The organism is Ramlibacter sp., from assembly GCF_050250995.1.
GTDB lineage: Bacteria > Pseudomonadota > Gammaproteobacteria > Burkholderiales > Burkholderiaceae_C > Ramlibacter.
Genome location: NZ_JBFWNP010000008.1, coordinates 1 through 55,103, shown reverse-complemented (window position 1 = coordinate 55,103; position 55,103 = coordinate 1). Strand labels below are relative to the sequence as shown.

Annotated in this window: 56 protein-coding genes and 1 tRNA gene (1 of these 57 running past the window's edge); 24 read left to right on the top strand and 33 right to left on the bottom strand. The window is 68.5% G+C overall.

Going from position 1 to position 55,103, the window contains the following annotated elements:
* From AB7E83_RS08620 to AB7E83_RS08600, 5 genes are all read left to right on the top strand, one after another.
* Positions 1–1,623 carry the 3' portion of a hydantoinase B/oxoprolinase family protein gene (locus tag AB7E83_RS08620; protein WP_428567831.1) on the top strand. It extends 30 nt beyond the left edge of the window, so the window shows 1,623 of its 1,653 coding nt (coding positions 31–1,653); the start codon falls outside the window, past its left edge; its stop codon occupies positions 1,621–1,623.
* On the top strand, positions 1,620–3,155 hold the full coding sequence (locus tag AB7E83_RS08615; RefSeq protein WP_428567829.1) for an argininosuccinate lyase: 1,536 nt from the start codon (positions 1,620–1,622) through the stop codon (positions 3,153–3,155). The genes AB7E83_RS08620 and AB7E83_RS08615 overlap by 4 nt, the downstream gene beginning before the upstream one ends.
* Entirely contained in the window at positions 3,152–4,105 is a 954-nt protein-coding gene (locus AB7E83_RS08610; protein WP_428567826.1) for a tripartite tricarboxylate transporter substrate binding protein, read from the top strand. Before AB7E83_RS08615 ends, AB7E83_RS08610 begins: the two co-directional genes overlap by 4 nt.
* Positions 4,106–4,291: 186 nt before the next feature.
* Complete coding sequence (locus tag AB7E83_RS08605) at positions 4,292–5,863, top strand: anti-phage dCTP deaminase (RefSeq protein WP_428567825.1); 1,572 nt, start codon at positions 4,292–4,294, stop codon at positions 5,861–5,863.
* An 11-nt stretch (positions 5,864–5,874) separates the two neighbouring features.
* A complete protein-coding gene (locus tag AB7E83_RS08600) occupies positions 5,875–6,084 on the top strand; it encodes a hypothetical protein (protein ID WP_428567822.1) in 210 nt (69 codons plus the stop codon).
* Positions 6,085–6,116: 32 nt separating this feature from the next.
* Here the strand turns inward: AB7E83_RS08600 and AB7E83_RS08595 are convergent, their stop codons facing one another.
* The 4 genes from AB7E83_RS08595 to pcaQ all read right to left on the bottom strand — a co-directional run bounded on the left by AB7E83_RS08595 (position 6,117) and on the right by pcaQ (position 9,030).
* Positions 6,117–7,121, bottom strand: a complete 1,005-nt coding sequence (locus AB7E83_RS08595) for a D-2-hydroxyacid dehydrogenase (protein ID WP_428567819.1) — start codon at positions 7,119–7,121, stop codon at positions 6,117–6,119.
* A gap of 13 nt (positions 7,122–7,134) precedes the next feature.
* Positions 7,135–7,713 (bottom strand): HipA domain-containing protein, encoded by a 579-nt coding sequence (locus tag AB7E83_RS08590; protein WP_428567816.1) that lies wholly within the window; start codon positions 7,711–7,713, stop codon positions 7,135–7,137.
* An 87-nt stretch (positions 7,714–7,800) separates the two neighbouring features.
* Positions 7,801–8,037, bottom strand: coding sequence for a helix-turn-helix domain-containing protein (locus tag AB7E83_RS08585; RefSeq protein WP_428567813.1), 237 nt, complete (start codon positions 8,035–8,037; stop codon positions 7,801–7,803).
* 60 nt (positions 8,038–8,097) lie between these two features.
* Entirely contained in the window at positions 8,098–9,030 is a 933-nt protein-coding gene (pcaQ, locus tag AB7E83_RS08580; protein ID WP_428567811.1) for a pca operon transcription factor PcaQ, read from the bottom strand.
* A gap of 84 nt (positions 9,031–9,114) precedes the next feature.
* Between pcaQ and AB7E83_RS08575 the strand changes: the two genes are divergently transcribed.
* The gene (locus tag AB7E83_RS08575; RefSeq protein ID WP_428567808.1) at positions 9,115–10,716 is read left to right on the top strand and encodes a sulfatase family protein; all 1,602 of its coding nucleotides are present in this window, start codon (positions 9,115–9,117) and stop codon (positions 10,714–10,716) included.
* Here AB7E83_RS08575 and AB7E83_RS08570 read toward each other — a convergent pair.
* The 3 genes from AB7E83_RS08570 to AB7E83_RS08560 form a co-directional block, all read right to left on the bottom strand.
* Complete coding sequence (locus tag AB7E83_RS08570; protein ID WP_428567807.1) at positions 10,601–11,731, bottom strand: tripartite tricarboxylate transporter substrate binding protein; 1,131 nt, start codon at positions 11,729–11,731, stop codon at positions 10,601–10,603. The genes AB7E83_RS08575 and AB7E83_RS08570 overlap by 116 nt on opposite strands.
* A 29-nt stretch (positions 11,732–11,760) precedes the next feature.
* Positions 11,761–12,738, bottom strand: coding sequence for a TauD/TfdA dioxygenase family protein (locus AB7E83_RS08565; protein WP_428567804.1), 978 nt, complete (start codon positions 12,736–12,738; stop codon positions 11,761–11,763).
* Positions 12,739–12,857: 119 nt separating this feature from the next.
* Entirely contained in the window at positions 12,858–13,268 is a 411-nt protein-coding gene (locus AB7E83_RS08560) for a RidA family protein (RefSeq protein WP_428567801.1), read from the bottom strand.
* A gap of 175 nt (positions 13,269–13,443) precedes the next feature.
* Between AB7E83_RS08560 and AB7E83_RS08555 the strand changes: the two genes are divergently transcribed.
* Positions 13,444–13,722 (top strand): YkvA family protein, encoded by a 279-nt coding sequence (locus AB7E83_RS08555; RefSeq protein ID WP_428567799.1) that lies wholly within the window; start codon positions 13,444–13,446, stop codon positions 13,720–13,722.
* A 38-nt stretch (positions 13,723–13,760) separates the two neighbouring features.
* On the top strand, positions 13,761–14,909 hold the full coding sequence (locus tag AB7E83_RS08550) for an MFS transporter (RefSeq protein WP_428567796.1): 1,149 nt from the start codon (positions 13,761–13,763) through the stop codon (positions 14,907–14,909).
* A gap of 43 nt (positions 14,910–14,952) precedes the next feature.
* Here AB7E83_RS08550 and AB7E83_RS08545 read toward each other — a convergent pair whose 3' ends face one another.
* Positions 14,953–15,954, bottom strand: coding sequence for a tripartite tricarboxylate transporter substrate binding protein (locus tag AB7E83_RS08545; RefSeq protein WP_428567793.1), 1,002 nt, complete (start codon positions 15,952–15,954; stop codon positions 14,953–14,955).
* 118 nt (positions 15,955–16,072) lie between these two features.
* Positions 16,073–16,975 carry an isocitrate lyase/PEP mutase family protein gene (locus tag AB7E83_RS08540; RefSeq protein ID WP_428567790.1) on the bottom strand — a complete coding sequence of 301 codons (903 nt, stop codon included), beginning with the start codon at positions 16,973–16,975 and terminating at the stop codon, positions 16,073–16,075.
* Positions 16,976–17,025: 50 nt separating this feature from the next.
* On the opposite strand from AB7E83_RS08540, the gene acnA reads away from it, so the two are divergent.
* Both acnA and AB7E83_RS08530 read left to right on the top strand, forming a co-directional pair.
* Positions 17,026–19,701 (top strand): aconitate hydratase AcnA, encoded by a 2,676-nt coding sequence (acnA, locus tag AB7E83_RS08535; RefSeq protein WP_428567787.1) that lies wholly within the window; start codon positions 17,026–17,028, stop codon positions 19,699–19,701.
* A gap of 46 nt (positions 19,702–19,747) precedes the next feature.
* On the top strand, positions 19,748–20,734 hold the full coding sequence (locus AB7E83_RS08530) for a Bug family tripartite tricarboxylate transporter substrate binding protein (protein WP_428567785.1): 987 nt from the start codon (positions 19,748–19,750) through the stop codon (positions 20,732–20,734).
* Positions 20,735–20,756: 22 nt separating this feature from the next.
* On the opposite strand, the gene AB7E83_RS08525 is transcribed toward AB7E83_RS08530, so the two are convergent.
* Positions 20,757–21,662 (bottom strand): LysR family transcriptional regulator, encoded by a 906-nt coding sequence (locus tag AB7E83_RS08525; protein ID WP_428567782.1) that lies wholly within the window; start codon positions 21,660–21,662, stop codon positions 20,757–20,759.
* A gap of 123 nt (positions 21,663–21,785) precedes the next feature.
* On the opposite strand from AB7E83_RS08525, the gene AB7E83_RS08520 reads away from it, so the two are divergent.
* The 11 genes from AB7E83_RS08520 (at position 21,786) to AB7E83_RS08470 (ending at position 31,851) form a co-directional block, all read left to right on the top strand.
* The gene (locus AB7E83_RS08520) at positions 21,786–22,772 is read left to right on the top strand and encodes a hypothetical protein (protein ID WP_428567780.1); all 987 of its coding nucleotides are present in this window, start codon (positions 21,786–21,788) and stop codon (positions 22,770–22,772) included.
* 15 nt (positions 22,773–22,787) lie between these two features.
* Positions 22,788–24,041, top strand: coding sequence for a Rieske 2Fe-2S domain-containing protein (locus AB7E83_RS08515; protein WP_428567777.1), 1,254 nt, complete (start codon positions 22,788–22,790; stop codon positions 24,039–24,041).
* Complete coding sequence (locus AB7E83_RS08510; protein ID WP_428567775.1) at positions 24,038–24,415, top strand: RidA family protein; 378 nt, start codon at positions 24,038–24,040, stop codon at positions 24,413–24,415. Before AB7E83_RS08515 ends, AB7E83_RS08510 begins: the two co-directional genes overlap by 4 nt.
* The gene (locus AB7E83_RS08505; RefSeq protein WP_428567773.1) at positions 24,415–25,377 is read left to right on the top strand and encodes a hypothetical protein; all 963 of its coding nucleotides are present in this window, start codon (positions 24,415–24,417) and stop codon (positions 25,375–25,377) included. Before AB7E83_RS08510 ends, AB7E83_RS08505 begins: the two co-directional genes overlap by 1 nt.
* A gap of 60 nt (positions 25,378–25,437) precedes the next feature.
* Positions 25,438–26,433 (top strand): Bug family tripartite tricarboxylate transporter substrate binding protein, encoded by a 996-nt coding sequence (locus AB7E83_RS08500; RefSeq protein WP_428567770.1) that lies wholly within the window; start codon positions 25,438–25,440, stop codon positions 26,431–26,433.
* Between the two features lie 2 nt (positions 26,434–26,435).
* Entirely contained in the window at positions 26,436–27,173 is a 738-nt protein-coding gene (locus AB7E83_RS08495; protein WP_428568007.1) for an SDR family oxidoreductase, read from the top strand.
* A gap of 37 nt (positions 27,174–27,210) precedes the next feature.
* Positions 27,211–27,966 carry an SDR family NAD(P)-dependent oxidoreductase gene (locus AB7E83_RS08490; RefSeq protein WP_428568004.1) on the top strand — a complete coding sequence of 252 codons (756 nt, stop codon included), beginning with the start codon at positions 27,211–27,213 and terminating at the stop codon, positions 27,964–27,966.
* A gap of 18 nt (positions 27,967–27,984) precedes the next feature.
* Positions 27,985–28,887 (top strand): EamA family transporter, encoded by a 903-nt coding sequence (locus AB7E83_RS08485; protein ID WP_428567768.1) that lies wholly within the window; start codon positions 27,985–27,987, stop codon positions 28,885–28,887.
* Positions 28,888–28,913: 26 nt separating this feature from the next.
* Positions 28,914–29,780, top strand: coding sequence for an FRG domain-containing protein (locus AB7E83_RS08480; RefSeq protein WP_428567765.1), 867 nt, complete (start codon positions 28,914–28,916; stop codon positions 29,778–29,780).
* A 66-nt stretch (positions 29,781–29,846) separates the two neighbouring features.
* On the top strand, positions 29,847–30,728 hold the full coding sequence (locus AB7E83_RS08475; protein ID WP_428567763.1) for a hypothetical protein: 882 nt from the start codon (positions 29,847–29,849) through the stop codon (positions 30,726–30,728).
* Between the two features lie 145 nt (positions 30,729–30,873).
* Positions 30,874–31,851 (top strand): Bug family tripartite tricarboxylate transporter substrate binding protein, encoded by a 978-nt coding sequence (locus AB7E83_RS08470; RefSeq protein WP_428567760.1) that lies wholly within the window; start codon positions 30,874–30,876, stop codon positions 31,849–31,851.
* A gap of 74 nt (positions 31,852–31,925) precedes the next feature.
* On the opposite strand, the gene AB7E83_RS08465 is transcribed toward AB7E83_RS08470, so the two are convergent.
* From AB7E83_RS08465 to selA, 5 genes are all read right to left on the bottom strand, one after another.
* Positions 31,926–33,170, bottom strand: a complete 1,245-nt coding sequence (locus AB7E83_RS08465; RefSeq protein ID WP_428567758.1) for a CaiB/BaiF CoA transferase family protein — start codon at positions 33,168–33,170, stop codon at positions 31,926–31,928.
* 10 nt (positions 33,171–33,180) lie between these two features.
* Positions 33,181–34,602, bottom strand: coding sequence for an MmgE/PrpD family protein (locus AB7E83_RS08460; protein ID WP_428567755.1), 1,422 nt, complete (start codon positions 34,600–34,602; stop codon positions 33,181–33,183).
* A gap of 172 nt (positions 34,603–34,774) precedes the next feature.
* A tRNA-Sec gene (locus AB7E83_RS08455) sits at positions 34,775–34,869 on the bottom strand.
* A 28-nt stretch (positions 34,870–34,897) separates the two neighbouring features.
* A complete protein-coding gene (gene selB / locus AB7E83_RS08450; RefSeq protein ID WP_428567753.1) occupies positions 34,898–36,883 on the bottom strand; it encodes a selenocysteine-specific translation elongation factor in 1,986 nt (661 codons plus the stop codon).
* Positions 36,880–38,304 carry an L-seryl-tRNA(Sec) selenium transferase gene (gene selA, locus AB7E83_RS08445; RefSeq protein ID WP_428567750.1) on the bottom strand — a complete coding sequence of 475 codons (1,425 nt, stop codon included), beginning with the start codon at positions 38,302–38,304 and terminating at the stop codon, positions 36,880–36,882. The genes selB and selA overlap by 4 nt, the downstream gene beginning before the upstream one ends.
* 144 nt (positions 38,305–38,448) lie before the next feature.
* On the opposite strand from selA, the gene AB7E83_RS08440 reads away from it, so the two are divergent.
* Together AB7E83_RS08440 and AB7E83_RS08435 are read left to right on the top strand one after the other, a co-directional pair.
* A complete protein-coding gene (locus AB7E83_RS08440) occupies positions 38,449–38,694 on the top strand; it encodes a FitA-like ribbon-helix-helix domain-containing protein (protein WP_428567748.1) in 246 nt (81 codons plus the stop codon).
* Positions 38,691–39,089 carry a type II toxin-antitoxin system VapC family toxin gene (locus AB7E83_RS08435; protein ID WP_428567746.1) on the top strand — a complete coding sequence of 133 codons (399 nt, stop codon included), beginning with the start codon at positions 38,691–38,693 and terminating at the stop codon, positions 39,087–39,089. Before AB7E83_RS08440 ends, AB7E83_RS08435 begins: the two co-directional genes overlap by 4 nt.
* 18 nt (positions 39,090–39,107) lie before the next feature.
* On the opposite strand, the gene AB7E83_RS08430 is transcribed toward AB7E83_RS08435, so the two are convergent.
* From AB7E83_RS08430 to AB7E83_RS08395, 8 genes are all read right to left on the bottom strand, one after another.
* On the bottom strand, positions 39,108–40,187 hold the full coding sequence (locus AB7E83_RS08430) for a M35 family metallo-endopeptidase (protein WP_428567743.1): 1,080 nt from the start codon (positions 40,185–40,187) through the stop codon (positions 39,108–39,110).
* A gap of 68 nt (positions 40,188–40,255) precedes the next feature.
* On the bottom strand, positions 40,256–40,765 hold the full coding sequence (locus AB7E83_RS08425; protein ID WP_428567741.1) for a UGSC family (seleno)protein: 510 nt from the start codon (positions 40,763–40,765) through the stop codon (positions 40,256–40,258).
* Between the two features lie 33 nt (positions 40,766–40,798).
* Positions 40,799–41,530, bottom strand: coding sequence for an ABC transporter ATP-binding protein (locus AB7E83_RS08420; RefSeq protein WP_428567738.1), 732 nt, complete (start codon positions 41,528–41,530; stop codon positions 40,799–40,801).
* The gene (locus AB7E83_RS08415; protein WP_428567736.1) at positions 41,527–42,315 is read right to left on the bottom strand and encodes an ABC transporter ATP-binding protein; all 789 of its coding nucleotides are present in this window, start codon (positions 42,313–42,315) and stop codon (positions 41,527–41,529) included. The genes AB7E83_RS08420 and AB7E83_RS08415 overlap by 4 nt, the downstream gene beginning before the upstream one ends.
* Entirely contained in the window at positions 42,312–43,205 is an 894-nt protein-coding gene (locus tag AB7E83_RS08410) for a branched-chain amino acid ABC transporter permease (RefSeq protein ID WP_428567734.1), read from the bottom strand. The genes AB7E83_RS08415 and AB7E83_RS08410 overlap by 4 nt, the downstream gene beginning before the upstream one ends.
* A 13-nt stretch (positions 43,206–43,218) precedes the next feature.
* Positions 43,219–44,109, bottom strand: coding sequence for a branched-chain amino acid ABC transporter permease (locus tag AB7E83_RS08405; RefSeq protein WP_428567731.1), 891 nt, complete (start codon positions 44,107–44,109; stop codon positions 43,219–43,221).
* Between the two features lie 34 nt (positions 44,110–44,143).
* Entirely contained in the window at positions 44,144–45,286 is a 1,143-nt protein-coding gene (locus AB7E83_RS08400; protein WP_428567728.1) for an ABC transporter substrate-binding protein, read from the bottom strand.
* Between the two features lie 53 nt (positions 45,287–45,339).
* On the bottom strand, positions 45,340–46,416 hold the full coding sequence (locus tag AB7E83_RS08395; protein WP_428567725.1) for a hypothetical protein: 1,077 nt from the start codon (positions 46,414–46,416) through the stop codon (positions 45,340–45,342).
* A gap of 134 nt (positions 46,417–46,550) precedes the next feature.
* Here AB7E83_RS08395 and AB7E83_RS08390 point away from each other — a divergent pair, with 134 nt between their 5' ends.
* Positions 46,551–47,297: a hypothetical protein gene (locus AB7E83_RS08390; protein ID WP_428567722.1), complete on the top strand. Its 747-nt coding sequence runs from the start codon at positions 46,551–46,553 to the stop codon at positions 47,295–47,297.
* Positions 47,298–47,328: 31 nt separating this feature from the next.
* Here AB7E83_RS08390 and AB7E83_RS08385 read toward each other — a convergent pair whose 3' ends face one another.
* The 10 genes from AB7E83_RS08385 to AB7E83_RS08340 form a co-directional block, all read right to left on the bottom strand.
* Positions 47,329–47,622, bottom strand: coding sequence for a DUF202 domain-containing protein (locus AB7E83_RS08385; protein WP_428567720.1), 294 nt, complete (start codon positions 47,620–47,622; stop codon positions 47,329–47,331).
* Between the two features lie 7 nt (positions 47,623–47,629).
* The gene (locus AB7E83_RS08380) at positions 47,630–47,977 is read right to left on the bottom strand and encodes a YidH family protein (RefSeq protein WP_428567717.1); all 348 of its coding nucleotides are present in this window, start codon (positions 47,975–47,977) and stop codon (positions 47,630–47,632) included.
* Between the two features lie 35 nt (positions 47,978–48,012).
* The gene (locus AB7E83_RS08375; RefSeq protein WP_428567714.1) at positions 48,013–48,990 is read right to left on the bottom strand and encodes a Bug family tripartite tricarboxylate transporter substrate binding protein; all 978 of its coding nucleotides are present in this window, start codon (positions 48,988–48,990) and stop codon (positions 48,013–48,015) included.
* 130 nt (positions 48,991–49,120) lie between these two features.
* The gene (locus tag AB7E83_RS08370) at positions 49,121–49,540 is read right to left on the bottom strand and encodes a carboxymuconolactone decarboxylase family protein (RefSeq protein ID WP_428567712.1); all 420 of its coding nucleotides are present in this window, start codon (positions 49,538–49,540) and stop codon (positions 49,121–49,123) included.
* Positions 49,537–50,373: an SDR family oxidoreductase gene (locus AB7E83_RS08365; protein ID WP_428567710.1), complete on the bottom strand. Its 837-nt coding sequence runs from the start codon at positions 50,371–50,373 to the stop codon at positions 49,537–49,539. Before AB7E83_RS08365 ends, AB7E83_RS08370 begins: the two co-directional genes overlap by 4 nt.
* A 22-nt stretch (positions 50,374–50,395) precedes the next feature.
* Positions 50,396–51,373 (bottom strand): Bug family tripartite tricarboxylate transporter substrate binding protein, encoded by a 978-nt coding sequence (locus AB7E83_RS08360; RefSeq protein ID WP_428567707.1) that lies wholly within the window; start codon positions 51,371–51,373, stop codon positions 50,396–50,398.
* 29 nt (positions 51,374–51,402) lie between these two features.
* Positions 51,403–52,257 (bottom strand): TauD/TfdA dioxygenase family protein, encoded by an 855-nt coding sequence (locus AB7E83_RS08355; RefSeq protein ID WP_428567706.1) that lies wholly within the window; start codon positions 52,255–52,257, stop codon positions 51,403–51,405.
* Positions 52,254–53,231 carry a Bug family tripartite tricarboxylate transporter substrate binding protein gene (locus AB7E83_RS08350; RefSeq protein ID WP_428567703.1) on the bottom strand — a complete coding sequence of 326 codons (978 nt, stop codon included), beginning with the start codon at positions 53,229–53,231 and terminating at the stop codon, positions 52,254–52,256. Before AB7E83_RS08350 ends, AB7E83_RS08355 begins: the two co-directional genes overlap by 4 nt.
* Positions 53,232–53,265: 34 nt before the next feature.
* Positions 53,266–54,174 (bottom strand): TauD/TfdA dioxygenase family protein, encoded by a 909-nt coding sequence (locus AB7E83_RS08345; protein WP_428567701.1) that lies wholly within the window; start codon positions 54,172–54,174, stop codon positions 53,266–53,268.
* 19 nt (positions 54,175–54,193) lie between these two features.
* Positions 54,194–55,103, bottom strand: a 910-nt coding sequence (locus AB7E83_RS08340; protein ID WP_428567698.1) for a LysR family transcriptional regulator, incomplete at its 5' end; no start/stop codon positions are given.

Sequence of the window (55,103 nt, the reverse complement as noted above, 5' to 3'; positions counted from 1 at the left end):
CACTGGGCCCGCCTCGTCACCGTCGCCGACGAGATGACGAGCATCCTCGTGCGCACCGCATTCTCCACCGTGGTCAACCAGTCGCACGACTGCGCCTGCATGCTGCTCGACGCGCAGGGTCACTCGGTCGCGCAGTCTTCCCATGCGCTGCCCGCCTTCATGGGCACGATGCCGCACACGGCCAAGGAGATGCTGCGCCGCTTCGGGCCGACGCTCGTCGAGGGCGACGTGCTCGTCACCAACGACCCCTGGGTCGCGGGCGGCCACCTGCCCGACCTCACCGTGCTGCGGCCGGTGTTCGCGAACGGCGAGCTCGTCGCCATCACCGCAAGCACCGCGCACCTGCCGGACATCGGCGGCAAGGTGTGGTCGGCCGACTGCAACGAGGTCTTCGAGGAAGGCCTTCGCATTCCGCCCATGAAGCTCTTCGCCGCGGGCGTGCGCAACGAGACGATGTTCGAGGTGCTGCGCACCAACGTACGCACGCCCGACGACGTGGAGCATGACGTGATGGCGCAGGTCGGGGCCACCGCCTTCGGCGCGCGCCGCCTGCAGGAGCTGCTGGCGCGCTACGCGGGGCTCGACCTGCGCGAGCTGGCCCGCGAGATCCTCCAGCGTTCCGAGGATGCGATGCGCGAGGCCATCTCGCGCCTTCCCGCCGGCACCTACCGCCATGTCGTCGAGCTCGACGGCTTCAGCGAGCCCACCACGCTCAAGTGCAGCGTGACCGTCGGCGCCGAAGGCCTGGACATCGACTTCACCGGCAGCTCCGCGCAGCAGCCCTTCGGCATCAACTCGGTCATGCAGTACACGCAGGCCTATGCCAACTACGCGATCAAGTGCCTGCTGAGCCCGGAGTCGCCCTGCAACGAAGGCAGCTTCCGCATGATCCGCATCGCCGCGCCGCGCGGCTCGATCCTGAATGCGCAGCCACCCGCCGCCGTGGGCGGACGCCACCTCACCGGCATGTTCGTGCCCTTCGCGATCTACGGCGCGCTCGCGCAGGCGAACGAGGCGCTGGCGGTCGGGGATGCCGGCCTGCCCGGCAGCCCCAACTTCACGCTGCAGGAGCGCAACGCCGACGGCACGACGCGGTCGATCAACCAGTTCTATTCGAGCAACGGCGGCATGGGCGCGCGCTGGGGGCAGGACGGCATCGCGGCCTGTTCGTTTCCGACGAACATCGCCAACGTGCCGGCCGAAGTGGTCGAGGCGCGCTCGGGCCTGATCGTCGACTGCAAGATGCTCACGCCGGACTCCGGCGGCGCCGGGCGCTGGCGAGGCGGCCTCGGGCAGACGTATGCGATCCGCGTGCCGTCGGACTACAAGGGCTCGGCCTGGGTCTCGATGTTGTCCGACCGCACGGACCATCCCGCGATGGGGCGACTCGGCGGCGAGCCTGGTTCGTTGCGCACCAACATCCTCAACGGCACGACCGCGCTGCATCCCAAGAAGCGCGTGCAGCTCGCGGCCGGCGACCGCATCGAGATCAGGATGCCGGGCGGGGCGGGTGTGGGAGAACCGTCGCAGCGCGACCCAGCCGCCGTGCGGGACGACCTGCGCAACGGATACATCACCCCCGACGAGGCGATGCGCCACTATGGCGTACGCGCGGCGCCATGAGCGACAAGGCCCCCTCGTTCCGCGCCGCAGGCACCCGCCTGAAGGGCGCGCTTCGCCCCGAGTTGTCCGCCGTGTGCTACCCCGTGCCGGGCGACCGCATCTGGCGCGTGCTCGACGCCGCGCATCGCTTCGACAAGGCGCACATCGCGATGTTGTGCGAAGCGGGCATCGTCGACCGCGACAGCGCGGCGCAGATGCTGCGCGCGCTGCTTGAACTCGAATCGCAGCCCGAAGGCGTGGTGGCCGCGCGCCTGCGCATCGGCGGCGGCAACCACTCCGGAGAGAAGCTCCTCACGCAGCGGCTCGGCGAAGGCATCGCCGGCAAGATCCACGCCGGCCGCAGCAGCGGCGACATCAGCGCGGTCGCGAACCGGCTCACGCAGCAGCGCGAGCTGCGCGAGGTGATGTCGCTCGTGCTCCAGCTGCGCCGCCAGGTCGTCTCCCGCGCGAAGCAGGACGCGACCGTGCTCGTCATGGGCTATAGCCACCTGCAGCATGCGCAGCCCGCGACGCTCGGCCACTACTGGAGCAGCTGGCTCGTGGGGCTGGAGCGCGACTTCGCGCGCCTGCGGGACTTGTACGAACGATTCGACGCCAGCCCCGCCGGTGCGGCCGTGCTCACCGGCTCGCGCTTCGCGCTGAAGCCCGAGCGCACCGCCGAGCTGCTCGGCTTCTCCGAGGTCTTCCGCAATTCCCGCGACGCGGGCTGGTCCGCCGACTGCTACCAGGAGGCGGCCTGTGCGCTCTCGATCCTGCTCGCGACCATCGGCCGCATGGCCGACGACCTCTATCTCTGGTCCACGTCGGAGTTCGGCATCGTCGAGATCGACGACGGCTTCTGCATCAACTCGAGCATCCTGCCGCAGAAGAAGAACCCGGTCGCCCTCGAACACATCCGCGGCGTCGGCCGCATCGCGATGGGCCGCGCGGCCTCCGTCATGGCGAGCTTCGCGAGCGCCTCCGACAGCATCGTGTTCGAGCGCTACCTCGCGGTGGAGGAACTCTGGCGCACCTTCGACGATGCGAAGGGCGCGCTCGCGCTGCTGTCCGCCGTGCTGGAATCGCTCACGATCCGGCACGAGGACGCGCTGAAGGCCTTCGACGACAGCTGGTGCTGGACCTCCGACCTCGCCGCCGCGCTCGTGCTCGACCACGCGCTGCCGTGGCGCACCGCGCAGCAGTCGGTGAGCGTGCTCGTGCGGCAGATGATGGATGCGGGTCGCACGGCGGAGTCCGTCACCGAGGCCGACGTGGCCGGCGCCCTCGAAACCTACACGCGCGAACCCGCACCGCAGCTCGCGCCCGGCTTCGTCGATCGCGTCCGCGATCCGCGCGCCGTCGTCGAATCGCGCATCGTCCCCGGCGGTCCGGCCGAGCGCGACGTGCGCCGGCAGATCGCCACGGCAGAAGCCTTCATCGAGCGCGACGCGCGCGACGCGGATGCGTACGAGTCGAAGGCACGCGCGGCCGACGCGCGCCTGCACGACGCCATCCAGGCCATCGTTTCACCCCCAGGAGTTCAAGCCTCATGAAAAAGCTCTTCGCCCTCCTCTTCTGCCTCGCGGCCGCGTCCGCCCAGGCGCAGGCCTTCCCCGAGCGCGAGGTCAAGATCGTGACCGGGTTTCCGCCCGGCAGCGTGGCCGAGCTTTCGCTGCGCGCGCTCGTGCGCTCCGCGCAGAAGTTCGTGGACAAGCCGCTCATCATCGTCAACAAGCCCGGGGCCGGCCAGAGCATCGCGATGAACGAGCTGATGGCCGCGCCCGCCGACGGCCACACGCTCGGCATGGTCACCGACACCTTCATGGGCATGACCTACTACCAGTACAAGCTGCGCTACGAGGCCGACGAGATCCAGCCCGTGGTCGGCTATGCGCAGCTGCGCCACCTGCTCTTCGTCAAGGGCGATTCGCCGCTGAAGCGCTACGAGGATTTCGTCGCGCAGGCGAAGCGGCAGTCGGTCTCGTACGGCGGCACCGGCGTCGGCACGACGCCCGACATGCTCGGCAAGATCTGGGCGCGCGCGTCGGGCCTGAAGCTCGATTACGTCGCCTTCAAGGGCAGCAACGAATACATCCCGTCGGTGATGGGCGGGCACGTGACGAGCGGCATCGTGGACATCTCGGGCGTCGCGAAGCAGCTGGAGGACGGCTCGCTCGCGGGGGTCGTCGTCTTCGGCAACGAGCGCTTTCCCGAGTTCCCGAACATCCCGACCGCCGCCGAGAAGGGCGTGAACGTGGACATGAGCATGTTCAATGCCGTGATCACGATCGTCGCCAACCGCAAGGCGCCCGCCGACCGCACGCGCGTGCTGCAGGATGCGTTCACGAAGGCCGCGCAGGACCCGGATTACCGCGCCGCGATCAAGGCCTCGGGCATGCACGCCGTGGTCGTCGCGCCCGAGCAGATTCGCACGCGGATCGAAGCGGCGCGCAAACTTTCGATTCCGCTGATGAAGGAGATGAATCTGCTGCAGGCGAACTGAGCGCGCGCGCTCGGCACGTCGCGCCTTCTTCCTGCATCGTACGGCGCCGATGTCAGTTGCCTGGCAACAAGTCTGGCGCATCCGATGACCGATCTGGCAGAGTAGCGGCTGCGAGGGGTGCTGTGCCGCCCGGTAGTACTCGTGCGAGCCCGCGTCGCGGGCACCCTGTACTCCGAGGAGCTCCGAATGTCCGTCGTATCCCCGCTTCGCCGCGCCCAGCCGGCGGGCCCTACCGCTCAATCCGAGATCGACAAGACGCTCACCGCCGAGATCGTCATTGCCCTGTGCGGACCCATGGGCACCCCGCTCCATGCAGTGGCCGAAACGTTTCAGAAGCTTTTGCGCGAGCATGACTTCAGATACACCAAGGCCGAGATCATTCGCCTGAGCCAGTTGATCCGGGAGAAGTCCTCGCTCGACGCAGCGGCGACCACCGAGCAGCTCATCGAGGCAGGCAATGATCTGCGACGGAAGCGCGGCCCCGCCGTGCTCGCCCAGCTCGCGATCCAGAAGATCACCCTGGCAAGGGCGGCGCTGAAGACCCGGCAGGCCGGAAGCCAGAGCGACTTCTTCGGCGAGGATGCCGGTGCCATCACGCCCGCATATTCGGAGCGGCATTGCCACATCATCGACTCGATCAAGAACGTCGAGGAACTGCGGCTGCTCCGATCCGTCTACGGCGACATGCTCCACGTCGTCGGAGTTCACGCGCCCATCGAACAGCGCATCCATCTCCTGGGCCGAAGGAACCGACCCGAGGTGATTCAGCGACTGATCGACAGGGATTCGGGAGAAGAGATGGACTACGGGCAGCGGGTGCGCGACACCTTCCCGATGGCCGACTTCTTCCTGCGCGCCGATACCGACACGCATTCGCAACTCGAAGGGCATGTGCGCAGATTCCTCGATCTCATGCTGGGCGTGCGCATCATCACGCCCACGAACGCCGAGCGGGCGATGTATGCAGCGTACTCGGCAGCCCGCAACTCGGCATGTCTCTCGCGGCAAGTGGGGGCGGCCATCACCGACTGTGACGGACGCATCCTCGCCACCGGCTGGAACGACGTCCCGAAGCCCTTCGGCGGTCTGTACCAGAGCGACGACGCCACATCTTCACCGGACCACGACCACAGGTGCTGGAACAAGGACAAGGGGAAGTGCTTCAACGACGAGGAGAAGGCCACGATGGCCGCAGCGATCGTCGGTCGCCTCGTCGAGGCCCGCGTCGTTCGCGAAAGCGACCGCGGCATGGCGGAGGCGGCCGTCAGGCAGGACTCGCAATTGAAGGGGCTGATCGAGTTTTCCCGCGCCGTCCATGCCGAGATGCATGCCCTGCTGAACGCTGGCAGAGCGAGCGGCGAAAGGATCGCAGGCGGAAAGATGTACGTGACCACCTACCCATGCCATTCCTGCGCGCGGCACCTGATCGCAGCCGGAATCAGGGAAGTCCTGTTCGTCGAGCCCTACCGGAAGTCGCTCGCGACGAAGCTCCATCCCGACGCGATCACCGAGAGCGAAAGCGATCTCGCGAAAGTCCGCGTGATGCCCTTCGACGGCGTGGCGCCGAGCCGCTTCCTCAAGGTCTTCAGCGCCAGCGCGCAGGGCCGCAAGGACAGCGCGACGGGCGCGATGAAGACCCCGACCGGACTGCCGGTGACGGCCATTTCGATGGAGGCGCTGGAAACGCTGGAGGCGCTTGCCATCAAGCCGCTAGAATCGAGCGGCAACGAAGCCCACGAACCGAACCCTGCCGCCTGAGGAGAACCAACATGAAGAACGTTCCAGGGCAACAGTTGGATCTGCGGTTCGACATGGATTCCGCTTCCCTCCCCGCCGAAGTTCCTTTGCCAGCGATGCAGACCGCCCCTGCGCGGCCGAAGGGCGGAGTTGTCGTTCCCTTCCCCGCTCGCAAGGCATCCGTCGTACCGGATGAGGCCCTCCTGCTGAAGGCCGTTCTTCACCGCGTCAGCAAGTTCTGATCGTCACCGCCCGCGCGCCGCATGCGCGCGCCTCAAAGCTCCACGCGGTGCAGCAGTTCGCGACCCTCCAGGAACCGCTGCATGTTCTCCCGGACGACCGCCGCGACGCGGCGGCCGACGAGCTTGTTGCCCATGGGGGCGGTGTGGGGCGTGAGGATGAGGTTCGGCGCGGTCCACAACGGATGGTCCGCCGGGAGCGGCTCCGGGTCGGTCACGTCGAGTCCGGCGCCGGCGATGCGGCCCTCGCGCAGCGCCGCGTCGAGCGCGAGCGAATCCACGCTCTCGCCGCGCGCGATGTTGATCACGTAGGCCGTCTTCCTGCACAGCGACAGCAACTCCGCATCGACAAGGTGCCGCGTCTGCGGCACGAGCGCGACGCAGACGACGAGCGCATCCAGCGAGGAAACCTGCGACTTCAGCTCGGCGATGCGATGCATCGCATCCGCGGCTTCGTTCGACTCGCCGCTGCGAGAGAAGCCATGCACGGTCGCGCCGAATGCACGCAGGCGCAACGCGAGTTCGCGGCCGATGTTGCCCATCCCGATCACGCCGACCGTCATGCCCTCGACGGACTGAAGCAGGGGCCGCAGCGCGCCGACGTTCCATGAGGCCGCCGCCTGGTTCTTCAGCGCCACGTCGAGCCGATGCGTGAGCGCGAGCAGCAGGCCCATCGCATGCTCGGCCACCGCCGGCGCGGCCGCGCCGCCCTGGTTGGTGATGGGAATGTGCGGCGGCAGCGGATGCGCGGTGAGGCCCTCGGTGCCTGCCGACACCATCTGCACCCACTTCACCCTGCACGCGGGCGAGCCCAGCGCTTCGGCGATGTGCCTGCCCTTGTCGCGCGGGTTCGCGATGACGAGCACGTCGGCATCGCCCACGTGCGGACAGACGTCGTCCGCTTCGTCCACGGCAAGCACATCCACGCCGGGGAACTGGCGCAAGACTTCCAGCACCTGCGGACGCGCGATCGGCCCCCCGAAGACGACTTTCATGCGCACGCCCTCGCGAATTCCGGTGGCATCGGGCACCGTTCGCATTCCGTTGAATTCATCATGGCCGCACTTTACCCGGCAGTCCGGGAGGCGTGCGCTTTCGCGGCGAACGGCGGCGAGGCTCCGCGGCGCCGTCGTAATGCTGCGGCAAGGGGACGAAGCACGGACGCCAATGCTCCACATCGTCGTCGCCCGCGCCATGGCGGCGCAGCGCACCCACCCAACCCCGGCTCACCTCCGCCTGCACCTCTTCGAGGATGGCTTCGGCCTCGTCGCGTGCAAGTCCGAATCGTGCGCAGTCGCTGAGGATGTTGCGGCGCGTTGCGATGAAGCCCTCCCGTCCGATGGCGAGCGCATGTTCGTGACGCACGGTGCCGTGGCGGCGCGGCACCATGTCGTAAGCGGGCGAGAGGACGTAGCCGCGCGGGAAGTCGCCCGCGACGAAGCCGTGATTGCGATCGTGATCGTCCGTGTTGGAAATGCAGCAGTTGAAGACCATGCGCCGGAACAGCTCCTGGCGGTCCGCGGCCACCCGCTCGCCGAATTTGCCTTGCTGGCGCACATGTTCGAAGCGGCCAGCGAGCGTGGGCTGCACGTCGCCCGGCAACCAGCACCAGACCCAGACTTCAGAAGTCATTGTCCAGTCCCTTCCGGACGCGAACGCGGCGCTCGCCCGGCTTGAACTCCAGCGCCGCACCTTCGCGGTCCACGGCGGCGTCCGCGATCAGGTCGATTCGCCGTCGAGCCCCATCACCCAGAGCGCTCGTGCGTAGGCGCCAATACCCGTTTCGAAACTCCCTTTCTCGATGGCCTCGATGGTCGAGCGCGACAGGCCCGTCCGCTCCGCGAGATCGATCTGCCGGAGTTGGCGGTGCTGCCGTGCGCTACGGATGCGCGCACCGAGCGCGGCAATGCGTTCGACGAGGATCGGAGGCGGCGGCGGCGCAACGGCGCTTTTCATAGCACGCATTATGGAAGATAAAGCTTGCCATGAAAAGCATGGTGATCCGAGAGAGGTGCCTCAACGAGCCACCCCGGCCCGTGCCGCGGCAGCCCGCCGGATCTCGCCCAGCAGCGTCTCCATCGCCGGTGTCACCACCCGGTCCACGCGCAAGGTGAGGCCAACCGGCCCCTCCGTCAGGGAGGTGTCCACGGGCAGGCGGTGCAGCGTGCCATTCGCCAGGTCGTGCTCGACCACGCCGAACGGAATGCACCACACCGCATCCGACTGCAGGACATAGCGGCGGCCGAAGGCCACGTCGATCGACTCGATCATGTGTTGCGGCAGGCCCATGCCGCTCGCGAGGAAGAAACGGTCCGCCGCGTCGCGCGCGCGCGTGCCGGCATCGGGCAGCACGAAGCGATGCGCGCTCAAGGCATCGACCGCCAGCTTGCGCCGCCGCGAAAGTGCATGCCCGGGCCGCACCACCAGCACCAGCGGCTCGGAGTAGAGATGCTCGAACGTGAGGCCGCGCATGGCCGAGGGCTCGGCCAGGCGGCCTACCACCATGTCGAGCAGGCCCTGGCGCAACGCCGCGATCATCTGCGCGTTGCTGCCCGTGCGCACGGCCACGCGCGCCTGCGGATAGGCCGTCGCGAAGCGCAGGAGCGCCCCCGGCAGCACGGTCGCGGCCACCGTGGGGAGCGCCCCGATGGCGATGGAGGGCGCATCCACCGCGGCTTCGCCGGCGATGCTGTCGAGCCCCTCGCGGATCGCTCGCAGGCTGCTGCCGGCGAAGCCCAGCAACACGCGGCCGGCGCTCGTGAGGCGCACGCCGCGCGGCATGCGGTCGAAGAGACGGTGGCCCACGATCTCCTCGAGTTCCGCGAGCGACTTCGACACAGCCGGCTGCGTAATGGACAGCGTGTCCGCCGCGCGCACCAGGCTGCCCGTTTCGGCGACGGCGACGAAGCTGTGCAGATGACGAAGCTTGAGCCGGTGGAAGCCTTGCATGGTCACGAAGCATAACGAACGGGAATAGCCCGCGGCACGCAGTTTCAATGGCGCGCGCCTTCGCACCCGACTAGATTCGTCCCCATGCCCCGCAAGCGCCCCAACTTCATCCTCTTCCTCACCGACCAGCACCGCGCCGACCTGCTCGGCTGCGCGGGCCATCCGGTGCTGAAGACGCCGCACATCGACGGCATCGCGCGGCACGGCGTGCGCTTCGACCGCTTCTATGTCGCCAACCCCGTGTGCATGCCAAACCGCGCAAGCCTGCTCACGGGCCGCGCGTCGTCCGTTCACGGCGCCCGCAGCAACGGCCTGCCGCTGCCGCTCGACCAGGTGACGTTTCCCGAACTGCTGAGGGATGCGGGCTACCGTACCGCGCTCGTCGGCAAATCGCACCTGCAGAACAACACGGGCCTGCCGCCCAAGCTGCCGCGGCCGGAGATTGCCGCGTCGCATACGAAGCCCTCGCCCGCCCTCGCCGACGCGACGCGCGATCACCGCGACGGCCCGGAATACGACCAGGAGGGGCAGCGCGACTGGGCCGACCCGGCCACGCAGGTGACCCTGCCCTTCTACGGCTTCGACCACGTCGACCTCGCCATCGGCCACGGCGATCTGGTCGACGGCAATTATCTCGCCTGGGCGCTGGACAAGGGCGTCGACGTCCGCAAGCTGCGCGGCCCCGAAAACGCGCTGCCGCACGACACGACGTGCCCGCAGGCATGGCACACCGCGGTGCCGGAAGACGTGTACCCCACCGCGTACATCGCCGAGAAGTCCTGCGAGGCGATCGACCGTTACGCCAGGGACGACGAACCCTTCTTCCTCTGCGTCTCCTTCCCGGACCCGCACCATCCCTTCACGCCCCCCGGGCGCTATTGGGACATGTACCGCGCCGAAGACATGCCGGCGGAGTGGGCCTATGAGGACAAGGAATGGCCCGTGCCCCCGCACGTGCAGGCCGTGTTCGACGAGCGCGCGGCGGGCAAGGCCCAGGTGGCCGGCTTCGCCGCCTTCGGCGCGAGCGAGCGCGAGGCGCGCGAGGCGCATGCGCTGTCGTGCGGCATGGTGGCGTGCATCGACGATGCCGTGGGCCGCGTGCTGGCGAAGCTGCGCGAACACGGCCTCGCGGACGACACCGTCGTCTGCTTCACGAGCGACCACGGCGACTTCCTCGGCGACCATCGCCTGCTGCTGAAGGGGCCCGCGCACTACCAGAGCCTGATCCGCGTGCCCTTTCTCTGGTCCGATCCCGCGTCGCCTTCGTCGCGCCGGGGCACGTCGACGCAGCAGCTTGCAAGCACGATGGACATCGCCGCGACGGTGCTGGACCGCGCGGGCATCGCGCCGCCCTGGGGACTGCAGGGGCGGAGCCTGCTGCCCGTGCTGCGCGAGGACCGCGCCGCGCGCGACTGCGTGGTCATCGAAGAGGAACAGCAACGCCTGTGCTTCGGCTTCGACACGCCGCCGCGCGTGCATTCGCTCGTGACGTCGCGGTGGCGGCTGAGCGTGTACCGGGACTCGGATTTCGGCGAACTCTACGACCTCCAGTCGGACCCGCGCGAGCGGTTCAACCGCTGGGACGACCCCGCCTGCGTGACCCAGAAGGCGGAACTGCTCGCGCGGATGATGCGCGAGCAGTTGAAGCTGGTGGACCGGTCGCCGTTTCCGACGGGTCAGGCCTGACGAAGAACTGCGCTATTCCGCCTTCGCCCCCCGAGGTCTTCACCACCTCCGCCCAGCGGACGATCTCGGCGTCGATGAAGTCGGCGAATTCCTTCGGGCTGGTGACGGTCGGGTCCGCGCCGACCGCGAGCAGCCGTTTCTCGACGTCGGGCTGCTTCAGCACCTGCGCGATGGCCGCATTCAGCCTCGACACGATCGCCGGCGGCGTGGCCGAATGCACGACGAAGCCGAACCACGGATTCACGTCGAAGCCCGCGGCCGCCGTCTCGGCGATCGTCGGCACGCCCGGCATCGCGGCCGAGCGCTTGCCGCCGGGCGTGGCCAGCACGCGCAGCTTGCCGCCGTCGATGTGCGGCTTCGCCACCGCGTACTGCAGGAACATCGACTGCACCTGGCCGCCGATGAGGTCGGTGGTCGCCGGCCCGTTGCCCTTGTACGGAACATGCACGATGTCGACGCCCAGCCGCGTCTTCAGCATCTCCATGGCGAGGTGCGAGCCCGTGCCGCTGCCGCCCGACGCATAGGTGATCTTGCCCGGCTGCGACTTCGCCAGCGCGAAGAATTCCTGCGCCGAATTCGCCTTCACCGACGGATGCACCACCAGCACCATCGGCGAATAGGCGGCGCGGATCACGGGCGTGAAGTTCTTGCGCACGTCGTAGGTGAGGCGGCCGGGAATCAGGCTCTCGTTCACCGCGAATTCGAGGGCGACGAGCAGGATCGTGTGGCCGTCGCCCGGCGCCTGCGCGACGATGGACGTGCCGATGGTGCTGCCGCCGCCGCCCTTGTTGTCGACGACCACGGGCTGGCCGAGGATGGGCGTCAGGCGCTCCGCGACGAGCCGCCCGAGGATGTCGGTGAAGCCGCCCGGCGGGTACGGCACCACGAGGCGGACCGGCTTGGTCGGGTAGTCCGACTGAGCCCACGCGGCCGCGCCGGCGAAGGCCGTCAGCGCGACGAGTCCCGGGACGACGAGACGGAAGAGACTGAAGAGGCGGCGATGGATGCTTTGCATGGTGTTTTCCGTTCGGCTCGAAGACGGCATCACAGGTCGAGCCGGCGCTTCTGCGCGGTGCCCGCATGGCGGAACTGCGCGAGCGGCGGCATGAGGTAGCGGCGCAGGTCGGACGGATCGGCCGGCGGATCGGCCGCGATCGGCTTGGTGCCCTGCACCGTCACGCGCTCCATCAGCCGGCGCTGCGGATAGTAGTCGTGCAGCGCCGAGTGCTGCAGGTGCCGGTTGTCCCAGAACACCAGCATGTCGGGCTGCCACTGGTGGCGGTACTGGTACTCGTGGACGAGCGTCTTGCGGTACAGGAACTCGAGGATCATGCGGCTCTCGTCCTCGGCCATGCCCTTGATGAAGAGCGTGAACGACGGGTTGACGAAGATCGCCTTGCGGCCCGTCACCGGATGCACCGTCACCACCGGATGCGTGACCGACGGGTAGATGTCCTCGTACCGGCGCATCTTCTCGATGCCGTCCTTGTCCGTCGGAAACAGGCCGCGAAACGGCTTGAAGTCGTGCACGGCCTCGAGCCCGCACAGGAAGCGCTGCCAGCGGTCCGACAGGCCCTCGTACACCGCCGTCATGCTCGCGAAGTTGGTGTTGCCGCCGACCTCGGGAATGATCTTCGAGCACAGCGCGGTGCCCATGGGCGGCGCTTCGCGGAAGGTCTCGTCGGTGTGCCAGATGTCGGTGGGCGCGGGCGGATTGCCTTCCTTGTTGTCGTAGACGATGAGTTCGGGCGAGTCGGCGCTGCCGGTGGAAAACGGATGGACGCTCAGGTTGCCGAAATAGCGGCCGAAGCGCTTCAGGTCTTCCGACGAGATCTTCTGGTTCGGGAAGACGAGCACGCCGTGCTCGGCATGCGCGAGCTTGAGCGCCTCGATGTCGGCGTTGCCGAGCTGCTTCGTCAGGTCGACGCCGGTGACCTCGGCGCCGAGGAAGACGCCGAGTCGGCGGATGCGGAGCGTGTTCTCTTCGGCACGGGCGGGCGTTTGCGGTTCGACGGCGAGCATGGGCGGGGGATCCTCGTTGCGGGGTTGCTTCGAGGGGCCACTCTAGGCCCACCCCCCCGGCCGTGGAAACTGAAATTGTGCGGCGCGCGCTATTCCGGCTGGTTATCGATCCTCATCGCTCACGCCGGAATCGAAGCGATCGCGTTGATCTCGATCAGGCAGCGCGGATCGGTGAGGCTCGTCACCTGCACCATCGTCGAGGCCGGCGGGTCCTGCGGGAAATAGCGGCGGCGCACCGCATGGATCGCCTCGAAGTTCGACATGTCGGTGATGTACACGTCCACCCGCACGATGTCGGCGAGCGTCGCGCCGGCCGACTCCAGGGCGGTCTTCATGTTCTCGAGGATCACCTCGGTCTGCTTGCCCACGTCGCCCACGCCGAGGATGTTGCCTTCGGCGTCCTTCGACAGCAGGCCCGACACGAAGACGAGCTGGCCGGGCGAGGCGACGGTGACCGTCGACCACACGCCCTTGGGCTTTGCGAGGCCCTGGACGGGGACGATGCGTTTAGTGCGGGCGGATGCGGTCATGCGGGGTCCTGCGAAGTGGAGAACGCCATCCTATCCTCCCGCAAGGTCGGGCCGATGGGACCGGTGCAAACGTAACGATTCGCGCGCGGAACTTGCAGGACCGATCATCGGTCCCACATCGGTCCCACGTGCGCACGGACTTCGCCGTGCCCGACCCGACCGAAGGAAACCTGCCATGTGGAAGCGCCTGCCCCTGCTCTGGACCGTCGTCCGCGGCGACGCCCGTCGCCTGTGGTCGGCCCTGCGCCACCCCGGGTCGCCGGCATGGCTGAAATGGGGCGTGGCCGGCATCGCGCTCTATCTCGTGTCGCCCATCGACCTGCTGCCGGATTTCATCCCCTTCCTGGGTGTCGTCGACGACATCGTGCTCGTTCCGCTCGCGATCCGCTGGCTGCTGAACCGGCTGCCGCCGGAGGTCGCGCGATCCGCCGGGCGGAACGACGCGCGCGGCTGAACCGGGCGGCGGCCGCGGCGAGGCCACAATAGGGGCGCTTGAACCGCATCATTTTCGCCGTCCTCAGCCACATCAGCCTTCACTCCGCGATGGCCGGGGTGCGGCTGTCGGCGCCGCTCTTTGCACTGTCGCACGGCCACGGTCCCGCCGCCACCGGCGTGCTCGTCGCCCTGTTCTCCTTCACGCAGATCTTCCTGTCGCTGCCCGCCGGCCGCTTCGCGGACCGGCACGGCCTGCGCCGGCCGATGGCCGTGTACTGCGCCGCCGCGACGCTGGGCATCGGCCTGGCCGCCGTGTTTCCGACCTACGCGGTGCTGTGCCTCAGCGCGGTGCTCAGCGGCGGCGCCGTGGGGTCCGCGACCATCGCGCTGCAACGCTACGTCGGCCGCGTCGTCCCGTCCACCCACGAGCTGCGCAAGGCCTTCGCGCTGGTCTCGCTCGCGCCGGCGGGCGCCAACGTCATCGGGCCGCTGCTCGCCGGCGTGCTCATCGACAACGGCGGCTGGCGCATCGCCTTCGCCGTGCTGGCCGTGCTGCCGCCCCTCGCCTGGCTGCTGCTGCGCGACGTGAAGGACGTCGTCGCGGACGCGCCGGAACACGCCGCGCCGCAAGGCTCGGCGCTCGGCCTCATCGCCCTGCCCGGCATGAAGAACATGCTGATCGTCAACACGCTGATGGCGTCGGCCTGGGAGTTCCACAGCTTCATGGTGCCGGTGCTCGGACACGATCGCGGCATCGCGGCCACCGCCATCGGCCTGGTGATGGGCGCCTTCGCGGCCGGCGTCGTGGCCATCCGCATCGCCGTGCCGATGCTGGCCGCGCGCGTGCGCGACTTCGTGCTGGTCACGGGCGCGCTGGTGGTCACCGGGCTCGCGTTCGTCGCCTACCCGGCGATGCCGACGGTCGCGGCGATGGCCGCGTGCTCGCTGGTCGTGGGCATGGGCTTGGGCGGCGTGCAGCCGCTCGTGCTGACGCTGCTGCACGCCATGGCGCCGGAAGGCCGGCAGGGCCAGGTCTTCGCCTTGCGGCTGGTGTTCGGCAACATCGCGTCGCTCACCACGCCGATCATCGTCGGCGCGGCCAGCGGGCTGATCACGGTCTCGGGCGTCTTCTGGATCGCGGGCGCCGTCGTGGCGCTCGGCGGCCGCGCCGGCTTCGGCATGCGCGGCGCCCACAAGGCGGGCTGACCCGGCCCCGCGCGCGCCGCCGCGGCCCCGTTGCAGCCTCTGGCTACTTGACCGTGATCGTCGAGAAGAGTTCCTTCCAGACGGCGTACTCGTCGCGCAGCTCCTTGGCGAACTTGGCGGGCGACGAATCCTGCACCTGTCCGCTCAGCTGGGTCTCGATCTGCTTCTTCACGTCGGGCGTGTTCAGGATGAAGCGCAGGTCGCGCGCGAGGCGGTCGACGATGTGCTGCGGCGTGCCCTTGGGAGCCACCATGCCGTTCCATACCACGGGCAGATAGCTCTTGCCGAAGCCCGGCAGCTCGGCCGCGGCCGGCACGTTGGGCAGTTCGGGATAGCGCTGGCGGCTGACCGCAAGCACCGGCACGATCGCGCCGGAGTCGAAGTGCGCGCGCACCGAGCTCGGCGTGTTGACGACCAGCTGCGCATCGTTGCGCAGCACGGCCGTGTTCATCTGCGGCACGCTGTTGAAGTTCACCTCGGAGTACTTCAGGCCGAAGGGCTTGTTGACCAGCGCCATCGTGACGTTGAAGATGGACGACGGGCCGGTGCCGGAGAAGAACAGGCCCTTGTCGGAAGCCTTGCTCAACTTCACGATGTCCAGGAAGGTCTTCGCCTGCTTCACGGTGTCGGCGTTGCTGGCGACGATGATCTGGTATTCGATCGCCTTGTAGACGGGCATGAGGTCGACGAACGGGTCGTAGCGCAGGTCATTGCGCGTGAACTTCGGCAGGTACGAGCTCTGCGACGCGTACAGGAAGGTGTGGTTGTCCTTCTGCCCGAGGACGTATTCGGTGCCGACGATGCCGCCCGCGCCGGGCTTGTTCTCGACGATCACCGGCTGCTTCCAGATCGTCTCGAGCCGGGGCGCGATGAGGCGCATGAGCGTGTCGCTCGACGAACCCGGGCCCACCGCGACGACAAGCTTCACCGGCCGCGTGGGCCATTTCTCGTCGCTCTGGGCCGCGGCCGGCAGCGAGCCGGCGAGGGCCAGGCCGCCCGCGGCGCCGATCAGGCTACGGCGGGTGAGATCGTGGTGCTGGGTCATCGTGTGTCTCCTTGTATGACGAACGTCCGCGACTCTAGAAGAAATGCTTGCCCGCATGTCGGCCCACCGGCGACAGTTCCGGGAATCGGAATTCGAGAGGTCCGGGAAGGCCGGGAGCTCAGCCGCGCTGCTTCGCCAGCCGCCCCTTCACCCGCGCCACCAGCTCCTTTTCCGCCGCATCGACCTTGGCCAGGCCCACGAGCTCCTGCCGCTCCTGGAAGCTCAGCATGCGGTCCTGCATGTTCTTCGTGTGGCCCTCCTCGCGCAGCTGCTTCAGCCCGGCCTTGATCGCGAACGCGCCGAGGTACAGCGCCGCGTTCGCGTACAGGATGATGTTGAAGCCCATCGCCTTCAGGTCATCCTCCGGCAGGATCGGCGTCTTGCTGCGCTCGATCATGTTGGCCACGAGCGGCACGCCCTTGAACTCGCGGCCCACGCGCTCCAGCTCCTCGCGGCTTTGCGCCTGCTCGAAGAAGATGGAGTCGGCGCCCGCTTCCATGTACCGGTGGCAGCGCTCGATGGCGGCGTCCACGCCCTCGGCCGCGCGTGCATCGGTGCGCGCGATGATGAGGAAGTCGTCGTTCGTGCGCGCATCCGTCGCGGCCTGGATGCGATAGCACATCTCCTCGGTCGATACGACCTGCTTGCCCTCGAAGTGGCCGCAGCGCTTGGGGAACACCTGGTCCTCGATGTGGAAGCCCGCGATGCCCGCGCGCTCGTACATGCGGATCGCGCGCTTCACGTTCGCGATGCCGCCGAAGCCCGTGTCCACGTCCGAGATCACCGGCACGGAAACGGCGTCCGAGATGCGCTCGGCCTGCGACGCAAGCTCGTTCAGCGTGACGATGCCCACGTCGGGCACGCCCAGCAGCGTGTTCGATGCGCCGCCGCCCGTGACGTACACGGCCGGAAAGCCCGCCGCCTCGATGAGCTTGGCGGTGAAGCAGTCCGTGGCGCCGGGCACGATGCCGGGGCCCCCTTCCTTCAACAGCTGGCGAAAGCGGGCGGCGCGGCTTGTCATGCGGGAATCTCCTGTTACTTCGAACGAAGCCGCAAATATATGCTCGTCCGATGCCTTTCGACAGTCACGGTGCCCGCCGTACCCTCGCGGTGAACGGGACGAAGTACGACTATTTCAGTCTCGCCGCAGCAGAGGCGGCGGGACTCGCCGGAATCTCCGAACTCCCGCGCTGCCTCAAGGTCATCGTCGAGAACGTGCTGCGCCGCCATGCGGCGGGCACGGCCGATGCGCAGGAGGTGCAGAACCTGCAGGACTGGCTGCGCGAGCCGCAGCGCGATTGCGAGGTGAGCTTCCTGCCGGCGCGCGTGATGATGCCGGAGTCCTCGGGCATCACGCTGCTGGGCGACATGGCCGCCATGCGCGATGCGATGGTTGACCTCGGCGGCGACCCCGGCACCATCAACCCGGTGCTGCCGGTCGACTTCATCGTCGACCATTCCGTGAATGCGCACCAGTGGGGCCATGCCGGCGCGCTCGCGCACAACATGGACGTGGAGATGCGGGAGAACCGCGAGCGCTACGAGTTCCTGCGATGGGCAAGCGATGCCTTCGACGGCCTGCGCATCTTTCCGCCGGGCTCGGGCATCCTGCACCAGATCAACCTCGAGCATCTCGCGAAGGTCGTGTGGACGCGCGAGGAAGGCGGCACGACGCTCGCCTATCCCGACTCGCTGATCGCGATGGACAGCCACACGGCCATGGTGAATTCGCTGGGCGTCGTCGCCTGGGGCGTGGGCGGCTTCGAAGGCGGCACGGTGGCGCTCGGCGAGCCGGTGTCGCTGCTGATCCCCGAGACGGTGGGCGTGCGCCTGAGCGGCAGGCTCGCACCCGGCGTCACCTCGACCGACCTTGTGCTCTACATCACGCAGACCCTGCGCCGGCACGACGTCATCGGCTGCTTCGTCGAATATTTCGGCCCCGGCGTCGCGGCGCTCGCGCTGCCCGAACGCGCGACGGTGTCGAACATGACGCCCGAGATCGGCGCGACCATGGGCTTCTTCGCCGTGGACGAGCAGACGCTGCGCTTCCTGCGCCTGACGGGACGCGACGAGCAGCACGTCGCGCTGGTCGAGGCGTACTCGAAGGCGCAAGGGCTGTGGCGCGACGACGCCGCCGACCCGAAATTCCGGCGCGTCGTCGAGATCGACCTCGCCGAGGTCGATCCCTGCGTGTCCGGCCCCAGCCGGCCCGATGCGCGCGTGCCGCTCGCGCAGGCGCCGCAGGCATTCCGCAACGCGGTCGCGGACTCGCGCAGCGCGCCCGTGGAAGGCATGGACCATGCGCTTGCGAACGGCGACATCGTCGTGGCCGCGATCACCAGCTGCACCAACACGTCGAACCCCAACGTGCTGATCGGCGCGGGGCTGCTCGCGCGCAACGCGCGGCGGCGCGGCCTGAGCGCGAAGCCGTGGGTGAAGACGACGCTGTCGCCCGGCTCGCGCGTCGTCGCGGACTATCTCGCCGCGAGCGGCTTGCAGCGCTTCATGGACGAGCTCGGCTTCCACATCGCCGGGTTCGGCTGCATGAGCTGCATGGGCAATTCGGGGCCGCTCGCGGAGCCGGTGGCGAAGGCCATCGAAAGCGGCGACCTCGCCACCGTCGCCGTGCTGTCGGGCAACCGCAATTTCGACGGGCGCATCCACGGCCACGTGAAGGTGAACTTCCTCGCGTCGCCGCCGCTCGTGGTGGCGTATGCGATCGCGGGACGCATCGGCATCGACCTCACGAAAGAGCCGCTCGGAACGGACAGCGACGGCCAGCCCGTCTTCCTGCGCGACATCTGGCCCGACGACGCGGAGATCCAGTCGGTGATCGACGCGACGTTGACGCCCGCGATGTTCCTCGAGCGCTACGCGACGCTGCGCGAAGGCACGCCACAATGGCGCGCGCTCGCCAGCGACGGCGGCAAGCGCTTCGCATGGCGGCCCGCCAGCCGGTTCATCCGCCGCCCGCCCTATTTCGAAGGGATGCAGCGCCACGAGCCGCCGCGCACGGACATCCGCGGCGCGCGCATGCTGGGCATGTTCGGCGACATGCTGACCACCGACCACATCTCGCCCATCGGCACCATCGCGCCGACCACGCCGGCCGGCCGGTATCTGCAGGACCTGGGCGTGAAGCCCGCGGAGTTCGTCAACTACGCCGCGCGGCGGCTGAACCACGACGTGATGGTGCGCGGCACCTTCGCGAACACGCGGCTGAAGAACGAGATCACGCCGGGCATCGAAGGCAGCTCGACGCGGCACTTCCCCGACGGCGCGCAGATGTCGATCTTCGACGCGGCCGAACGCTACCGCGCCGAGGGCGTTCCCGCCGTCGTGGTGGCCGGGCGCGAATACGGCGCCGGCTCGTCGCGCGACTGGGCCGCGAAGGGCACCGACCTGCTGGGCGTGCGCGCGGTCATCGCCGAATCCTTCGAACGCATCCACCGCTCCAACCTCGTGAGCATGGGCGTGCTGCCGCTTCAGTTCGCACCGGGCACGACGCGCAAGACGCTCGTCCTCGACGGCTCGGAGACCTTCGACATCACCGGCTTCGAAGGCGAGCTCGCGCCGAAGATGACGGTGCAGTGCACCATCACGCGCGCCGACGGTCGAAGCGAAACGATACCGCTCGTGGCGCGCATGGACTCGCACGCCGAAGTGAATTACTGGCGCGACGGCGGCATCGTGAAGTACGCGCTTCGCCGCCGCCTGCCCCAGGGCGCAGAAACCGCAAACGTCTGAACCGCAAACGTCTGAACCGAAACGTGTAAACCGCAAAGGAATCCCGATGGACATCGATCGCCGCAAAACCACCGCCGCCCTTGCGCTCGCCCTCACGGGCGCTGGCTGGACGCGCACCGCCGGCGCGCAGGAAGCCTGGCCCGCGCGTCCCATCACCTTCATGGTGCCGCAGGCCGCGGGCGGCTCCACCGACACGCTTGCGCGCGAGATCGGCCTGCGGCTGGGCGAGGCGCTCGGCCAGTCCGTCGTGGTCGACAACAAGCCCGGCGCGAACGGCATCATCGGCTGCGACATCGTCGCGAAGTCGAAGCCCGACGGCTACATGCTGCTGATCGGCGGCACGGGCACGATGGCGATCAACCAGCACATGTACGCGAAGATGCCCTTCGACCCGGCCACCGCGTTCGTGCCGGTCGCGATGTTCGGCTATTCCACCAGCGTGCTGGTGGTCCATCCCTCGGTCCCCGTGAAGACCATCGGCGAACTCATCACACTCATCAAGTCCCGGCCGGGCGCGATCAACTATGCGTCGGCCGGCATCGGCAGTTCGCCGCACCTCACCGCGGAGATGTTCCGCCAGATGGCGGGCGTCTCGATCACGCACGTGCCCTACAAGGGCAGCACGCCGGGCGTCGTCGCGACGATGGCCGGCGAGACGCAGATGATGTTCACCGGCGTGGCCTCCGCCGTGGCGCAGATCAAGTCGGGCAAGCTCAAGGCGCTGTCGATCAGCGGGCCGAAGCGCTCGAACGCCCTGCCCGGCGTGCCCACCGCCAGCGAGTCGGGGCTGCCGGGCTTCGAGGCCGATTTCTGGATCGGCCTGTTCGCGCCCGCCGGCACGCCGCCGGCGATCGTGCAACGCCTCAACGCCGAAGTCGTGAAGATCCTCAACTCGGGTCCGGTGAAGGAGAAGTTCGCCACGAGCGGCGTCGACGGCATGGCCATCACGCCGGAAGCCTTCAACCAGATCCAGGCGAAGGACATCGAGCGCTGGGCGAAGATCGTGAAGACGGCGGGGTTGAAGGGCGAGTAGCGCATCGGGCGGCAGCGACGCCCTAGCGCCGGTCCAGTCGGAAGACGTCGCGAAACGTCGTCTTCGCCAGCTCCGCCGCCTGCTCCTGCAGCGGCGTCATGACCCGCTGCGTGGACGTCACCAGGCTCACCCGGCTCGACAGCGCAGGCGCGACGATCTTCTGCACGTGGAGCCCCTTGCCGGCCGGCATGGCCCGCGTTGCGATCTGCGTCGAGATCGTGTGGCCGAAACCTTCGGCGACGAGCGCGAAGAACGCATCCATGACGTCGACCTCGAACCGGATGTCGAGTGAAATGCCGGCCCGGGCCGCGGCGTGTTCGAGCGTCTTTCGAATCGCGTACGACTCGGACGGCATCACGAGCGGGACCTTGGCCAGCGCGCTCATGGCCACCGTCTTCCTGTCGGGCCCGAGCGGCCGCGTGCCGACGACGAAGAGGCTTTGCTTGCCGAGGTGACTCACCTCCACGGTCGACGACGGCGTGGCGTCGTGCACGATGGCGAAGTCGAGCCGGGACGCGCGGATCTGGTCGTGCAGCGCCGTGGACATGTGGCTGCTGACCGACAAGGTGGCATCGGGCAAGCGCTTGCGGAACCGGCGCGCGTATTCCAGCGCCATGCCGTGCGAGACGCTGGGCGTCATGCCGCAGACGACGCGCCCCGTGAGCCGCCGCTCGTCCACCTGCAGCACCTGCAGCGATGCCTCCGCGGCATGCAGCACGCCGTGCGCCTGCTCCAGGAAGCGCGCACCCAGCACGGTGAGCAGCACGCCACGGCCGTTGCGATGGAACAGGCTTGCCTTGAGTTCCAGTTCCAGTGCGCGCACCTGTCGGCTCAACGTGGGTTGCGCGACGTCGAGAAGTTCCGCCGCCTTCGCGAAGCTTCCCAGTTCGGCCACGTGGACGAAGGAGCGGAGTTGCTTGAGGTCCATGCTTGGGGTGCCTTTCGTCCGGATCGGGATATGCACGGAAGGTATATCAGATCGCGCAGCACCGTCATTGAACGAACATCCGCGCATCCGTATGGTTGGGCGCTTCAGCGAACCTCCACGGACATGAGCCTTCCCCTGTCGATGTCGTGCCTGCCCTCCGACCGGACGTATCCGCTCCTGGATGGCGAGATCCGCCCGGCCGGCATCGACCTGAATGTCCTGGCCTTCGGCGATGACGATCCCTACTGGTCGTGGCGAAAGACACGCAACCACCTCTTCGACATTTCGGAGATGTCGATCTCCAACTATCTGATCCAGCTCGATCAGGGCAACACCGATCTCGTTGCGCTGCCGGTGTTCCTTTCGCGGGGTTTCCGGCACGCCAACCTGTTCGTGAACCCCGCCTCGGGCATCGAGAAGCCCGAGGACCTCAGGGGCAGGAAGGTCGGCATGTCCTTCTACGACCCGACGACGCCGGTGTGGGTCCGCGGCTTCCTGCAGCACCAGTACGGCGTAGCGCCCAGCGAGATCCACTGGCATCTCCACGAGCTGTCCCTCAAGGGCATGCACATCGATCTGCCGACGGACCTGCGGATCCGGTTCCTCTCGCGCAAGGACCCGCTGGAACAGCTGCTGGTGCACGGCGAGATCGACGCGCTCATCAATGCGGGGCAACCGCCGAAACTGTTCCAGGCCGGCGACCCGCGCATCGCCTCCCTGTTCGACGACTTCCATCGGGAAGAGCTGCGATTCCACGAGCAGTTCAAGCTCTTCCCGATCATCCACACCGTGGCGATGAAGCGCGAGATCCACGACCGGCACCCGTGGGTCGCGCAGAGCCTGTACGACGCCTTCTGCAAGGCCAAGCAGGTCGCGCCCTTGTCCCGCATGGCGGTCGACGGCCACCTGAAGTATTCGCTTCCGCTGCTGCACGCCTACGTGGAGGAAACGCTGGATGTCTTCGGCGGCGACCCGTGGGTGTACGGCGTGGCCAGGAACCGCGGCGAGATCGAGACGCTGATGCGCTATTGCCGCGAGCAGGGTTTGATCGGCTCGGGCATGACGCTGGAGCAAGCCTTCGTTTCGGATCTGAACGAAGTATTGAGTTGAGAAAGGAATGAATCGATGACGCCAGAGCAGAACGCAACCCTGACCCGCGTGGGCAAGGGAACACCGATGGGCGAGTTGCTCAGGCGTTACTGGCACCCCGTCGGCCTGAGTTCGGAGTTCGAGACCGCACGCATCAAGAAGGTCAAGCTCCTGGGCGAGCACCTCGTGCTGTACCGGGACAAGTCGGGCACGCTGGGCCTCGTCGACAGTCGCTGCGCGCATCGGCGGGCTTCGCTGGAGCACGGCATCATCGACACGGTCGGCATCCGCTGTGCCTATCACGGCTGGCAGTACGGCGCGGACGGCCGCTGCCTGGACCGGCCGAACGAACCCGAGGGCGACCCCGGGAAGGCGCGCATCCGCCTCGAGGCCTATCCGGTCACCGAGCAGGGCGGGATGATCTTCGCCTATCTGGGTCCGGCGCCGGCGCCGGAGTTTCCGATGTTCGACATGTACAAGGGCGGCAACGTCATCAAGACGATCGGGTACGCCGAGATCCCCGTCAACTGGCTGCAGATCATGGAGAACACGATGGACCCCGTCCACGTGGAATGGCTGCACGGACACTTCTACACGCAGGAAAAAGGCGGCAGCGCCCCGCCCTTCGACACCTTCGCGCGGCATCACGTGAAGATCGCCTTCGACGAGTTCGAGTACGGGATCATCAAGCGGCGGCTGCTCGAAGGCCAGGTGGAGGAAGAGTCGTCGGACTGGACGACCGGCCACCCGATGATCTTTCCGAACATGCTGCTGGTCGGCGACACCCGAGTCCACCAGTTCCAGATTCGCGTGCCGATGGACGACACGACGACGATGCACTATTGGTACAACTGCTTCCACCCGGCGGAGGGCGTACGGATTCCGCGGGACTACCCGACGACCTCGTATGAAGTCCCCATCCGCGACGAACGGGGCGAGTACGTCAAGGACTACGTCGACGGCCAGGACATCATGATGTGGGAGTCGCAGGATGCGATCTACGACCGCAGCCTGGAACACCTCGCGACGTCCGACCGCGGCATCGTGCAGTACCGCCGCATGCTCATGCGCGAGATCGACAAGATGAAGGCCGGGCACGACCCCATGTGCGTCTTCCGCTCGCCGGGCCCGATTCCGCTGCCGGTGGAAGAGAGCCGGCACGGCCTGAAGGCCGGCGCCTTCCTGAACCACACGCACAGCCGCGACTACCGCTTCGCGCCGAACATCGACGAGATCGTCGAGATCGTCGGCGGCGCCCCACGCTTTCCTCAACCTCTGGAGACCCCATGAAAGAATTCATCAACGTCCCGGCCGGAAAGAAGGCCGGCCCGCCTCTCACCTCGGCCATCAAGTGCGGCGACACCCTCTATGTCTCCGGCCAGACGCCGATGGACCTGGACACGGGCAAGTTCATCGAGGGCGACATCGCCACGCAGACGAGGCAGGTGCTGGACAACATCAAGCGGGTGCTCGAAGAAAGCGGCTCGAAGATGGAGGACGTGGTCAAGGTCGTGGTCTACTTGACGGACCTGAATCACTTCGCCGCCTTCAACGAGGTGTACAAGCAGTATTTCAAGGAGCCGTATCCGGTTCGCACGCTGGTCGGCGCCAAGCTTCTCTTCACGTTCGACGTCGAGATCGACGTGACCGCCAGGATCGGCTGATGCCGAAGCTTCGGCTGTCTCTCGCATGCATCCGCTACGACCGCACGCGTGCGGTCCTGGACGGAAGCATGACGCCCGAGGGCATCGACCTCGCGGTGCGGGAGATCGTCGATCACGACAGCTTCTGGCTGCTGCCGATCCGCTACCGGATCTTCGACGTGGCCGAGATGCCGCTGACCAACTACGTCATCGGGCTGGACCAGGGGCATACGGACCTGATCGCGCTGCCGGTGTTCCTCTCGCGCTCGTTCAGGCATTCGACGCTCTACGTCAACCGGAACTCGAACATGCGCGCGCCAAAAGACCTCGAAGGCAAGCGGGTCGGCATCGGCAACTACTTCGGTTCGACCACGCTGTGGGCGCGCGGCTTGTTGAGCGACGAATACGGCGTCGACCTGAGCGCGGTCCGGTGGGTCACGAAGAGCAAGGTGGCCCGGGAGAAGCTGCCGGCGTCGGTGAACCTGCAGGTGCTGGAAGGCAACGAGAGCCTCGAGCAGATGCTGGAGGCGGGCGAAGTCGATGCCTTCGTGTCCGAGCGTCCGCCCGCGGCGTTCAGGCGCACCGCGCACGTCGTGCGTCTTTTCGAGGACTACAAGAACGACGAAATCGCGTTCTATCGAAAGACGAACATCTTTCCGATCCGGCATGTGCTGGTCGTGAAGCGGGACATCTACGAGAAGAATCCGTGGATGGCCCAGAGCCTCTACAAACTGTTCGACCTCGCCAAGAACGAGGCGGGCCTGCACCGCATGTTCGATGGGCATTCGAGGCTGATGCTGCCCTCGCTTCAATACGCCATCGCGGAGACGAAGCGGATCTTCGGCGATGACTGCTGGCCCTACGGTCTCGATAAAAACAAGGCCACTCTGGAGGCATTGACGAAGCATTGCCATGACCAAGGCTATACATCCAGGCGCTACACGGTGGACGAGCTGTTCGCACCGCACGTCCTGAGTGTCTGATTGGCCGCGCCGCTGCTTCAACCTCGTTCTATCGGTTCGTTCAACACCCAGGAGCATTCAATGCATTTCCAGATGAAGTCCGTGGCAGGTCGCCTGTCGTCGCTGATCCTCGTCCTCTGTCTCGCGCCCGTCGGCGCGCAGGCCCAGGGGGCGGCATTTCCCGGCAAGGCGATGGACATCACGGTCCCGTTCACGCCCGGGGGCGGGGTCGACCTGCTGGCGCGCATGATCGCCCAGCCGCTGAGTGCCGCGACGGGCCAGTCGGTGGTGGTCGAAAACCGGCCGGGCGCGAGCGGAGCCATCGGCGCCCGCTACATCGCCGGCCGTCCCGCCGACGGCCATTCGATGCTGATGATGAACGACACGTACGCCATCACCGCGGCCACGTCCAAGAGCCCGGCCTTCGATGCGAAGAAGGACATCGCGCCCGTGATCGTCGTGGCGTACGCGCCCCAGCTGCTGGTGACCGCGCCGCAGTCGCCGCTCAATTCGTTCGCCGACATCGTCAAGGCCGGCAAGGCGCCCAACTCCAAGGTATCGTACGGCGCATGCGGCGCCGGCACGCCGGGCCATCTGGCGGCGGAGTCCCTGAACCTCCAGTACAACATGAAGATCCTTCACATCCCGTACAAGGGATGCGGCCCGACCCTGGTCGACGTGATGGGTGGCCAGGTCGACCTGGCGTGGGTCACGCTGGGCGCGGCCGTGCCGCACATCAAGGCGGGGAAGCTGAAGCCGCTGGCCGTGTCCTCCGCGCAGCGTTCGGCCGTGCTTCCCGACGTGCCCACGCTCGTGGAAAGCGGCGTCCCCGGCTTCAACTTCAGCTCCTGGCAGGGCATCGGCGTGCCCGGGGGCACCCCGGAGAACGTCAGGCGGCAGCTGCATGCCGCGATCGCCAACGTCGTCAAGGCGGAGGCTTTCCAGAAGCGGCTGGTCGAGCTGGGCTACACGCCGGCCAACCTGAACGAGCCGCCGTCGACGTTCCAGGCGACGGTCGCGAGCGACATCGACCGCTTCGCGCAGATCGGCAAGCAGATCAACTTCACACTGGAATGAGCATGCGTCTGAAGAACAAGACCGCGCTGGTGACGGCCGCCGGACAGGGCATCGGCCGGGCCAGCGCCCTCGCGCTGGCCGCGGAGGGCGCGCAGGTCGTGGCGACCGACGTCGACGCCGCCTTGCTGAAGAAGGCGTACGAGGGCGTCGACAACGTCACCACCGCCGTCCTCGACGTCACGGACAAGGCGGCGATCGGCCGCGTGATCGGCGGCATGCCGCGCATCGACGTGCTCTTCAACTGCGCGGGCATCGTGAACAACGGCTCCATCCTCCAGGCCACCGACGAGGAGTGGGAGTTCGCGTTCAACCTGAACGTGCGCGCGCAGTTCTGGGCGATCCAGGCCGCGCTGCCCAGGATGCTGGAAGCCGGCGGCGGCAGCATCATCAACATGTCGAGCGTGTGCGGCAGCCTCAAGGGCCTGCCGAGCCGGTTCATCTACGGCGCCACCAAGGCGGCGGTGGTGGGCCTGACCAAGTCGGTGGCGGCGGACTACGTGCGCCAGGGCATCCGCTGCAACTGCATCGCGCCGGGGACCGTGGACACGCCGTCGCTCGCCGGCCGCATCAACAGCTATGCGGACCCGGTGCAGGCCCGCAAGGACTTCGTGGCGCGCCAGCCCATGGGCCGGCTCGCACAGCCCGAAGAGATCGCGCCGATCATCGTGTACCTGGGCAGCGACGAATCGGTCTTCGCCACCGGGCAGGTCTTCGCCGTCGACGGCGGAATGATGATCTGAGCGGGTTCGCATGAGCGAGTCGAACGACTTCAAGGACCTGAACGACCTGAAAGGCCAGGTGGTGCTGATCACCGGCGCCTCCAGCGGCATCGGTGCGGGTTGCGCGCGGGCCTTCGGCGCGCTGGGCGCGCGGGTCGCCGTGCATTACAACAGCGCCCGCGCCGCCGCGGACGAGGTGGTGGCCGACATCCTGAAGTCCGGCGGCCAAGCCTTCGCGCTGCAGGGCGACCTGCGCCATAGCGCGCAGTGCGAGCGCGTGGTGTCGGAGGCGGCGGCGCGCTGGGGGCGCATCGACGTCCTCATCAACAACGCCGGGTCGATGGTGCAGCGCTCGACGCTCGCCGAACTCACCGACGAGGCCTTCGACGCGGTCATGGATCTCAACGCGCGGTCGATGATGATGTGCAGCAAGTACGCCGTCGTCCACATGAAGGACGGTGGCAGCATCGTCAACCTCACGAGCATCGCGGCGCGCACCGGCGGCGGTCCCGGCGCCCTGATGTATGCGGCGTCCAAGGGCTTCGTCAGCGTGGCCACCAAGGCACTCGCGCGCGAACTGGTGGGCCGCGACATCCGCGTCAACGCGGTCTCGCCCGGGGTGATCCGGACGCCGCTGCACGACCGGTTCTCGACGCCGCAGCACCTCGAGGGCATGCGCCAGGGCATCCCGATGGGCCGCCTGGGCACGGTGGACGAATGCGTCGGCACCTTCATCTATCTCGCGTCGCGTCGACTCTCGGGCTACGTCACCGGCCAGGTGCTCGAGGTCAACGGCGGGCAACACATGCCTTAGTGCGCGGATCGATGGCCCATGCCGGGTGACGCCATCGCCCTGGTCGCAGCGGTGTGCTGGGCCATCGCGAACCTGACCATCGCGCGCGGCGCCCGCAGCAGCGCGGACAGCGGCGCGTTCCTCAGCATCCTCATGACCGCCGCGCTGTCCGGCGCGGTCTGGCTGGCGGCCGGCGGCCTCGGGCGGCTCGCGCCGGCGGCGGCGTCGCCCGTCGGGCTGGGCTGGTTCGTGGTCGGCGGATTGCTCAGCCTCTTCTTCGGCCGCGTGCTCATGTACGCGAGCATCCACTGGCTCGGCGCCGTGCGCGGCTCCTCGGTCAAGCGGCTGGGGCCGGTATTCTCCGTCGTGCTCGCCGTGCTGGTGCTGGGCGAGACGCTGAACATGACGATCGTCGTCGGCATGTTTCTCATCTTCGCGGCGTTCGCCGTGCTCGTGGCGGAGAACGGCGCCGCCGCCCGGGACACCGCGCCGACACCCGCCCGCCGCAATCCCGGCCTCTGGCTGGGCGTCGTCTCCGCTTTCGCCTACGCGGCCGGCAACATCGCCCGCAAGTGGGGACTGGAGGTTCTGCCGGACCCGACGCTGGGCGTTTTCGTCGGCGCCGTCGCGGCCGGCATGGCGTATCTCGCGAGCGCGCTGTTCGTCGCGAGCTATCGGCAGGCGGTCGTCGCCACCTTCACCCACTTCAATCCCTGGATGATCGCCACCGGCGTGCTGTCCTCCGCGGGGCAGGTGCTCTTCTTCGTGGCGCTGGACCGCAGCACCGTCACGCGGGTGACCCTCATCGTGTCCGCCGAGGTGTTCATCACGATGGCGCTGTCGGTGTGGCTGGGCACGAACCGCGAGCGGCTCACCCGACCCGTGTGGCTGGCGGCCGCGCTCGGCTTCGCGGGTTCGATCGCGCTCGTCGCCTTCCGCTGACGGCGACCTCGGCTACCATCGACCGCGTGCAAGTTCACCGCCTCTCCCGCTGGTCGGAGTTCGTCGAACGGATCGATGCGATGGGAGGCTGGGCCTTCCGCGGTCACGTCGACGCCGGCTGGCCGCTGGTGCCGTCGCTCACGCGGCGGCTGCAGCAGTTCAGCCCGCAGGAGCGCCTGTGGCCGCTGCGCGAATCCCGCGCCATGCGTGTCTTCCGGCGCAAGGCGCACGTCTACCTGACCGATCGCGCCGCGCTGGCCGACGACCTGCGCTGCCTCGCCCTCATGCAGCACCACGGCGCGTCCACGCGCCTGCTCGATTTCACCAAGTCGCCGTTCGTGGCGGCCTTCTTCGCGCTGGAAAGCGCCGACTGCGACGTGGCGGTCTTCGCGCTCAACACGCCCGCGCTTTGGCATGCCGCCCCGACCTTCGAACCATCGCTGACGCGCTCGGTGATCGACCCGCGCATTCCCGGCAACTTCGAGCGCTGGTTCGTCGGCAACAAGCATCCGCTGATCTGGTTCGGCGAACCCTCCGAGATGGACAGCCGCCTGATCGCGCAGTCCGGCCTCTTTGTCATCCCGGGCGTCCTCGACAAGCCGCTGGACGAGATCCTCGATGCGTACGGCGGCTCGGACGCGCTGCTGGTCAAGTTCGTGCTTCCCCTGTCGATGCGCGACGAGGCCATGCGCGCGCTCTACCGCATGAACGTGACCTACGCGACGCTGTTCCCGGACCTCGACGGTCTTGCCCGCTCGGTGAGCTACGAACTCGAAGCGATCTGGGAACGGCTGGTCGAGGATTACGAGCGCGGCCCCGGGGACGCGCCACGGCTCTCGGGCGAGCAAGATGGCGAACGGAGGGCGCGAACTATTCCGCAGTCTGAAGCCTGACGGCGCTCGCGCGGCGGAACGCTTTTTGCATTCGTCCTGTATGTTCACGGAATGCATGACGAGAGAATGAAAACGACTGCTTTGCGCAGCGCCAAGGCCGGGAGTCCGTCGCGCCACGAGGCCGTTCTCCGCTCGCTGATGAGCTGCCAGGCGCATTCCGCCGCGAATCGCCGCCTCGCGCGCGACATCGTGTGGCGGTGGCTGGGCTCGCGGTGGCCGCACCTGCGGCCGAACGCGGCGCTGATGGAGCGCGACGAGCTCGAGAGCGCGTCGGGGCGCAGCAGTCTGCGGGTGGCCACGAGCGAGGACGGAGCCGTCTGGACCCTGACCGTGTCGTCGCGCGAGCGCGAGGCCGATCCCGAATGGACCACGCGCGCCGTCGTCGCCGACGGTGGCGCGGCCGATCTCGTCGCGGTCGAGACCTCCTGCTCCGACCTCTCCGCGGCCTGGGTGATTTCGCCGCCGGCGGTGCTCGGCCAGTGGGTGGACCGCCTTCGCCTCGAAGATGCGGGCGTCCCCGTCACGGGGCAGCCGCGCCATGTGACGGACGAGGCGCAGGCGCGCGCGCTGTTCGACCATGTGACGGGCGACGGCAGGCGGCTTGCCGTCGTGCTGCTCGCAGCGAAGGGCGACTCGCAGTACTACGGCGTGGACCCGCGCATGGTGGCGCAATCGGTGCGGGGACTCGCGCACGTCGCCTGCCTCACGGCGCCCGCGCTCGGCGAGTGGTCGAAACTCTGCGGCCGCGCCGCATCCCCCGTGACGGGCACGGCGCGCATCTACGTGCCGGGCTACGGTGCGCGCTCGACGGGCAACGACGTGGCGCCGCCTTCTTTCTCGGTGCTGCCGCGCCCGGACCTCGCCACCGAGGGCAAGAGCCAGGCCACCGAGCTTCGCCACCGGCTGAGCCGGCAACTGTGCGCACTCACCGTGGCGACGTGCGACTGAGCGTCGACGAAGGCACAGCCTTGCAATTTCCGTAGTACGGAACCTGTCGTCTTCCTCATTGACCCTCGGCGTTTCGCCCGCGAACAATCCGCTTGTTCCGGGAGCCCCTTTCCGGGATCCCCGATTGCAACCTGGAGACACGGGCATGCCCCTCACCCGCAGACAGATCATCAAGGCCGCCGGCGCGGCCGCCGCCGTCATCGCCTTGCCCCGCCTCGCCTTCGCGCAGCAGTACCCGAACAAGACCGTGCGCATCGTCGTCGGCTCCGCGCCCGGCAGCACCGTCGATGCGAATGCGCGCTTCATGGCGGAACAACTGGGCTCGCGCATGAAGCAGACCTTCGTCGTCGACAACCGCGCCGGCGCGGGCGGCGGCATCGCGAGCGACTTCGTGGGCAAGGCCGCGCCCGACGGCTACACGCTGCTCTTCACCGGCATCACGCACTTCACGACGCGCATCGTCCCCGACTCCGCCCTCACCTACGACCCGGTCGCCGAATTCGTCGGCATCGTGAAGGTCAGCAATTCGGCGCTCACGCTCGTGGTGCCGACGGACTCGCCGTACAAATCGCTGAGCGACCTCATCGGCGCGCTGCGCGCGAAGCCGGGCGAGATTCCCTACGGCTCCGGCGGCAAGGGCAGCACCTCGCACCTCGCGGCGGTGACCATGACCGACCTGACCAAGACGAAGGCGCGCCACATCGCGTACAAGGGCAACGCCCAGGCGATCACCGACACGGTGAGCGGCCAGGTCGCCTATACGTGGCAGGGCTCCGGCTCGGTGCTGCAGCTGATGCGCGGCGGCCGCCTGCGCGCGCTGGCGGTCAGCAGCGACAAGCGCTGGGAAGGCCACCCCGAAGTGCCGACGGGCGCCGAGGCCGGCGTGCCGGGGCTCGAGATGGCCTCGTGGATGGGCTTCATCGGCCCCAAGGGATTCCCCGCCGCGATCGCGCAGCAGCTGTCCGACGAGTCGGTGCGCATCGCGCGCTCCAACGAGTACAAGGAGTTCGCGCTGAAGCAGGGCATGTCGGTGGACATCATGGACCACCGCGCGTTCAATGCCGACTTCCCGAAGGAAAACGAGAAGTGGAAGCGCGCCATTGCGCTGGCGCACGCGGAGTGACGTGAAGCGAGATGTGAATACGGGAGCCCTGGGTTCCCGCCTTCGCGGGAATGACGGGGCTCCGGCCCGACGCGCTAGATGACGCCCGCGTCCCTCAGCTCCACGAGCTGCGCCTTCGACAGGTTCAGCAGCTCGCCGTAGACCTGTTCGTTGGCCGTGCCCGTGTCCGTCGCGGGCACGTCGAAGTCCGCCGCGCACTTCGAGAAACGGATCGGCAGGCCCGTGCCCACCTTGCCGATGTCGCCGTGGACCGGGTGCTTCAGGTTCACGATCGCGCCGCTCGCGTGCAGCATCGGGTCCTTCAGCATCTCCTGCGGCGTGCGAACGGGCGCCGTCGGCACGCCGCGCTTCTCGAACAGCTCGCGCATGACCTCGTCGTTCGTCAGCGTGCGCGTCCAGGCCTCGATGCGCGCATTCATCTCGGCCACGTTCTTCGCGCGCGCGCCGCGCGAATTGAAGCGCGGGTCGTCGAGCATCTCGGCGTGGCCCATCGCCTCGAACAGTTCCTTGGTCGCCGCCGGCTGCGCCGCCGCGATGGCGACGTGGCCGTTCTTCGTCGCGAACACGCCGAAGGGCGCGATGCGGTCGGTCGAGTTGCCGGTGCGCATCGGGAAGCCGGCATCGGCCATCACGTCGAAATGCTCCTCGGCCACCCACGAAGCCATGCAGTCGAGCATCGACACCTGCACGTGCTGGCCCTCGCCCGTCTTCGAACGGTAGATCACCGCGGAGAGGATGCCGTTGACCGCGAAGAGCGGCGCGATCAGGTCCGCGATGGGCACGCCCACGCGCGTCGGCGGGCCGTCCGCGAAGCCGGTCACCGCCATCATGCCGCTGTAGGCCTGCACGATGATGTCCATGCCCTTCAGGCCGGGAATCGCGCTCGGGTCGCCCAGCGAATTGATGGACGCGTAGATGATCGAGGGGTTGGCCTTGCGCACGCTCTCGTAGTCGACGCCCAGGCGTTTCGCCGTGCCGTCGCTCATGTTCTCCATGACGACGTCGCAGGTCTTCGCGAGCGCCATGAACATCTCGCGGCCCTGCTCCGACTTGAGGTTGAGGGTGATGTTCTTCTTGTTGCGCGCGCGGTTGAGGAAGGTGAGCGAGAGGTCGTCGTCGGCCTGCTTCACGAAATGGATGCCGTCGGCGCCGACGAAGGGCGGGTTGGTGCGCCCGAGGTCGCTGCCCTCGGGCGACTCGACGCGGATCACCTCCGCGCCGAGGCCGCCGAGCAGGAGCGTGCCGTAGGGGCCGGCCAGGGCCACGGTGAGGTCGAGGATGCGAAGCCCCTCGAGGGGGCGCGGAAGGCGTGTCGTCATTCTTGGGTTTCTACTTCTGGAACAGGGCCATGACGCGGCCGACGTCGTCGACCTTCTCCAGCGACCACAGCTGCTGGAGGATGGCGTCGGTCGTGCGCGCGGAGAGCACGCCCTCGGCGTTGACCACGAACTTGCGGGAGAGCTCGTCGTCGGTCACGAAGGTTGCGGGGTCGGGCGTCGCGCCACCGCGCGGGAAGCGCTTCTCGCCCACGAAGGTGGTGCCGCGCGCGCGCACCTCGATGCGCGTCGGACGGCTCGCCGGATGCTCGTTGAGCAGCTTCGCGTACTCGGGGTGGACTTCGAATTCGATCTTGTCCATGAGGGCCATGATCGACGGATCGTTCACCACCTCCGGCGACTGCCAGGCTTTGCCGGGCGGCACGCGATGCGCGCCGACCGAAAGGCCGTGCGCCATGCTGAACTGCACCTGCGTGACATGGTCGATCTTTCGGTTGAGCCACAGCGGCTCCATCACGAAACCCTCGACCCAGGCCTTGATGCCTTCGATCTCGGACGGCTTGATGTCGTTCTTCTCGACAAGTTCGCGCAGGACGTCGAGCGGCGCGGACAGGATGCGGCAGTGCGGATAGAGCTTGTAGACCTGCTCGGGAATGAAGAACCATTCCTTGCCGAGGTTCGCCATCATGCGCTCGGGCGTCCAGCGCGTGCTGCCGATCATGCGCGAGTAGCCGAACTCGCCGTCGTCGAGCATCTGGATGTCGCCGGTGTGGCCGAGCTCGGCGAGCGACGAGGCGGCCATCGCGGCCTGCGTCACCGCGCCGGCCAGGCCGTACTTCACCGTGGCCGTGGGCACGTGGACCGACCACGACCACTGCGACTGCACGGGCGACATGCTACCCGCGATGCCGAGCGCGGCCGCGATCGTCTCCTTCGACAGGCCCTTGACCTTGCCGACGCCGGCGGCGGCGCCGAAGATGCTCTGCGAGAAGCCGAACACGGCCGGGGGCGAGGCCTTGCCGTCCTTGGTGTCGCGCAGCGCGCTCATCGACTTGCCGATGCGGTTGGTCATCTCGTGCGAGATCGCCACCGCCGCGAGCAGGCTCCGGCCCGAGGCCTTCGCGCCCTCGGCCGCGGCCAGCGCGGGCGGGATGACGTAGGGACTCACGTGGCCCGGCGGCAGCACGGCGTCGAAGTCGAGCGCGTTGATGAGCTCGCCGTTCGCGAACGCGGCGCCCACGGCCGAGACGCGTTCGCCGGTGCCGATGATGGTGGCCTGCTCGCCCGGCGCGCCGGGGCCGAGCACCGCGGCGTACTTCACGCCGATCGCGCCCTTCGGATGGCTCAGGCCGCCGAGGCCGCAGCCGATGGAGTCGACCAGCAGCCGCTTGGCTTCCTGGACGACCGCGGGCGGCAGGTCTTCGAAGCGGGTGTCGGCGGTGAAGGCGGCGAGCGCTTCGACGTTCGTGGTCATGGATGTCTCCCGTCAGAGGTGGATGTGGAGGATTGGATCACCCCGCGCCGCAAAGTGCCATGCGCGGCGTGGGTTTGGCGCGATTCTTTCGGGGAATGCGGAAGATCGCGAACGGGCACATCCGTTGCACGGAACATTTCCGCGGGCGCGGTTGACACCGCCGCCCCCGAATTGGCGGAAGGGAGTGGGAGTCGAACCCACGAAAGACTGGCGACAGCCTCAACCGGGTTTGAAGTCCGGCCGCTCCACCGGGAACGATTCCCTTCCGCATGAAACCTGTTTCGTCGATTGTTCCTCAATTGCGGCCGGGCGGGCGTGCGACCGCCGCGACCGCCGCGACCGCTTCGACCGCTTCGACCGCGATGTTCACATCCACCACCGCATCGCCCGGGCGGGGCGCGCGCAGCGTACGCAAATCGCCTTTTCTCTGCGTCACCCCCAGCCGGTCGAAGCACTCCAGGATCTCGATGGCGAGGCCGCGGCCGGTGCCGATGACGTCGCGGTAGTGCGCGGCGCTGAACGGCCCGCCGTGCCGCTTCGACGTCTCGTCCGCCTTGACCGCCAGCATGTCCATCGTCTGCGGCAACGCGAACCGCTCGGGCGTGAGCTTCACGAGTTCGCCCAAGGCGCTCTTGGCATGCATCAGGTCGCGCAGCGTCTGCAGCGGCGCATTCAGCGTGGCGGCGAGTTCGCGCACGGAGGGGATCATTGCCGCGGCCTGCATCAGCACGGGCTTCGCCCGCTGCCACAGGAGCAGGTCGCGCGGATTGTCGGTGGCGTCGTGCCCGGCATTGGCCACGCGCGAGCCGCGCAACAGCAAACCGGCCGCCGGCGCGATCGACTTCACAAGGGCCGCGAAGTGATCGAAGGGAATCGCCCGCGCCAGGTCGGCATGCAGTTGCGAAAGTTCGATGCCGCCGAGTTCGCGGTATTTCGCGTGGAAGCGGCCGATGCGCTCGACGATGCCTTGCTGCAGCTGCGCGACGCGCCGGTCGGAGAAGGCGCGCGGCGAATGGCCGTCGGCGCGCACGACGATGGCGTAGGGCGGCAGGCGCGCCTCGGCGGTGGCCAGGGGAACGTTGAACACGCGCGCCAGCCACTCGAGCGGCACGCCGTCCTTGCCCCCCTTCACCAGCTCGGCCGCCGCCTGCGTCAGGTCGCCATCCGCCAGCGCGGCCAGCGAGGCATCGCGCTCGGTGCGGGCGAGCTGCGCGGGAAACGGATTCAGGACGATGCCGCCGCCCACGGTGCGCGTCGCCGACTGGTCGCGCACGATCAGCCGGTCGCCATGCACGGCGTGGATCGCGCGGTCGAGGCGCAGTTGCGCGATGGACTCGTCCCCCGGCGCCACCGCCGCGCCGCGACGCAGCGCAAGCCTGGCCGGCACGTCGGCCGCGCCGATATGGACGTGGACCGGCGTCCAGTGCTTCAGGGGCTGCGTCTCGCCAGCGAGCACTTTCACCTGCACGTCGATCCGATCCGTCGGTGCGTGCGCGGACGCTGCGACGACCCAGTCGCCTCGCGTCACGTCCGCGAGTTCCACGCCGGCGAGATTGAGCGCACATCGTTCGCCCGCCGCCGCGCTCGCAGCGGCGCGTCCGTGCCGCTGCAGCTTGCGCACCCGTGCCTCGACGCCGCGCGGCGAGATCGTGAGCAGGTCGCCCTCGGCGATCGATCCCGAGATCACGGTGCCCGTGACGACGGTGCCGCTGCCGGCGACGGTGAACGCGCGATCCACGACGTAGCGGGCATGTTCGTCGTTCGCGGCGTGCTTCGCTTGCCGATTCGCGGCCGTGTCGAGCAGCCGCTGGCGCAGCGCGGGGATGCCCTCGCCCGAAAGCGACGACACCGCGAGCACGGGCGCATCGTGCAGCCGCGTGGCGCCGACCAGATCGCGCACCTCCCGGCCGACCTGCAGCAGGCGGTCGGCATCGACGCGGTCCGCTTTCGTGATCACGATCGTCCCCTCGGCCACGCCCAGCAGGTCGACGATGTGCAGGTGCTCGCGCGTCTGCGGCATCACGCCGTCGTCGGCCGCCACGACCAGCAGAACGTGCCCGATGGCATACACGCCGCTCAGCATGTTGCGCACGAAGCGCTCGTGGCCGGGCACGTCGACGAAGCCGAGCGTCGTGTCGCCCACCGTGCAGTGCGCGAAGCCGATCTCGATGGAGATGCCGCGCGCCTTCTCCTCCGGCAGCCGGTCGGTGTCCACGCCGGTCAGCGCGCGCACCAGCGCCGTCTTGCCGTGGTCGATGTGGCCGGCGGTCGCGACGATCACTTCGCGGCCTTGCGCATGACGAGGCGCGGCAGCTGCGCGAGCAGCGCCGCTTCGTCGTCGAGACAGCGCAGGTCGAGATGGAACACGCCCTTGTGGACGCGCCCGATCGCCGGCATGGGCAAGGCCCTGAACGCCGCGGCGAAATCCGCCGCCGACCATTGCCTGTCCTGCGGCGCGATCGCCAGGCCCGCGCTCGGCAGCAGGTCGACCGGCCGCGCCCCGCTGCCGATCTGGCTCATGCAGTCGACGACCTCGACCTTCGCGTTCGCCTTTTCGCGGAGCGCGGCTTCGAACGCGGGCAGCAGGCGGAGCGCCTGCGCGCGGATGTCGTCGCGCGGCCGCGTCAGCCAGCGCAGCGTCGGCACCTCGCGGCGCGCGCGTTCGGGGTCGAGGTAGAGGCGCAGTGTTGCTTCCAGCGCGGCGAGGATGATCTTGTCGACACGCAGCGCGCGCTTGAGCGGGTTCGCGCGCATGCGCTTCACCAGATCGCGGCTGCCGACGATGATCCCGCACTGCGGCCCGCCCAGCAGCTTGTCGCCGCTGAAGGTGACGGCGCCCGCGCCGTCGGCGATGGCCGCGCGCGGCGTCGGCTCCGGCGGCAGGCCGAACATCGCCAGGTCGATCAGCGAGCCGCTGCCGAGGTCGATCAGGAAGGGGATGCCCTTGCTTCGCGCGAGTTCGCCGAGTTCGCGCTGCGGCACTTCGGCGGTGAAGCCTTCCACCACGTAGTTGCTCGCATGCACCTTCATGAACGCCGCGGTGCGCGGCCCGAACGCCGCCTCGTAATCGCGCAGGTGCGTGCGGTTCGTCGTGCCCACTTCATGCAGCTTGCAGCCGGCGCGCTGCATCACGTCGGGCACGCGGAATGCGCCGCCGATCTCCACGAGTTCGCCGCGCGACACCACGACTTCCCTGCGTGCCGCAACCGTGTTGAGGAGGAGCATCACGGCGGAAGCGTTGTTGTTCACCACGGTCGCCGCTTCCGCGCCGGTGAGGCGGCACAGGAGGTCTTCGACGTGGTCGTCGCGTTCGCCCCTGCGCCCGGTCTCGATGTCGAATTCGAGATTGGTCGCGCAGGTCATGGCCATCAACGCGGCCCGTGCGGCGGCCTCGGGCAGGCATGCGCGGCCGAGATTGGTGTGGAGCACCGTGCCGCTGAGGTTGAAGACGGGGCGCAGCGAGGGCCGATCCTCATTCGCTAGCCGCTGCGCGCAGGACGCGAGCACGGCGCCGTCGTCGATCTCGGCAAGGGGCGTGCCGGAGGTGCGATGCTCTTGAAGCATTTCGCGCAACATCTCCACCACCGGAGCGCGGCCGTGCGCGTCCACCAGCGCTTGTGCGCTGTCGTGGCGCAGGAGTCGGTCGATGGAGGGAAGTGCGCGGCGCCGGTCGGCCGTGCCCGCGTCGAAAGCGGCGCTCATGGGGTCATCGGAGGGCAAGGGGCCAGCGTCGCGCCATGCGCACTTCGCCGCAACCGGGAAAGCCCGGGCGTTCCGTGCTTCGAAAGGCATTGACGTCCTTCGCCCGAGAAACCATAATGGTTCCGTTATGGAAGGATGGTCACGATGCCGACGACCCTGACCCTCAAGAACATTCCCGACGAGGTTTACGAGCGCCTGAAGTCCTCGGCGGAAGCGCACCGGCGCAGCATGAACAGCGAAGCGATCGTGTGCCTCGAAGCGGCGCTGTTGCCGGCCCGCGTCGCGCCGGCAGAGCGGCTTGCGCGTGCGCGCGAATTGCGCGCCACGTTGCCCCGCGGCAAGTTCCGCCCCCGCGACATCGACGCGATGAAGCGGGAGGGCCGCTCGTGATCGTCGTGGATTCGAACGTCCTGGCCTACCTGTACCTGCCCGGCGATCACACGGCGAGCGCGGAGGCGCTGTACGAGCGCGATTCGCATTGGGCCGCGCCGATGCTCTGGCGCAGCGAGTTCCGCAACATCCTCGCCGGCTACCTGCGCCGGGATACCCTCGACTTCGGCCAGGCCTGTCGGCTCCAGGCCGAGGCGGAAGATCTGCTCTCGGGCTCGGAGTTCGACGTCGACTCCGAGCTCGTATTGCGGCTGGTACGGAACAGCGACTGCAGTGCGTATGACTGCGAGTTCGTCGCGCTGGCGATGAAGCTCGACACCAAGTTGATCACGGCGGACAAGAAGTTGCTGCGCGCGTTCCCCGACCATGCAACGGCCCTCGCGCTTGCGAACTGAGTTTTCCGGAGACTTCGCTCACGCAGGCGCCAGGGGTGCGACGACCACGGGCGCGGGAAGCGCGGCCAGCGCCGCGGCTTCGGCCCGCTGCAACGCATACGCGTCTTCGCAGAACAGCCGATAGGTGTCCGCGTTCTTCAAAGCCTTGGCCGGCTCGTTCGCCGCAAGCCGACGAGCCAGTCGGGGGCCATAGGCTTGAGCACTGGCCGGGGGCGCAAACCGCTCGTCGTGGGTCGCCGCAAAGACGTGCGTCGCCTCGTGCAGGACGGCCCCGCCCCGCGACACTTCCATTTCGGGCGAGTCGTTGGCGTGATGCTGCGTCAATCGATAGCCCGTGGTCTCCGCGCCCACGAAGAACTTCGACTCGAGCAGGATGTAAGGCCCCACCGTTGCCTTGGCCGATCCCCAATCCATCCCGCGCCGGACCGCACCGGGAAGCGTGACGTTCGATGTATTGAATCCCATCTCGCCCAGGCTATAGCGGTTCGTCCCCACGTTCGCGCCTGCGTAGTTGAAGCAAACGCCCGTGGCAAGGCCGGCGATCGTCTGCTCGATCCGGCTCTTCGCCATTGCAACGCCCTGCGGCGCCTGCACGCCGAACCATCGGTGGAAAAGCGTCCGGGACGCATTCGGATCGGCCCCGACGGGACTCATGGCCTCGATGGCCAACGCGCCGGCCCGCAAAAGGGCGATCGCCTCGGGAATCGACTGCATGGCCTGATCGCGCTCGGTTTGCGTCGCGTAGAGCAGAAAACTCCCGGCGAGGTAAGGCGCCACGGGATTCGTCGATGCGGGGAAATCGGCCGTGCGCCGCTTGACGCTGTCCAGATGAAGATCCAGGTCGAACTGCCGGAAATTGGTCGGCGGCTTCAGGCTCGCCACGGGCACGATCAGATCGAGCAACATCGCCGCCTTGTGCAGGGCAATGACATCCGCGGTGACGCCGCGGGGCGGCTTCACCGCACCAAGATGTGCATTGATGTTGCTGATGCCCGGTCCGCGGCCCAGGACCCACGCCACGCGATGCGCGAGCATCGCCCGCGAACGATCATCACCGGTTCCGCAAATCGCCCCGAGGGCGGCTCCGACATGGTCCATGCGAAGCAGTGTAGCGGGCGCTCCCGCCCGCCGTCACGCGGACATCCCGGGCAGGAACCAGCGCCGAGTCAACCCGCCAGCAACAACCTCACCACCTCCGGCGCGAGCGCCCTCGCCTTCGCCCGCTGATCGTCCTCCGTGTCCCCGCCCTTGCGGTGCGGCATGATCGCGAGGGCCAGGTTCGGCACTTTCTGAACGCGCGCGGCCAGGCGCGCGGCTTTCTCGAAGTTGTCCCACGCCACGGTCACGGTGTGGATCCCCTTCTTTTCCAACGCTGCGGCGTCGAGCACACTGCCCGACGTGCAGGAGCCTCACATGGCGATGCCGACGATGGCGACCTGACATCGGGCCGCCTCCTCGATCAACTCCTTCGGCGAGGGCGCGGAGCCCCAGGGCTTGACGAAGCGCTTGACCAGCGCGCCGAACGTGCGCTTGAGTTCTTCCTCCAGCTCGTCCGCGAAACTCGCGTCGTAGTTGTCGTCGACGAAGGCGACGGTCGCGCCCTGCAGCGAAGCGAGCTTGCTGTCCGCCTGGTGCTTCTCTTCGCGTTCGGTATAGGCAGGAATCAGGATTTCCATCTTGGGAGCCTCCTTGCTCTCGTATTCACCATACTACGCCGCGGCGCCGAGATACACGTCGCGCACGATGGGGCTCTCGCGCAGCTCGGCGGTGGCGCCGCCCAGCACGCAACGGCCCGATTCGATGACGTAGCCGCGCTGCGCCACCCGCAGCGCCATGCGCGCGTTCTGCTCCACCAGCAGGATCGTCGTGCCGGCTTCGCCCAGCTCGCGGATCGTGCGGAAGATCGCGGCCACCACGAGGGGCGCGACGCCGAACGAGGGCTCGTCGAGGATCAGCAATCGCGGACGGCTCATCAGCGCGCGCGCGATCGCGAGCTGCTGCTGCTCGCCGCCCGACAGGGTGCTCGCGACCTGCTCTCGCCGCTCGCGCAGCACGGGGAACAGCGTGGTCACGCGCTCCATCTCGGCCGGGATGTCGAGTTCCTTGCGGCGCACGTACGCGCCCATCATCAGGTTCTCTTCGACCGTCAGCGTGGTGAGCAGGCCGCGCCCCTCGGGCACCAGCGCCATGCCGGCTTCGACCCGCTGGTCGGTGCGCTCGGCCGTGATGTCGCGGCCGTCGAACCGCACACTGCCGGCGCGCGCGCGAACGAGGCCCGCAACGGCCTTGATCAGCGTCGACTTGCCCGCGCCGTTGGGGCCGATGAGGCAGACGGTTTCGCCGGCCTCCACGTCGAGGTCGATGTCCTGGATCACGTCGCCGCGGCCGTAGCCGCAGCGCAGTCCGCGCACGGACAGCAGTGCCCCCCCGCCCGACGTCATGCCACCGCCTCCTCGGCCTGCGGCGAGCCGAGGTAGGCCTCGAGCACCTGCGGATTCGCCTGGACCTCGGCCGGGCGGCCGTGCGCGAGCAGCTTGCCGAAGTTCAGCACCCACACGTGTTCGGCGATGGACATCACGAGGTCCATGTCGTGCTCGACGACGATCAGACGGCAGTCGAGCGCGGCGGCCAGCTTGTGCAGCAGCTCGCGCAGGCGCGCCTTCTCCACCGGGTTGAGGCCCGCCGCCGGCTCGTCGAGCAGCAGCACGCCGGGCTGCGAGCCGATCGCGCGCGCGATTTCCACCATGCGGCTGTCCCACAGCGTGAGCTGCGACGGGAATTTCTCCTGGGCGGCGCCGACGAGGCCCACATGCTCCAGCGCCTCGCGCGTGCGCTCGCGCATGTCGCTCGTTTCCCACCAGCCGGTGGCCAGGTGGCCGCTCGCGCGCCGGGCGCGTCCATTGGCCGACCGCGCCGCCAGCATCACGTTCTGCCGCACCGTCAGATGCTCGAACAGGCGAACGCCCTGGAAGGTGCGCGACACGCCGCCGCGAAAGATCGCGTCCTGCCGCAGCCCCGTGATCTCGCGCCCCAGCGCATGCACGCGGCCCTGCGTCGGCGCGACCACGCCCGTGAGCACGTTGAACAGCGTCGTCTTGCCCGCGCCGTTGGGGCCGATCACGGCGTCGATGCCGCCGCCGCCGTCGAAGTGCATCGACACGTCGGTCAGCGCGGAGACGCCGCCGAAGCGGACGGTGACGCCCTCGACCTCGATGGCCCGCGTCATCGCGCCGCCTCCTCGTTGCGGCGCCGCCCGCCGAACAGCGCGCGGACGCTGTCGAAGCGGCCGGCGATCCAGCGGATGTTGTCGTGGGAGACGAGGCCGGCGGGCCGCAGGGCGAGCAGCAGCATCGTCGCCGCGCCGATGAAGAGCAGGCGGTAGTTGCCGAGGCCGCGCACCAGCTCCGGCAGCGTCGCGAGCAGCACGGTGCCCACCAGCGCGCCGTAGAAGCGGTCGAGTCCGCCGAAGACGATGGGCAGCTGGATCGCGATCAGGAGCGCGAAGCCGAAGTCGTCCGGACGGATGAAGATCACGTAGTGCGCGAACAGCCCGCCGGACAGGCCGCCCAGCGCGCCGCCGATGGCGAAGATGGTGAGCTTGGTCGCGAGCAGCGGCACGCCCATCTGCGGCACGATGAACTCGTCGTCGCAGATCGCCGTCTTGAGCTGGCCGAGGCGCGTGCGGTCGAGGATCACGAAGCCGGCGATGGTGAGCGCGAGCAGCGTCGCCGCGAGCCCCAGCGTCGTGTGCGGCTTGATGCCCGCCAGGCCCGTCGTCGCGCCCGCGAAGTCCGCGTTGTTGAGAATGACGCGCAGCGACTCGGCAAAGCTCAGGCTGAAGATCGCGTACGCGAAGCCCGACAGCCGCACCCGCGTCGCGAGCGAATCGATGATGAGCGCCGCGAGCGCCGCCGCGCCCGTGCCCGCGAGCAGCGCGACGGCGAAGGAGACGTCGTGGTTGCGCGTCAGCAGCGCGCTGGTGTACGCGCCGATGGCCATGTAGCCGGCGATGCCCACGTCGAGCTGCTTCATCGACAGCGGCAGATAGTGGCCGAGCGCCGCGATGCACATGATGCACTGCACGGTCAGGAAGGCGCCGAGTTCGGTATTGCCCATGCTGGCCCGGTCTTCAGACGCGCTGCGACACGCGGCGGCCCATCAGCCCATCGGGCCGGACCATCAGGATGACGATCATCACGAGATACGCGAACAGGTCGCGGTAGGACGTATCGAGGAACACGACGGCGAAGGACTCGACGAAGCCGAGCAGGTAGGCGCCGACGACGGCCGCCGGAATGCTGCCCATCCCGGCGAAGAGCACGATGGCGATCGCCTTGAATTCGAGCGGCGTGGAGAAGTGCGGATCGATGGCCGCGATGGTGAGCCCAAGCAGCACGCCCGCCGCGCCCGCGAGCATCGACGCGAGCATGAGCGTGCGCGCGGAGGTCGCGTTCACGCGCACGCCGAGCAGCGACGCGGCCTGCTCCGAATCGGCGACGGCACGGATCGCGCGGCCCATCCAGGTCTTGCGAACGATCCAGGTCAGCGCCACCACCATCGCCGCGGTGACGAGCAGCACGGCGAGCTGGCCCACGGTGAAGTACGGCGTCTGGTCGCCCAGCTTGAAGCGGATCACGGTGCTCGTGAACGCCTCGGGATACGCGATGGACTGCCCGCCCGCCACGAAGATGCGCAGCAGTTCATGCACGACGATCGCGAACGACGCCGAGGTGACCATGGGGATCAGGTGGTGCTGTCCGCGCACCGGCCGGATCGCCATCCACTCGACCAGCAGGCCGAGGATGCCGCCCGAGACGATGCCCGCGACGAGCGCGAGCGTCACGCTGCCGGTCGCGCGCAGCACGCCGTAGCCGACGTAGGCGCATGCGGCGATGACCGCCGCATGGCCCAGGTACACCAGGCGCAGGACGCCGAACACCAGCGTGAAGCCGACGGCCACGAGCGCGTAGGTGCTCCCGAGCGTCAGCGCATTGATGAAGTTCTGCGCGAGGTTTCCCATCGTCGATGTCGTCGATGTCGTCGAGGCGCGGCGGTCAGCCCACGCGCACCCACTTGCCCTTGCGGAACTGCAGCACGAGCGGCGTGGCCTGCATGAAGCCGTCCTTCGTCATCGTCATGGTGCCGGTCAGGCCCTTGTAGTTCTTCATGCCGTTGAGCGCCTCGGTGAACTTCTTGCGGTCGTCGGCGCGGTTCGCCGCGGCGCCGCTCAGGTTGCCCTTCTCGATCGCTTCCTTGCTGACCATGATCACGTCGTAGGGCAGCGCGGCGTTGAAGGTGGGCGGACGGCCGTTGGTCTTGGACTCGTAGGCCTTGATGAAGTCCTTCACGCGCGGATCGGGGTCGGAGGCGAGGTCGGCCTGCGCGTAGCGGTACACGCCTTCGGAGAGCTCGGGCGGCTGGTCGTTCCACAGCACGCTGTAGGCGGACTGCGTCACCATGACCGTGCCCTTGTACTGCGCCTTGCGGATTTCCTTGAGCATGCCGATGGCGGGACGGTCGAGCGTCGAGATGACGATGAGGTCGGGCTGCGCCGCGGCGATGCGCGACATGAGGGGGCCGAAGTCCACGTCGTTCGCGCCGACCGTGAGGGTCTCGGCGACCTGCACCTTGCCGTCGGTGAGCGCCTTCACGCTGGCTTCGCCGTAGAGATTCGACGCGTTGTCGGCCTTCTGGATGACGACGGCGGCCTTCTTCGGCTTCACGACGCCGAGCACGGCGTTGATCGCCAGCGGCGTCGACACGTTCGAGGGCGTGAGGATCGAGTAGCCCCACGGCCGGTTCGCCGCCGTCAGGCCCGCGGCCGCGGTGGCCGACGCGAACGCCGGGCATTGCATGCTGTTGGCGACCGGGAAGGCGACTTGCGACTCCTGCGACAGCGTCGAGCTCACGATCAGCGCCTCGTTGCAGGCCTGGCGGATCAGCGCGGCGACCTGGCCGGGGTTGCTCTGCGTGTCGGCCATGTTCAGCGCGATGGGCCGGCCCTTGATGCCGCCCTTGCGGTTGATTTCCTCCACGGCCACTTCGTAGCCGAGCTTGAAGTCCTGGCTGTAGCCGGCGTTCGCGCCGGTGATCGGCAGGAACACCGAGATCTTCCAGGGCTCGCCCTGCTGCGCCGCCGCGGGCAGCACGCATGCGGCTGCGAGCAGTGCCGCCGCGAGTGTCAGTCGTCTCTTCATCGCTTGTCTCCTGTTGCGTGCGCTCGGGGCGCGGGTTTGGAATCTCTTGCGTTCTACCGGCCGGGGATGCGCACGGGCCGCGTGACCGCATAGCCGCCGAATGCGCCCCAGCCGGGCAGCACCGCGGCGAAGTACGCCACGCCGCCCGCGACGACGATATGGATGTCCTCGGGCCGGTCGGTCACGGGGATGCGGCTCGCGTCGTCGAGCTTCGTGTAGTCGTAGCGCGCGAGCGTGCGCTTCTGCTCCACCAGCGCCTTGCGCATGCCTTCGTGGAAGACGCCGCAGGCCTTGAGCTCGCCGCCGGGCCGGCGCGCGTTGTCCCAGAGGTGGTGGCGGATGTCGTCCTTGGACCAGCCGGCCTTCGCGAACTCGGCGGCCTGCCGGCGGTTGATGACGACGAGCGTCTGCCCCGCGTAGTGCGCGTTGTTGTTGCCCAGGCCGATGAGCGAGTCGCCGATGGAGTACAGCATCTCCGCGGGCGTGCCCTGCGCGTCGACGCTGTGCGGCGGCTCGCACGCGAACACCGTCACCGCGTTGCTGCCGGGCGCGCAGCCGCGCTCCACGTGCAGCGGCGGCCACGGGTTTTCCTCTTCCTCCTCGGCGATGCAGAAGGTATATTCGCCGGGGTGCGACATGGTGGACATGTCGGTCTCCCACGGCACCGCGCCGCCGATGTTCCAGATCGCGAGGCGCACCGCGCGGCCCACCGTCGCGTTGGCGCGGTAGCCGTTGCCGAAGATCCCCTCGCGCGAATTGAATTTGAGCTCCTTCGCGATGGGGCCGCCCACGATCACGAGCGGGCAGCACATGTGCGTGGTCTGGATCACGCCGGTGAGGTTGTGCTCGGGCGCGAGCATCGCCTCCATCGCGGCGAGCACGATGGGGAAGTACTCCGGCTTGCAGCCGCCCATGACCGCGTTGATCGCGAGCATCTCCACGGTGGCGTCGTTGTTCTTCGGGCCGATCGGGCCGAGGTTCTCGTCGCGGTCGCGCCCGCCCGCGGCGATCATCGCCTCGACCAGTTTGCGGGTGGGCAGCACGACCGGCAGCCCGTCGGACCAGCCCTTGTCGAAGAAGGTCTCGACCGCCTGTTCGTAGTCGTCCGATTCGAACGAGACTGCTCGCATGGAAGCTCCCGCGCGGCGAACGGCCGCGACTCGGAGGCCATCGTTCGCGGGGGCCGGTAGGCGGTCAATCGGGCTTACCCGATTGATCCGTGCAATGGAACGCCCAGAGTGAGTGAGCAAGGAGGGACTTCGTCATGCGACTCCAGAGCATCGCCACCGCGCTCAACCTGCGCGCCTCGCCCGGCGGCAAGGTCATCGGGGAACTGCGCATGGGGGACGTCGCCGAGACGCCGAAGAAGTTCTTCGCCAAGGAATGGGCGGAGGTCGCCGTGACGACGGGCGTGAGCGCCGGGCTGAAGGGCTTCGTGCGCCGCAAATGGCTCGCCCAGCACTTCGATGCGCCGCCGCGGCTTTCGGGCGAGGACCGCACGGCCGCCGCACGCATCGTCGCGCAGCGCACGCACGAGTTCGACGCCATCGCCTACGGCCTCGGCGACAAGGCGAAGTCGTGGACGGCCTTGCGCGGCGCCAGGCGCATCGACTGCTCGGGCTGGGTCTACCTGATGATCGGCGAGATCCTCGCGGCCTACGGGAAGAAGACGCCGCCGGGGGCCTTCCTATCGCACTCCGACGACCAGGTGACGCGCTGCGGCGCGGGCGCCGAATGCCTGATCACGGCGCCGTACCTGCAGCACACGCATTTCCAGCCGGGCGTGATCGTGGGCCTCGACTACTCGGAATATTCATGGGACCGCGGCCGCGCGCTCGACGTCGACCACGTCGGCATCGTGGGCGGGGACGCCGGAGATCTGTTCTTCTCGCAGAGTTCGAGCTCGGGCGGCGGCGTCAACCGCGTGCCGCTCGCGAAATGGCTGAAGAGCCACGATGCGCTCGCGCGCGCCGGGCGCATGCACGTGGCCGACCTGCTCGCCCTGCCCTGACCCCGGCGCGAGCGGACGGTAGCGGGCGGCTTCAGCGCATCGCCACGTAGGCGGCGCAAAGCGCGATGGCCGACGTGCAGGCGGCCACGGCAAGGATCAGCAAAGCCGGCGCGGATGTCGCCGGACCTTCGCGCCCGCGGAACGCGGCAAAGAGCATGCAGGCCACCGCGCCGAGACTCGCGACGGCCGACACGACGAGCGCCGACGTCGCGGCGCTCATGTGCGCCGCGCGCACGACGAGCATGCCGACGCCGAACATGCCGAGCGCCGTGCGCTGCCAGGCGAGCGAGGTGCGTTCGGGCTGGAGGCCGGGGTCGCGCGTCATGTCCGCGTCACGTCCAGCCGGTGGCGATCAGGAGCGCTGCCGCGACCGACAGCACCGCGAGGCCGATGGCCGTGGCGACGATGAGCGTGGACCGCGGCAGCGGACGCGCGTGCCGCATCGCGATCTCGTTGCCGCGCCAGCGCCAGTAGGCCGCCGCGCCGACGAGGGCCGCAGCGCCGGCCAGCGCCACCGCGAGCCAGCTGCCGACCTTGAGCGAGCCGAGCGCGAGCTCGTGCAGGAAGACGCCCGCCGCGAGCAGCCCGAGCGCGGTGCGGACCCACGCGAGGAAGGTGCGCTCGTTCGCGAGCGAAAAACGGTAATCGGGCTCCTTGCCCTCTTCTTGCCAGTGCGCCATCGCCCCAGTCTAGCGGCGTGCGGCGATCCGCGCCCTTACTCGGGCTTGATGCCCGCGAGCCGGATCAGATCGCCCCACTTCTGGTATTCGCTGGCGATGAAGGCCGCGAACTCCGCCGGGCCCGCGTAGTCGACCTCGAAGCCGTTGGCGACGCCGTGGGCCTGCACGTCGGGCGCGGCCAGTGCGGTCTTGCAGGCTTCGCTCGCCTTCGTCACGATGGCTTGCGGCGTGCCGGCCGGCAGCATGATCCCGATCCAGCCCTCGAGCCGGATGTCCTTGTAGCCCAGCTCCTCGAAGGTCGGCACGTCGGGCAGCGAGGCGAGCCGCTTGCCGCTGGTGACGCCGATGGCGACCAGCTTGCCGCTCTTGATGTGCGGCGCGAGCGGCCCGCCCGCTTCGAACAGCACCTGCGTGTGCCCCGCGATCGTGTCGTTCACCGCCGGCGCCGTGCCCTTGTACGGCACGTGCAGGAAGGGCGTCGCCACCTTGGCCTTGAACAGTTCCTGCGCCATGTGCGGCGACGAGCCCAGTCCCGGCGACGCGAACGTGACTTTTCCGGATTTCGCCTTGGCGAGCAGTTCGGGCAGCGTCTTGACGCCGAACGCGGGATTCGCGACGAGGATGTACGCCGCCGCCCCGATCTTGCAGACGGGCGCGAAGTCCTTCTGCGGGTTGTACGGCAGCGTCTTCTGCATGTGCGGATTCGCGGCCAGCGCGCCGGACGCGCCAATGCCCCAGGTGTAGCCGTCCGGCACCGCGCGCGCGAGCGCCGCCGTGCCGACCATCGTGCCCGCGCCGGGCATGTTCTCGACGACTACGGTCTGGCCGTTGAGCACCGGGCTCATCTTCGTGGCCATGGCGCGCAGGATGATGTCGGTCAGGCCGCCCGCGGAGACCGGCGCGATGACCCGGATCGACTTGGTGGGGTAGTCCTGGGCCATGGCCGTCGGCGGTGCGAGCGGAAGGGCCAGGGCAAGGGCGGCGAGGCAGGCGAGGCGCGCGGGGAATTTCATGGCGAATCTCCTTGGTCGGGAGGAGCTTGGCGGAGATTCGCGGACGCAGTCAGCGGGTTTGTCTCTAGCGCTTCGGCGGCGTCCGATGCACGGAACGATATGCCGCGCCCGATTGACGGGAGGGGACTTCTCACTCCTTCAGCGGCAGCTCGATCCCGTTCGCCTCGAAAACCTCCCGCACCGCCGCCAGCCCGTTCAGCGCCGCCGGGAAACCCGCGTACACCGACATCATCATCATCACCTCGACGATCTCCTTCGGCGTGACGCCGACGTGGAGCGATGCGTGGATATGCACGCGCAGCTGCGGCCCCGCATTGCCCAGCGCGCACAGCGCCGCGATGACGGCGATCTCGCGCTCGCGCAGGCCGAGGCCCGGGCGTTCGTAGATGTCGCCGAACGGGTATTCGACGAGGTACTTCGCCATGTCCGGGAAGGACTGCGAGAGATTCTCGACGACCTCCACGCCCGTGCGTCCGTCGACGCGTTCGAGATTGATCTCGCCGCGCAGATAGCGCTCCGACTTCGCCGCGTCACGCTTTGCATCCGTCATGCGCCGCTCCCCGCCGCCACGCGCGCCTGCTTCGAGGCCTCGCCCGCCGCCGTGAAATCGCGCGGCCCCGTCAGCCCCAGGCCGCCGTCCACCGGAATCACGGCGCCGGTGATGAAGTCGCCCCACTCGCTGGCGAGAAACATCGCCGCGTGCGCGATGTCGGAGGTGCGGCCCAGACGCTTCAGCGGCACGCGCTGCGCCATCGCGTCGCGTCCCTGCGGCGTCGGCACGAGCCGGTTCAGGCCCTCGGTGTCCGCGATCGGCCCCGGCATGATCGAGTTCACGCGGATGCCGTCCGCGCCCCACTCCGCCGCCATCACGCGCGAAAGCATGTCGACCGCGGCCTTCGCCGCGCACACGTGCGCCTGGTAGGGCGTGGGCGTGAAAGCCTGCGTGGTCGAAATGTGGATGATCGACGCGCCGGGCTTGCGCAGATGGCCGTAGGCGAGGCGCGCGACGTTGAAGCTGCCCAGCAGGTCGATGTCGACGACGGACTTGAACGCGTTGGGCGACATGTCGTTGATCTTCGCGAGGAAGTTGCCGGCCGCGCCGTTGAGCAGCACGTCGATGGGGCCGAAGCGCTCGACCGCGGCATCCAGCGCCTTCTGCACGGCGGCGGGGTCGCGCACGTCGCCGGCAAGGCCGATCGCATCGGCGCCCAGCGCGACGAGTCGGGACGCAGCGGCAGTGATGCGGTCGAGCGAGCGGCTCATCAGGCTCACGTTCGCGCCGGCGCGCGCAAAGCCCTCCGCCACGCCGAAGTTGATGCCGCTGGAGCCGCCGGCCACGAAGAGATGGCGGCCCCTGAAGTCGAAAGGTGCGGATGGATTCATCCGCCGTACCTTATCACCCGAACTACTCGAACTTGATGTTGGCGGCCTTCACGACCTGGCCCCACTTCGTGATCTCGTTGCGCAGCAGGTCGCCGAACTCGGCGGGCGACGTCAGGAAGGGCTCCATGCCGATGACGCCGAGCTTCGCGGCGATGCCGGAGGCGGCGAATGCCTTCTGCGCATCCGCGTTGATCTTCTGCACCAGCGCGGGCGGCGTGCCGCCGGGCGCCATCAGGCCGAACCACACCGACACGTCGAAGCCGGACACGCCCGCTTCGGCGATGGTCGGCACGTTCGGAAACGCGGCCGCCCGTTTGGCCGTCGTCGCCGCGAGCGGGCGCAGCTTGCCGGCCCGCACATGCTGGCCGATGGCCGCTGGCGTGTCGACGATGAAGTCCACCTGCCCCGACAACGCATCCAGCATCGCCGGGTTGCTGCCCTTGTACGCGACGACGGCGGCCTGCAGCCCCGCGCGCGCCTTGAGCAGCTCGTAGGTCAGGTGCGCCATCGTGCCGTTGCCCGCGTGCCCGAAGTTGAGCTTGCCCGGGTTCGCCTTGCCGTAACGCAGGAACTCCTCGAACGTGGTCGCCGGCACGGCCGGATTGACCGTGACGATGAAGGGCGACTGCGCGAGCAGTCCCACGGGCACGAGGTCCTTGTGGACGTCGTAGGGCAGCTTCGCGTAGGCCGACGGCGTGACCGCGATGGTGCTGGAGATCATGAGCAGCGTGTAGCCGTCGGGCGCGGCCTTCGCCACCACGTCGGTGCCGATGGTCGCGCCGGCGCCGGGCCGGTTCTCGACCACGACGCTCTGGCCCCACAACTCGCCCAGCGCCTGCGCGAACATGCGCGTGAACTGGTCGCCGCCGCCGCCTGCGGCATAGGGCAGGACGATCTTCACGGGCTTCGTCGGAAATGCCGCCTGCGCGAAGGCGCCTTGCGATACGGTCAAGGCCAGCAGCGTGGCCAGCGCGAACAGCGTGCGAACGATGGGTTTCATGGTCACCTCTCGATGTGTCGAAACGTCTGTCAGCCGGCCAGCGTGGTCCGGTGCATGAGCCGCCGTTGCGGCAGCTTGTAGTCGAACGTCGCCTTGTGCTGCGTGGAGCAGTTGTCCCACATCACGAGGTCGTGGACGCGCCACGAATGCGTGTAACAGAACTCCGGCTTCACGACGTGCTGCGTGAGCTCGGCGATGAGCGCCTTCGCCTCGTCCTCGGGCCAGCCGACGATCTGCGTCGTATAGCCGTCGCTTACGTACAGGCACTTGCGGCCGTTGACGGGATGGATGCGCACCACGGGATGGATCGCCTCCTGCTCCTGCGTCTTCGCCTGCGCGCGCGCCGAGCTGCCGGCGATGCCGCTGCGCTCGGCGAGCTCGAAGCGGCGCGCCAGGCTGTTGACGGCCTGCAGCCCGTCGATCGTCTTCTTCATCGCGTCCGGCAGCGCGTCGTACGCCGCCGCCGTGTTCGCGAAGTGCGTGTCGCCCAGGGCGCGGCCGTCCTGCATCGGCACCTCGTAGGCGTGCAGCGCCGAGGGGCCGTGCGGGACGTTCAGGAACGGGCCGTCCGAGTGCCAGAACATGCCCGCGTCGTGCGCGCCGATGTACTGGTCGTCCTTCTTGATGTTGGACACCACGAAGATCTCGGGCTTGCGCTCGCCGAGGTAGGCCTCGAACTTGAGCATCTTCAGCTCGCCGAAACGGCGGCTGAAGCGGATGTGGTCGTCGTCGTCGAATGCGCCGGCGCGGATGACGATGACGCCGTGCTCGTAGAACGCGCGGCGCACCGCCGCGAAGTCCTCGTCGGACAGGGGTTTCGACATCTCGAAGCCCGTGACTTCCGCGCCGAGCTTCGGCGCGAGCGGCTTGACGACAACACTCATGGCTTGATCCCCCGGTCCTTGATCAGCTTGCCCCAGCGCGCGCGCTCGGCGCGCACCTCGTCCTGCGCGGGCTTGGCGGGCGCGGCGAGCGCGGGCTCGAAACCCACGGCCAGCAGCTTCGTGCGGTAGCTCGCGTCCTTCAGGATCTCCTGCATGGTCGCGTGCAGCTTCTGCCGCACCTGCGGCGGCACGCCGCTCGGCACCGAGATCACGTTCCATGCCGTGACCTGCAGGCCCGGCAGGCCCTGCTCCGCCGCGGACTTCACGCCCGGCAGCAGCGACGTGCTCGCGGGACTCGTCACCGCGAGCGCGCGCAGCCGTCCGCCCTCGATCAGCGCGCGCGTGCCCGCGACGGTGTCGATCAGCACGGGGATCTGCCCCGCCACGACGTTGTTGATGCCGCTGCCGGTCTGGTTGAACGGCACCGCGAACAGCTTGACGTTCGCCTCCTGCTGCAATACCTCGAACACGAGCTTCGAGGTGGTGCTGGGCAGCGCGACGTTCACCGTCTCGGGCTTCGCCTTCGCCGCCTCCACGAGATCGGTCAGGGTGCGGTAGGGCGCCGACGGATGCACGGCCACGATCATCGGGATGAAGCCGGTGAAGAACACCGGCTCGAAATCCTTGTCGGGGTCGTAGCCGAGTTCGCTGAAGAGGTGCTCGTTGAGCGACAGGCTCGCGATCGTGCCCATGAAGAGCGTGTAGCCGTCCTTGGGCGAACGCGCCGCGGCCTGCGCGCCGACGCGGCCGTCGGCGCCGGGCCGCGATTCGACGATGAAGTTCTGCCCGAGGCGCGTCGACAGTTGCTCGGCGAGGACACGTGTCGCGACTTCGGTGCCGGAGCCCGGCGCGCCCGGAATGATGATCCTGACGGGCCGCGAAGGCCAGGCGTCCTGCGCGAACGAGGCGGTGGCGGATGCGGCGCCGGCAAGGGCGAGCGCGGCGAGCGCGGCGCGTCGGCTGAAGAAGGTCATGTGGGTCGATGCTCCTTTGTCGTTGTCGTGCGGATCAGGCGGGCCGCCAGGCGACCGTCGGCGGCCCGGACGTTCCCACGCGGTTCATGTGGCGCGTGAGGCCCTCGTAGTCGAAGATCGCGAGGTGCTGCACGGCGCGGTTGTCCCAGATCACCACGTCGTTCGGCGTCCACTGGTGGCGGTACTGGAAGCGCGGCTCCTTGATGTGGTTCCACAGCAGCTCCAGCAGGGCGTCGCTCTCCGCCTGCGGCAGGCCGTCGATGCATTTCGTGTGGCCCTCGCTCACGTACAGGCAGGGCTCGCCCGTGCGCGGATGCGCGCAGACGACGGGCTGGCTGATGTCCGGCAGCTTCGCCTTCTGCTCGGGCGTGAGCGGGTCGCGCTTCATCTGGCCCTTGGCCGCCTTCTTCGCGACGTGATGCTCGAAGCTGTGCGTGGCCGTCATGCCGACGAGGCGCTCGCGCAGCTCCTTCGGCAGCGACTTGTACGCATGGATCGCGCTGGCGAACGCGGTGTCGCCGATTCGCTTGCCGTCGCGCTCGGGAATCTCCAGCCCGTAGAGCACGCTGTACATCTCGGGCTGCTTCTTGAACGACGCGTCGGTGTGCCACAGCATGCCGGCGTCCTCGATGCCGATGGCGCGGCCGTCGACCTTCTTGTTGGAGATCAGAGCGACGTTGGGCTCCTCCTTCAGCGTGTACTGCGGATAGAACAGCGGCAGCACCTCGCCGATGCCGGCCGCGAGCTGCACGTGCTGCGCGGGCGTGAAGCGCTGGTTGCGCAGCACCACGACCGAACGCGTGTCGAGCGCCTCGAGGATCGCTTCGCACATCTGCGGCGTGACGCCCGCGCCTACGTCCACGCCGGCGACTTCGGCGCCGATGACCGTGTCGAAGGGAAGGATGCGCGGCTTCTGCGCGGGGGGTGTGAGGGTGGCTTGCATGGGAGTCTCCTTGCGGGGTTCAAATCTTGCGGACCCGGCTCGACTTGCCGGTCGCCTTGCCGGTCGCCTTGGCGGTCGTCTTGCCGGTCGTCCTGGCGGTGGTCCTGCGCGCGACCCGGAAGAGGTCCGCGCACTGCGGAAGGATCTTCTCGATCTGCGGCTGCACCACCTCACCCAGCGCGGCCAGCGCGGCGTCGCGAATGCGGCCGTGCAGGTCTTCGCCCTCGTTCGCGCGCATGGCGACGACGATGGTGCGGTGAATCGGGTTGCCGGGCAGCGGCGCGACGCGCGCGCGCACCGACGACACCATCGACTTCAGGTATATCAGCGGCGTCATGATCGTCCAGCCGAAGCCCGCCGCGACCATGCGCACCGCGGCATCGGTCGTGTCGAACTGATGGCGCACCTTCGCCTCCGCGCCGGCGCGCGCCAGGTAGGACTGGATGGTCGCGCCCATGTGCGAATCGCGCCCGTAGCGGATGAACGGAATGTCGGCCGCGATGGCGCGGATGTCGTCCACGGGTCCGCGCCAGGACATCGGCAGCACCAGCACGAACGACTCGGTGAGAAGCGGCAGGGCGACGACGCCGGCGGGCAGTCGTTCGTCGGACGTCACGATCACGTCGGCTTCCCGATCGATCAGGGCCTGCATGCTCGTGCCCTTGAAGCCCGAGGTGACCGTCCATTCGAGCGCCGCGTCGTTCAGGTGGGACAGCATGGCCGCGCCGGCCGTGGAAGTGAAGCTGTCGAGCATGCCGATGCGCAGCAGCGGAACGCGCCCGCTCGCGCCCTGCCGGGCGGTGTCCTCGAGCTCGCGCACCTTCGCCGACACGTCGCGCGCGCAGCGCAGCACGGAGGTTCCCACGAGCGTGAGCGCGGGCGGCCGCACGCTGCGGTCGAACAGGCTCACGCCGAGGATTTCCTCCAGC

Excerpts from the sequence above, each read along its gene's own strand:
- AB7E83_RS08615 (WP_428567829.1), top strand. The coding sequence starts at position 1,620 with ATGAGCGACAAGGCCCCCTCGTTCCGCGCCGCAGGCACCCGCCTGAAG.
- AB7E83_RS08610 (WP_428567826.1), top strand. The coding sequence starts at position 3,152 with ATGAAAAAGCTCTTCGCCCTCCTCTTCTGCCTCGCGGCCGCGTCCGCC.
- AB7E83_RS08605 (WP_428567825.1), top strand. The coding sequence starts at position 4,292 with ATGTCCGTCGTATCCCCGCTTCGCCGCGCCCAGCCGGCGGGCCCTACC.
- AB7E83_RS08600 (WP_428567822.1), top strand. The coding sequence starts at position 5,875 with ATGAAGAACGTTCCAGGGCAACAGTTGGATCTGCGGTTCGACATGGAT.
- AB7E83_RS08595 (WP_428567819.1), bottom strand. The coding sequence starts at position 7,121 with ATGCGAACGGTGCCCGATGCCACCGGAATTCGCGAGGGCGTGCGCATG.
- AB7E83_RS08590 (WP_428567816.1), bottom strand. The coding sequence starts at position 7,713 with ATGACTTCTGAAGTCTGGGTCTGGTGCTGGTTGCCGGGCGACGTGCAG.
- AB7E83_RS08585 (WP_428567813.1), bottom strand. The coding sequence starts at position 8,037 with ATGAAAAGCGCCGTTGCGCCGCCGCCGCCTCCGATCCTCGTCGAACGC.
- pcaQ (WP_428567811.1), bottom strand. The coding sequence starts at position 9,030 with ATGCAAGGCTTCCACCGGCTCAAGCTTCGTCATCTGCACAGCTTCGTC.
- AB7E83_RS08575 (WP_428567808.1), top strand. The coding sequence starts at position 9,115 with ATGCCCCGCAAGCGCCCCAACTTCATCCTCTTCCTCACCGACCAGCAC.
- AB7E83_RS08570 (WP_428567807.1), bottom strand. The coding sequence starts at position 11,731 with ATGCAAAGCATCCATCGCCGCCTCTTCAGTCTCTTCCGTCTCGTCGTC.
- AB7E83_RS08565 (WP_428567804.1), bottom strand. The coding sequence starts at position 12,738 with ATGCTCGCCGTCGAACCGCAAACGCCCGCCCGTGCCGAAGAGAACACG.
- AB7E83_RS08560 (WP_428567801.1), bottom strand. The coding sequence starts at position 13,268 with ATGACCGCATCCGCCCGCACTAAACGCATCGTCCCCGTCCAGGGCCTC.
- AB7E83_RS08555 (WP_428567799.1), top strand. The coding sequence starts at position 13,444 with ATGTGGAAGCGCCTGCCCCTGCTCTGGACCGTCGTCCGCGGCGACGCC.
- AB7E83_RS08545 (WP_428567793.1), bottom strand. The coding sequence starts at position 15,954 with ATGACCCAGCACCACGATCTCACCCGCCGTAGCCTGATCGGCGCCGCG.
- AB7E83_RS08540 (WP_428567790.1), bottom strand. The coding sequence starts at position 16,975 with ATGACAAGCCGCGCCGCCCGCTTTCGCCAGCTGTTGAAGGAAGGGGGC.
- acnA (WP_428567787.1), top strand. The coding sequence starts at position 17,026 with ATGCCTTTCGACAGTCACGGTGCCCGCCGTACCCTCGCGGTGAACGGG.
- AB7E83_RS08530 (WP_428567785.1), top strand. The coding sequence starts at position 19,748 with ATGGACATCGATCGCCGCAAAACCACCGCCGCCCTTGCGCTCGCCCTC.
- AB7E83_RS08525 (WP_428567782.1), bottom strand. The coding sequence starts at position 21,662 with ATGGACCTCAAGCAACTCCGCTCCTTCGTCCACGTGGCCGAACTGGGA.
- AB7E83_RS08520 (WP_428567780.1), top strand. The coding sequence starts at position 21,786 with ATGAGCCTTCCCCTGTCGATGTCGTGCCTGCCCTCCGACCGGACGTAT.
- AB7E83_RS08515 (WP_428567777.1), top strand. The coding sequence starts at position 22,788 with ATGACGCCAGAGCAGAACGCAACCCTGACCCGCGTGGGCAAGGGAACA.
- AB7E83_RS08510 (WP_428567775.1), top strand. The coding sequence starts at position 24,038 with ATGAAAGAATTCATCAACGTCCCGGCCGGAAAGAAGGCCGGCCCGCCT.
- AB7E83_RS08505 (WP_428567773.1), top strand. The coding sequence starts at position 24,415 with ATGCCGAAGCTTCGGCTGTCTCTCGCATGCATCCGCTACGACCGCACG.
- AB7E83_RS08500 (WP_428567770.1), top strand. The coding sequence starts at position 25,438 with ATGCATTTCCAGATGAAGTCCGTGGCAGGTCGCCTGTCGTCGCTGATC.
- AB7E83_RS08495 (WP_428568007.1), top strand. The coding sequence starts at position 26,436 with ATGCGTCTGAAGAACAAGACCGCGCTGGTGACGGCCGCCGGACAGGGC.
- AB7E83_RS08485 (WP_428567768.1), top strand. The coding sequence starts at position 27,985 with ATGCCGGGTGACGCCATCGCCCTGGTCGCAGCGGTGTGCTGGGCCATC.
- AB7E83_RS08475 (WP_428567763.1), top strand. The coding sequence starts at position 29,847 with ATGAAAACGACTGCTTTGCGCAGCGCCAAGGCCGGGAGTCCGTCGCGC.
- AB7E83_RS08470 (WP_428567760.1), top strand. The coding sequence starts at position 30,874 with ATGCCCCTCACCCGCAGACAGATCATCAAGGCCGCCGGCGCGGCCGCC.
- AB7E83_RS08465 (WP_428567758.1), bottom strand. The coding sequence starts at position 33,170 with ATGACGACACGCCTTCCGCGCCCCCTCGAGGGGCTTCGCATCCTCGAC.
- AB7E83_RS08460 (WP_428567755.1), bottom strand. The coding sequence starts at position 34,602 with ATGACCACGAACGTCGAAGCGCTCGCCGCCTTCACCGCCGACACCCGC.
- selA (WP_428567750.1), bottom strand. The coding sequence starts at position 38,304 with ATGAGCGCCGCTTTCGACGCGGGCACGGCCGACCGGCGCCGCGCACTT.
- AB7E83_RS08440 (WP_428567748.1), top strand. The coding sequence starts at position 38,449 with ATGCCGACGACCCTGACCCTCAAGAACATTCCCGACGAGGTTTACGAG.
- AB7E83_RS08430 (WP_428567743.1), bottom strand. The coding sequence starts at position 40,187 with ATGGACCATGTCGGAGCCGCCCTCGGGGCGATTTGCGGAACCGGTGAT.
- AB7E83_RS08420 (WP_428567738.1), bottom strand. The coding sequence starts at position 41,530 with ATGACGTCGGGCGGGGGGGCACTGCTGTCCGTGCGCGGACTGCGCTGC.
- AB7E83_RS08415 (WP_428567736.1), bottom strand. The coding sequence starts at position 42,315 with ATGACGCGGGCCATCGAGGTCGAGGGCGTCACCGTCCGCTTCGGCGGC.
- AB7E83_RS08410 (WP_428567734.1), bottom strand. The coding sequence starts at position 43,205 with ATGGGCAATACCGAACTCGGCGCCTTCCTGACCGTGCAGTGCATCATG.
- AB7E83_RS08405 (WP_428567731.1), bottom strand. The coding sequence starts at position 44,109 with ATGGGAAACCTCGCGCAGAACTTCATCAATGCGCTGACGCTCGGGAGC.
- AB7E83_RS08400 (WP_428567728.1), bottom strand. The coding sequence starts at position 45,286 with ATGAAGAGACGACTGACACTCGCGGCGGCACTGCTCGCAGCCGCATGC.
- AB7E83_RS08395 (WP_428567725.1), bottom strand. The coding sequence starts at position 46,416 with ATGCGAGCAGTCTCGTTCGAATCGGACGACTACGAACAGGCGGTCGAG.
- AB7E83_RS08390 (WP_428567722.1), top strand. The coding sequence starts at position 46,551 with ATGCGACTCCAGAGCATCGCCACCGCGCTCAACCTGCGCGCCTCGCCC.
- AB7E83_RS08385 (WP_428567720.1), bottom strand. The coding sequence starts at position 47,622 with ATGACGCGCGACCCCGGCCTCCAGCCCGAACGCACCTCGCTCGCCTGG.
- AB7E83_RS08380 (WP_428567717.1), bottom strand. The coding sequence starts at position 47,977 with ATGGCGCACTGGCAAGAAGAGGGCAAGGAGCCCGATTACCGTTTTTCG.
- AB7E83_RS08375 (WP_428567714.1), bottom strand. The coding sequence starts at position 48,990 with ATGAAATTCCCCGCGCGCCTCGCCTGCCTCGCCGCCCTTGCCCTGGCC.
- AB7E83_RS08370 (WP_428567712.1), bottom strand. The coding sequence starts at position 49,540 with ATGACGGATGCAAAGCGTGACGCGGCGAAGTCGGAGCGCTATCTGCGC.
- AB7E83_RS08365 (WP_428567710.1), bottom strand. The coding sequence starts at position 50,373 with ATGAATCCATCCGCACCTTTCGACTTCAGGGGCCGCCATCTCTTCGTG.
- AB7E83_RS08360 (WP_428567707.1), bottom strand. The coding sequence starts at position 51,373 with ATGAAACCCATCGTTCGCACGCTGTTCGCGCTGGCCACGCTGCTGGCC.
- AB7E83_RS08355 (WP_428567706.1), bottom strand. The coding sequence starts at position 52,257 with ATGAGTGTTGTCGTCAAGCCGCTCGCGCCGAAGCTCGGCGCGGAAGTC.
- AB7E83_RS08350 (WP_428567703.1), bottom strand. The coding sequence starts at position 53,231 with ATGACCTTCTTCAGCCGACGCGCCGCGCTCGCCGCGCTCGCCCTTGCC.
- AB7E83_RS08345 (WP_428567701.1), bottom strand. The coding sequence starts at position 54,174 with ATGCAAGCCACCCTCACACCCCCCGCGCAGAAGCCGCGCATCCTTCCC.